Here is a 57469-nt window from a genome sequence, read left to right as displayed (position 1 = left end):
CCATGATCACGTCTTTAATCGAAGAAGAAACCTCTACAATAGGTTTGTGTGTTCTGTCGAGCATGTCTCCCACGCGAAGCAATAGTTTTTTACCTAAAGCACCACCTGGGTGGTATTTAGCAAAATCCTCGCTTTTGAAGTCTCTCATTTCCATTAAACAAACCGCTAACGCATCACCTAAAACCAATTGGGCAGTGGTACTGTTGGTTGGCGCTAGATTGTTTGGACAAGATTCTTTTTCAACGTAAGCATGCAACACTAAATCAGATTCTTTACCCAAGAAAGAGGTCAATCCTGCCGTCATACCAATGAGTGGATTGCCGTAGCGCTTCAATAAAGGAACCAAAGCTTTGATTTCAGGGCTATTACCGCTTTTGGAAATACAAATTACAACATCGTTGGCTTGTACCATTCCCAAGTCACCATGAATGGCTTCTGCTGCGTGCAAAAACATGCTAGGTGTTCCTGTTGAGTTAAAAGTAGCAACCATTTTCTGAGCAATGATGGCACTTTTTCCTATACCGGTCACAATGAGTCTTCCTTTGCAGTGGTAAATTAATTCGGCAGCTTGAGCAAAATCGTCCGATAAATAATTGATCAGTTGTGCAATGGATTCACTTTGTGATAAGATCGTTTTTTTGGCACTGGCCAAAATATTTTCTTTTGTTATCAAAACAGAATAGTTATAAATTTGTATATGAAAAAGAAATTTGTATCTTTATAGGTGCAAATTTAAAAAAATACCTCAAATATATAATGAATTCAACCGAAATTGATTTACACAAAGAATTAAAAAAATATTTTGGTTTTGACCAGTTTAAAGGATTGCAAGAACAAGTAGTCCGCAGTATTATTTCTGGCAAAAACACTTTTGTGATTATGCCTACTGGAGGCGGTAAATCATTATGTTATCAATTGCCTGCATTAATTCAGGAGGGTACTGCTATTGTGGTTTCTCCTCTTATAGCTTTGATGAAGAATCAGGTAGATGCGTTGCGTAGTTTAGGATCAGAATATGGAATTGCACATGTACTAAACTCATCATTGACAAAAACAGAAATTAATCAGGTAAAAAAAGATATTACTGATGGTTTGACCAAGTTACTCTATGTAGCTCCCGAGTCATTGACTAAAGAGGAATATGTAGATTTTCTAAGAGGACAAAAAATTTCTTTTGTTGCGATAGATGAGGCACACTGTATTTCTGAGTGGGGACACGATTTTCGTCCGGAGTATCGTAACCTGCGTTCTATTATTAAAGCTTTGGGCGATGTACCTATTATTGGTTTAACCGCAACGGCGACTCCAAAAGTTCAGGAAGATATTCTGAAAAATCTAGATATTCCCGACGCTAACACTTTCAAAGCGTCGTTCAATCGTCCTAATTTGTTCTACGAGGTACGTACCAAAACCAAAAATGTAGAGAGTGACATCATTCGTTTTATCAAGCAACACAAAGGAAAATCGGGAGTGATTTACTGTTTGTCTCGAAAGAAAGTAGAAGAAATAGCTCAGGTTTTACAAGTGAATGGAATATCGGCGGTACCTTACCATGCTGGTTTAGATGCGAAGACAAGAGCAAAGCACCAAGATATGTTCCTAATGGAAGATGTAGATGTGGTTGTGGCTACGATTGCTTTTGGTATGGGAATTGATAAACCGGATGTTCGTTTTGTGATTCATCATGACATTCCTAAATCGTTAGAGAGTTATTACCAAGAAACCGGTCGTGCGGGTCGTGATGGGGGTGAAGGTCATTGTTTGGCTTACTATTCCTATAAAGATGTAGAAAAACTAGAAAAATTCATGGCAGGGAAACCGGTAGCCGAGCAAGAAGTAGGTTACGCATTGTTGCAGGAAGTGGTTTCTTATGCCGAAACTTCAATGTCACGTCGTAAATTTTTATTGCATTACTTCGGAGAAGAGTTTGATAACGAAACGGGAGAAGGTGGCGATATGGATGACAACATGCGCAATCCGAAGAAAAAAACGGAAGCACAAGACCAAGTAGTCATCTTGTTGGAAACCATCAGAGATACTAAAGAAGTGTATAAAGCCAAAGAGTTGATTTTGACTCTCATTGGTAAAGTGAATGCCGTTATTAAAGCACATCGTACCGATTCTCAACAATTTTTTGGAAGAGGAAAGCAATATGAGGAAAAACATTGGATGGCATTAATCCGTCAAGTGATGGTGGCCGATATGATCGTCAAAGATATTGAGAGTTATGGTGTTTTAAAGTTGTCCGATAAAGGAAGAGCGTTTATTGAAAACCCACATTCTTTCATGATGACTGAAGATCATGAATATAACGAAACGGAGGATGAAAGTATTGTAACGGCAGCAAAATCTTCCGGTACTGCTGATGAAGCTCTGATGACTATGTTGTTGGATTTACGTAAGAAAGTGGCCAAAAAAGAAGGAGTGCCTCCGTATGTGGTATTTCAGGAATTTTCTTTAGAAGACATGGCTCTTAAATACCCGGTGACGATTGAAGAATTGAGTAATGTTCAAGGGGTTGGAGAAGGTAAAGCCAAAAAATACGGTAAGGATTTTATACAATTGATTGCTCGTTATGTAGAGGAGAATGATATTGTACGTCCTGATGATTTGGTGGTAAAATCTACCGGAGCCAATTCGGCACTTAAATTGTATGTGATTCAGAATATAGACCGTAAGTTACCTTTAGATGATATTGCAAAAGCCAAAGGTCTGGATATGGATGCTCTTTTGAAAGAAATGGAGCAAATAGTATACTCCGGTACTAAGCTGAATATTAAGTATTGGATTGATGAAATCTTGGATGATGACCAACAAGAAGAAATACATGATTATTTCATGGAATCGGATTCCGATAAAATTCAGGATGCACTCGATGAATTTGAAGGGGATTACGATACCGAAGAACTTCGTTTAATGCGAATCCAGTTCATAAGTGAAGTAGCCAACTAATCAAAGCCTCCAAATGGAGGTTTTTTTATTTTTTAAGGTTTCTGAGTACTCAACAAAGCATAATTTTTTATTAAATATCGTTAATGTGTTTTATTTTTTTGTTTAAGTTTTGATAAATTTGATTAAACAAAAACTAACAAATTAATATTTTATCTTATGAAAAAGAGTTTAAAGAAAATGATGCTTTTTGGTTTGGTATGTACTTCAATTTTCGCAGTAAGCTGTGATAACGATGACGATACCAATGAAATGAAAAACACTACGATCGCTTCTTTGGCGAGTAAGAATTCAGAGTTTTCAACCTTGGTTTCTGCTCTTAATAAGACAGGTTTAACCTCTGTTTTGAATGATACCGGAAATTATACGGTTTTTGCTCCTACTAATGAGGCTTTTTCAGCTTTTTTAACACAAAATGGTTTTTCAAACTTAGATGCAGTGCCGGTAGCAGTGTTAAAAGAGGTTTTATTGAATCATGTTATTAATGATGAATTGTTTTCTAATGAACTCTCTACAGGTTATGTTAAAACATTAGGGAAAGGCGCTGCATCTTCTACTAATACCTTAAGTATGTATGTAGATACTTCTAACGGAATGGTAAAATTAAACGGAGTTTCTACGGTTGTTACTGCTGATATCGATGCATCTAACGGAGTAATTCACAAAGTAAATAATGTAATTGGTTTGCCAACTATTGTTACCCATGCCACAGCAAACAGTAATTTTACTTCTTTAGTAGCTGCTCTTACAAGATCAGACATGCCTAATTTTGTGAGTATCTTATCAGGAAACGAAAATTCTCCTTTTACCGTTTTTGCCCCAACAAATGCTGCTTTTTCGAGTTTGTTAACAGAGTTTAGTTGGTCAACTTTATCAGATGTTCCACAATCTGTTTTAGAGAACACTTTAAAGTACCATGTTGTGGCTAATGCAAATGTACTTTCTAGTCAGTTAACCAATAACATGGATGTGACTACTTTTCAAGGACAAAAGTTCACAGTGGGTTTGACAGGAGGTGCTAAAATTACTGATGCAAATGACAGAGTGAGCAACATCGTTGCAGTTGATGTACAATGTGCAAATGGTGTGATCCATGTATTGGATAAGGTAATTGTACCTAATCTTAAATAATTTTGTTCATAGTCTTCAAAAGGCCTGTTTTTACAGGCCTTTTTTTATTCGTATAGTTCTCCGCGATGAGGTTTTAAAGTATCTCGAATTGGAATTAAATATTCATCCGTCACTACCATAAAAGCAATGGCGTACATAGAATCTATAATGGTAAATCCTGTGATGGTAATAGGTAGATTTTCCATTTTTATATATTCCTTCAGATGAATTTTATGATGTTCAGCGGTTTTGGCTGCCGCGGGGCCTCTAAAATCCCAAATTAGTTTAATCTGACGCATGCTAGTATTTTTTTACAAATATCTGTTTTTATTTGGAAACAAGTACAAGTTTAGTTTTTCTCTTCTTTCTTGTCTCTTTTTGTGTCGGAACAAAAGAGGTGTAGGATAAGCTTCTGAAAATTGTTTATTTTTGTAGCCTAATTTAAGATGGATGTCCAAAGAATTACAACTGCAAGTTGCTCCTGAAATTGCTGCTAATGCACCATTGTTACAGGCTCATATAGCCAAACTAATGCATGTTTCAGCGAATGAAATTCAAAAAGTAGTGGTTTTGAAACGTTCTGTCGATGCACGACAAAAAGCGATTAAAATCAACATAAAAGCCAATGTTTTTTTTCAGGGTGAGCCTGTAGTAGAAGAAACAATAGCATTGCCTCATTACAATGAAGTGTCTAACGCACCTGAAGTAATTGTAGTGGGAGCTGGTTCTGCGGGTTTGTTTGCGGCTTTAAGACTAATTGAGTTGGGGCTAAAGCCTATTGTTATTGAAAGAGGAAAGGATGTTCGTGGTCGTCGTCGTGATCTCAAAGCGATTAATCGAGATCATATTGTAAATGAAGATTCTAACTATTGTTTTGGAGAAGGAGGAGCAGGAACATATTCCGACGGTAAATTGTATACTCGTTCCAAGAAAAGAGGGGATGTAGATCGGATTTTAAAATTGTTAGTGGCTTTTGGAGCCACTCCTGAAATATTAGTAGAAGCCCATCCACATATTGGCACAAACAAACTCCCTCAGATTATTCAAGATATCAGAGAAAAGATTAAAGAATGTGGGGGGCAGGTGCTATTTGAAACCCGAGTGACTGATATTATTATCGAATCGAATAAAGTTCGTGGCGTAATTACCAATACGGGAGAAACCATCAAAGCGGAAAAAATTATTCTGGCAACGGGGCATTCCGCTCGTGATATTTTTGAATTATTGGATCGAAAAAAGGTGCTAATTGAGGCTAAACCCTTTGCCTTAGGTGTTCGTGCGGAGCATCCGCAAAGTTTAATCGATCAGATTCAATATTCTTGTGATTTCAGAGGCGAGTATCTTCCTCCAGCTCCTTATTCGATTGTAAAACAAGTAAATGGTCGTGGGATGTATTCGTTTTGTATGTGTCCGGGTGGGGTTATAGCTCCTTGCGCAACGAGTCCGGGCGAAGTAGTGACCAATGGCTGGTCGCCTTCGAAACGTGATCAGGCTACAGCAAATTCAGGAATAGTTGTCGAATTAAAATTGGAAGATTTTAAACCTTTTGCCAAACATGGTGCTTTAGCTGGGATGGAATTTCAAAAGGCGATAGAACAAAAAGCATGGCACTTAGCTGGAGGATCTTACCAAAGTGCAGCAACGCAACAGACTCAAAAAGTACCGGCGCAACGTTTAGTTGATTTTACACAGCGCAAAGTATCAGCTGATATCCCTAAGACTTCCTATGTGCCCGGAACCACTTCGGTTGAATTAGGAGAAGTTTTTCCTGATTTCTTAACCCAAATAATGCGAGAAGGTTTTGTACAATTCGGAAAATCAATGAAAGGATATTATACCAATGAGGCGGTATTACATGCGCCAGAAAGTCGTACCTCTTCTCCTGTTCGTATTCCTCGTGATCCTTATACTTTAGAACATTTAGAGATAGAAGGATTGTATCCTTGTGGAGAAGGGGCAGGTTATGCGGGTGGTATTATTTCTGCAGCTATAGATGGAGAAAAATGTGCTGAGAAATGTGCTGAAACTATGAAAAGATAAAATTTGATTATTTCTTATACGAAAAGACCTTATGTGGATAAGCATAAGGTCTTTATTGTTTAATGAATTTTTTTTTGAGTATTTCTTAGTTTACACTATGCTTGCGTTTTAACCGAGTTGAAATAGTATTTTAGGAATACGAGCCCTAAGATTCCCGAAATTAAAGAAGCAACAATAATATAGAGTTTGGCATTATTAATAATTACCGTGTCTGTAAACGCTAAAAGCGTCACGAAAATTGACATGGTGAAACCAATACCTCCCAAAAGACCAACGCCAAAGATAGATTTCCAAGTCAGTCCATCGGTCATTGTTGCCCATTTGAATTTTACCGATAGAAAAGAGAACAACGTAATGCCTAAAGGTTTTCCCACTACCAATCCTAAAATGATTCCTAAAGCATAAGTGGGTAGTAATTCTTGTGAGGCATCAAAATTTAAAACAATAGCCGTGTTTGCCAAAGCAAATATGGGTAAAATTATAAAAGAAACAGGCTTGTGTAGCCAGTGCTCTAATTGATACGAAATCGAATGTTCTTCACCTTGTTGGAACGGGATCGCAAAAGCGACTAAAACACCTGTAATGGTTGCATGAACACCCGAATGTAATAAGCAATACCACATGATGACTCCTAAAATTAGATACGGAATAAGTTTGTACACTTTCAATCGGTTCATAACGAGCATGATTCCAAAGATTCCCATCGCTATGGCTAGATAAGTCAAGTTGAGTTCCTTGGTATAAAAGAAAGCAATCACTAAAATAGCCCCTAAATCATCAATAACAGCCAATGCGGTTAAAAAGATTTTTAGTGAGAGTGGTACCTTATTTCCCAACAAGGATAAAATTCCGATGGCAAAAGCAATATCGGTTGCCATTGGAATTCCAATTCCGTCTTGGAAAGGCGTGTTTTGATTGTAGAAGAAATAAATTAAAGCAGGAACAGCCATTCCTCCTAGAGCTCCCATAATAGGTAACATAGCACTTCGAATGTTCGATAATTCGCCAATATAGACCTCTCGTTCCAATTCCAATCCAATCATCAAAAAGAAGATGGTCATCAGACCGTCATTAATGATGTGTTCTATTGAAAAACTTCCTATTTTTAAATGCCAAAAATGTGAATAAGTTTCTTCGAATGCACTATTGGTGATTACTATAGATAAGAAAGTGCAAAGTAAGAGTATGATCCCACTGGCTTTTTCACTTTCAAAAAAAGAGGTAAATAATTTTGTCGCTTTCATAAAATATAATGGAATGATGAATACACTTTCAGCTTATAAATTGCTATAAAAGAATATACAATATTAGTATTCGAAAATAAAAAATTGAAGAGTTTTACCGTTCCACTTTAACATGGTATTGGGAAAGGTTATTAATGGCTTCTTCCGATTTATAGTCAAAAGTTTCTTCGTGATTTTGTTTTTCTTTTTTGTTGGAGATCATTTTTATACAATTATAAAAACGTCTCACATCGTTGTCCGTTTTTAAAATTAGTCCTGGAACGGCAGTATTATTTCCATTGCTGTCTTTGGCCACCATAGTAAAATAAGAGGAGTTGCAATGTTTGACTTTTCCGGTCTGAATATTTTCAGCTTCTACTCGAATCCCTATAATCATCGATGTTTTTCCGGTATAATTAACCGAAGCTTTCATGGTGACTAATTCTCCTACTTCGATAGGAGCTAGAAAATCTACCGTATCTACTGAAGCAGTGACACAATAATGTCCTGAAAATTTAGAAGCACAAGCAAAGGCGATTTGATCTAGTAATGATAAAATATATCCTCCGTGAATTTTTCCACTGAAATTAGTGTGAGACGGAAGCATCAATTCAGAGATTATTATATTGGAGGATTCTACGCTCTTATAACTTGTTTCCATATTGTTTTATTTAAGAAGATGTGGTGATTTTTCTGTTTTTACAGCAATAACAAAATAGTTGCTGTCTCCCCACCAAGGAAAGGTTTTGTAGCGTTCGATATAGCTTATTTTTACATATTGTCCTTGATAGTCTTTCAGTTGCTGGATCACTTCAGCGTTTTCATCTAAAACAGAAAATCGGAAAATCTGAGCTCCTGAAATACCTTGTGAAATTTCGCCTTCCCAAGTTTTAAAGATATATCCTTTGCTACTAAATTTTATGAGTTCACCGGTTCGGTCACCTTCGCTATAAGTGGCGTAGTACAGAAAAGCATAAAAAGCGGTTACTCCTAGAAGGATTACTGCGGTTGTAATAAGTAAAAATTTTCGGAACATAGTGTTTGTTTTTATAATGTTAGTTCATTTGATTCGGCTCTATTGATAATACTTTCGGGTAACGATTTCTTTGCTTTTGCCCCCATTTTTTTTAGTTTTTCGACGCTGGTTACCAAATTTCCTTTTCCATCCACCAATTTGTTCATGGCATTGCTGTATTCGGATTTGGCTTCATCCATGCGTTTTCCTATTTTAATTAAATCACTCACGAAACCTTCAAATTTATCATACAAAGCACCGGCTTGGCGTGCTATTTCGTAGGCGTTTTCCTGTTGCTTTTGATTGGTCCACATGCTATCGATGGTTCGCAAAGTAGCCAATAGGGTAGAAGGTGTTACAATAACGATATTTTTTTCAAAAGCTTTGTTGTATAAAGTAGCATCTTCATTCAAGGCCAATGCGAAAGCGGGTTCTATAGGCACAAAAAGAAGTACAAAGTCTGGACTTTCCATTTTGTATAAATCGTGATAATTTTTCTCGCCCAATTGGTCGACGTGTCTTTTTAACGCGTTAACATGTTCTTTCAGGTATTGTGTTTTTAGCGTTTCGTCTTCTTCATTCACAAATCGTTCGTAAGCCGTTAAGGTTACTTTAGCATCGACAATCATTTTCTTACCGTCAGGTAAATTGATGATTACATCGGGTTGTACGCGGTTTCCTTCTTCGGTCACAAAACTTTGTTGTACTTCATATTCTCGTCCCTTTTCTAATCCTGATTTTTCTAGTACACGTTCTAATACTAATTCGCCCCAATTTCCCTGCATTTTACTGTCACCTTTTAAGGCTTTGGTTAAATTGAGTGTTTCTTTGCTCATTTGGGCATTCAGCTCACGAAGTCCCATAATTTGCTGGCGAAGTGCCGCGTGATAATCGATACTTTCTTTGTGGGTATCTTCCACTTTTTTCTCGAACAATTGGATTTTGTCCTGTAACGGTGAAAGAATGGTTTTTAGATTTTCTTTATTTTGCTCTGTGAATTTAGTGGTTTTTTCTTCTAGAATTTTATTGGCTAGATTTTCAAATTCTTTGGTGAATTTTTCCTGTAATTGCTCCACTTCTTGTTTTTGTTCCCTGTTGCGTTCCAATAAATTGTCAAAATCTACTTCTTTTTTCGATAATTGAATGGCCACAGCTTCTTTTTCATTGCGAATACTTTCCTTCTCTGCTTGCAATTGTTGGATGTTTTTTTGGAACAATTCGCGTTCCGACTGAAATTGTGTTTTCAGTTGTTCTATTTGAGTAAACAATCCTTTGATTTTTTCTTCTAAAGAGGCTTTTTCAGAAGTAGTAGTTGCAGTAAAAAGTGATTTTCCAATAAAGATTCCGATAATTAAGGCAATGATAAATGCGGCTAAGACTAGAATAGTTTGTAACATGGTAATTTTTTATTAATACTGTAAATGTAGAAAAAAATGAAATGGTTTTCTAATCTGTAGTGAACTTTTACACATTTCGTTAAGGATATTGGGCAACAAAAAAGTCATTCCAAATTCAATTGAAATGACTTTTATTTTTATAGATAAACTATTATTAAGCCGTCTGATCTTCTATTGTAGCCTCTGGTGCATTCTTTTTTACCGATTCGATTCCATTATCGCGTCCCGCTTCACTTTCGTACATTTCACTAGTTCTAATAATCTGTCCGTTAGTCGCTTTTAAGTTAAAATAAGGTTTTCCGTTGGCCGCTGTTTTGCGATCAAATTTACTGTCGTCTTGAGAATTGCGTTTCACCGATTCAATTCCGTTTTCACAATTACTTTTTGAGGAATATCCTTCACTTCTTAAAATTTCCTGACCGTTTCCAGCTTTCAAACTAAATTGGAATTCTCCATTTACTCTTTTGGTAATAACAAATTTTCCCATAGTGTGTTGTATTAAGGTTTTTTAAAATGTTTATTTTCAGTCTTCAAAAAGAAGATTAATATTGCTAATATAAGGAAAGAAAATTGTTTTTGTAAGAAATTAATTTGTTTTGTTGGGTAATTTACATTTTTTAATGTTAAAATGTTGATTTTTAATTGTTTATATAAAAAATATTTCTATCTTTGATATGCAATATTTGATTTAATACTTGAATTAATTTCTCTGTAATAAGAGAGTTTCTTCGAAAGTTTTTTTACTCGTAAAGTAAAAGAATAATATTACATCAAAATATTGTATTGGAGGTCTGCAAACAGACCTCCTTTTTTGTTTATGGGATAGCTTCCTTTTTTTTCTCAAAAAGAATGAGTAATTTTATTATCATAGCGAGAAGATGAAATTATACATTAAGAATATGGTTTGCCAAAGATGTATTTTGGCAGTTGAGACACTGTTGCAATCTCAGGGAATTGACTATAAAAATGTGACTTTGGGAGAAATCGAAACCATGCATACTTTGTCTCAAGAAAGGAGGGCAATTTTATCTCAAGAGCTTCTGAAAATGGGTTTTGAGCTCATAGATGATAAAAAACAGCAACTGATAGAACGTATTAAGAATCGTATCATTCAGTTTGTTCATCATGATAAGGAAAAGGTAAAAATCAATTTTTCTGAATTTTTAGCTACGGAGTTAGGTTACGAATACAACTATTTGAGTAATCTTTTTTCGGAAGTTGAAGGCATTACCATAGAGAAATATATTATTCTTCAGAAAATTGAAAAGGTAAAAGAACTAATCGTTTACGACGAACTTTCACTTAAAGAAATAGCAGATCAATTGGGTTATAGCAGTGTGGCGTATTTGAGCAATCAATTTAAAAAAATAACCGGCTTGACACCTTCACATTTTAAATCGGTTGGAATTCAAAAAAGAGTTCCTTTGGATCATCTGTAAATTTTACAAATCAGAAACCGAATTCTGTAACTTTTTTTGAGGCGATTGATCTTAATTTTACTCCAAGAAATGTAAGAGTATGGAAACCAATACAACTTTTTTGACGCTTCCCTTGGAAGGTGTTCACAGTGAACATTGTGCTTTGATCGTAGATGAGGCTCTTGGTAAAACCGAGGGTGTTTTGTCTCACAAAGTTGAGTTTAATAATCATGTTGCTAAAATTTCGGTTGATGATAAGAGATTTCATTTGAACCAACTCATTCGAAACCTTCGAGATTTGGGCTATAATGTGACTACAGTCAAAAAAGATTTTCCAGTAACTGGTATGTCTTGTGCTTCTTGTGCGGTGAGTGCAGAAAGTGTCTTGTCCTCAGAGACCGGTGTTGTTTCTTCTGCCGTGAATTATGCCAATGCTACCGCTACTTTAGAATATGTCCCAGGTTTGGCACATCCTGAAAAGTTAAAACTAGCTTTAGAAGAAGCGGGTTACGATTTATTGATTACGGCAACTGAAAATCAAGAAGACGAAGTAGCCGAAAGACAAAATCAACATTTCGTTGCTTTAAAAAAGAGAACGATAGCCTCTGCATTGTTCACATTGCCCGTTTTTGTTATAGGGATGTTTTTTATGGATATGCCTTATGGTAACTGGATTATGTGGTTGTTTTCGACACCTGTGCTCTTTGGATTCGGTAAAAACTTTTTTATCAATGCCTGGAAACAGGCCAAACATCGAAAAGCCAACATGGATACTTTAGTGGCCTTAAGTACCGGAATCGCTTATTTTTTTAGTGTTTTTAATACATTATATCCCCAGTTTTGGCATAATCGCGGATTGCATGCTCATGTCTATTTTGAAGCCGCTACAGTGGTAATTACGTTCATTCTTTTTGGAAAATTATTGGAAGAACGGGCAAAAAATAATACAGCCTTTGCCATTAAAAAGCTGATGGGGCTGCAACCTAAAACGGTAATTCGATTAACCAATGAAGGAAATCAAGAAGAAGTGGCAATCGGCGACATTCAAGTGGGAGATATGCTTTTAGTTAAGCCAGGAGAAAAAATAGCAGTTGATGGCAGGGTGCTTTCCGGTACTTCTTTTGTAGATGAAAGTATGATTTCCGGAGAACCTATCGCGGTTTCTAAAAGTCAAAACGATCCTGTTTTTGCCGGAACCATCAATCAAAAAGGGAGTCTACAATATAAAGCCGAAAAAATTGGCAGTGCTACCTTATTGTCACACATAATTGCAATGGTACAAAATGCTCAAGGAAGTAAAGCTCCTGTTCAGAAACTAGTTGATACTATTGCTGGGATTTTTGTTCCCGTGGTTATGGGAATAGCACTACTTACTTTCTTGTTATGGCTCATTTTTGGCGGAGAAAATGGATTTACCCATGGATTGTTGGCTATGGTTACTGTTTTGGTCATTGCTTGTCCTTGTGCTTTAGGCTTGGCCACTCCTACAGCAATAATGGTTGGAATTGGCAAAGGAGCTCAAAACGGAATACTTATAAAGGATGCTGAGAGTTTAGAACTAGCAAAAAAAGTAACTACAGTCGTATTTGATAAAACCGGTACGCTAACCGAAGGTAAACCTTCTGTAGTTGCTAGTTTATGGAAAGAAGAAGAGACTTCTTTTTCTTCGATACTGTATTCCATCGAAATGCAATCGGAACATCCTTTGGCAGAGGCAATAACGACACACTATTCGGGAATGAACTTGTTAACCGTTTCGGATTTTGAAAGCGATACGGGATTTGGAGTACGCGCAATAGTAAATCATCAAACCTATTATGTTGGTAATCAAAAGTTACTTGACAAAAATCAAATTTCTACAGATGATAACTTCTATACTGATTTTATAACAAAATATTCAGACTCGGGACACACCCTATTGTATTTTGCTGACACTGAAAAAGTATTGGGTATTACAGCGGTTACAGATCCTATTAAAACTTCTTCTGTTCAAGCCGTTGCTCAACTCAAAGCTCAGGGCATAGAAGTTATCATGCTTACTGGCGACAATGAATCTTCGGCTGCTGCTGTTTCTAAAAATTTGGGTCTGAATCGTTTTAAAGCAGGTGTTTTACCTCAAGACAAATTGAACTTCGTAAAACAACTACAATCGGATGGCAAAATTGTAGCGATGGTTGGCGATGGAATTAATGACAGCGCAGCTTTGGCTCAAGCTAATGTAAGTATAGCAATGGGTAAAGGTTCTGATATAGCGATGGATGTGGCGCACATGACTCTCATTTCTTCCGATTTGTTGAAGGTCCCTCAGGCTATTAAATTATCGAAACAAACGGTATCGACAATAAAACAAAATCTGTTTTGGGCCTTCATTTACAATATAATAGGTATTCCCATTGCAGCGGGGATTTTATATCCCGTAAATGGGTTTTTATTAAATCCCATGATTGCTGGTGCTGCCATGGCTTTAAGTTCTGTGAGTGTAGTTACCAATAGTCTACTATTAAAATTTAAAAAATAATAATTCGAAAAAGATGAAAACAAATCAATTTAAAACAAATATTAACTGTTCCAGTTGTATAGCTAAGGTTACTCCTTTTTTAAATGCTTTATTAGGCGAAAACCAATGGGAAGTTGATACTACCAATAAAAATAAAATTCTTACTGTGAAAACAGAGAATGTAGAGGACCAAAAGATTATTGAGGAAGTTGAAAAAGCCGGGTTTAAGATTGAATATTTACCTGAGGAACAATAAATCTGACCACCGAATTAAAATTTAAGTTTGGTAATGGTATATTAAAATGTTAAATTTTTGATTTTCAGTTGTTTGTATGGGAAAATATCGTACATTTGATATGCGGTATTTGATTTAATACTTGAAGATATTTCTCTGTTACAAGAGAGTTTCTTTGAAAGTTTTTTTACTCGTAAAGTAAAAGAATAATATTACATCAAATTATCGTGAGAGAGGTCTGTTGTAAGACCTCTCTTTTTTTTGTAAAACATTGATAATTAATTTTTTATATTAATAATAAGTTGTATATTTGATATGTGGTTTTGATTAGTTATTGGATAGATCCAAGCTCAACAGCAAAAGAATATTCAGTCGTACGTTCTGCCTAAGTAGAATCAGAGGTATGAATTCGACGTAATGAATCAAAACTTCAGAAGGAGGTCTAACGGGCCTCCTTTTTTTGTGGTAAACTTCTGCTTTAAATTTCTTAACACTCTTCGATCTTTTAGTATCTTCGTTTTCTTTATATTAAAAGTATTATGGATATGTCTGGAAGTGCTTCCCAAGAATTTATGCTAGAGGCTTTGGCCTTAGCCGAACAAAGTGTTGCCAATGGAGGAGGGCCTTTTGGCGCTGTGATTGTTAAAGACGGGAAAATTATTGGGAGAGGAACCAATATGGTAACGAAATCCAACGATCCTACGGCTCATGCTGAGGTTAACGCTATTCGAGAGGCCGCCAATACTCTTCAAAATTTTGATTTAACGGGATGTGATCTTTACACTTCCTGCGAGCCTTGTCCGATGTGTTTGGGAGCAATTTATTGGGCAAGGATACGTAAAGTATTTTACGGAAATACTAGAGAAGATGCCAAAAGGATTGGTTTTGACGATTCATTTATTTACGATCAAATCGATCTCTCTCCAGAAAAAAGAACTATTCCTAGTTTTCCTTTTTTGTCCGATGCTGCTGCTAAAGCATTTCAGTTATGGGACGAGAAGGAAGATAAAATACCTTACTAATGCATTACCATTATTTATTGCACAAGCCTCATGGTTATCTGAGTCAATTTATTTACGAGAAAAAAAGAGCAAAGAAAAAGCTAGGAGAGTTGTTTGATTTTCCGGAGGGGACCATGGCCATTGGTCGACTCGATGAAGATTCAGAGGGACTTCTTCTGCTTACCACTGATGGAATGATGAGCGAAATAGTGCGTTCGAAAACCGTAGCGAAAGAGTACTACGCTCAAGTAGACGGAATAATAACTTCAGAAGCGATAGAAAGACTCAAAAAAGGTATAGAAATTGGCTTTAAAGGAATTCGATATACAACAAAGCCTTGCGATGCATTCAAGGTTCAGGAATTACCCGATTGTATAGGTCCAGGCAGACGCATCCGTGATGAACGTCATGGTCCTACGAGTTGGCTTTCGATTACTTTAACTGAAGGAAAATTTCGACAAGTTAGAAAAATGACCGCCGCCGTAGGATTTCCTACTTTGCGTTTGGTTCGCGTTCGGATAGGAAATGTATCTTTGCAAGGCTTACAAGCCGGTGAGGTGAGAGAAGTTGAAAATTTTGATGTTTAGAAATTCAAAGAAAGATGTTGAATATCGTTTTAGTAGAACCCGAAATACCCAATAATACAGGGAATATAGGTCGTTTGTGTGTGGGAACAGGGAATAAATTGCATTTGATTAAACCTTATGGTTTTGAAATTACCGATAAAAATCTGAAACGTTCCGGATTAGATTATTGGGTTCATTTGGATTGGACTGAATATGATAACGTGGAAGAATGGATAGCGCAATTGCCTGATACTTCGAGGGTTTTTTTGTTTAGTTCTAAAGCGGAAGTTTCTTATTATGAATCTAAATTTCAAGAGGGCGATTGGTTGGTTTTTGGTAAAGAAAGTGTGGGATTGAGTCAGGATATCTTAAATCGATTTCAGAATCATTTAACCATTCCAATGTCAGATAAAATCAGAAGCTACAATATTGCCAATTCGGTAGCGTTTGTAGTCGGAGAGGCGAGAAGGCAAATTCATTTCAGATTGTAATTCTGGTTTTATTTACAGTACGATTTATATTTATAAGTTATGCACAACCATAACATAACTATGACAAAAAATATGTTATATTCCATCATAGATTTTTCTGGAAAAGCTAAAACATTAGAGTATTTAATATTTTTTATTATAGATATTGCTTCTACTCTGCTGTTTCTAAAACTATTTTATGAAATTGATTTAGATAATCAAGTTACATTAAAGAATGTCTTTTATTGTTGTTTAATTGAAGTTTTCACATTTGTACCTATTCAAGCAGCATTGACTAGAAGATTGCGAAATCTTGGTTTTCCAACATGGCTAATTATTATAAATTATATTCCAATTTTAAAATATTTATTCAAACTTTCTCTAATCTTTAATTACAAAAAGAGCTGTGCACAATAGTGGTTTGAAGCATTGTAGGTTTTACGCTTATTTGGAAAATTAATGGTTAAATCAAAATTTGCCTATATTTGTTATGTACCCTAAACAAATGCCGCAACAGTAAACAAAGTCACGAGAAGCCATTAACTCTAGATAGAAACTAGGAAACCACAAAACGTTTTGTATGAAAAGTAGAAATAACAATCTTGACATTTCAAAAATTGTATTGGCTTTTCTAGTTGTAGCATTGCATATTTTTCCGGTTTACAAAATCAAAGGATGGCAAGGTTTGATTTCCTATGAAATTTCGAGTGGGATTACTAGAATAGCGGTACCGACCTTTTTTTTAATTTCAGGATATTTTCTACGCAATAAACTCAACGATACCGCTTATTTATGGAAATATGCTAAGCGTATTTTGTTATTATATTTCGTTTGGCAACTGATTTATCTACCGGATCTTATCCGGTTTTACAATTTAGGTTGGTTTTCAACTTTCGATATGGTTCTAAAACTAGTTTATGGTTATTGGCATTTGTGGTATTTGCTGGCTACCGTTTTAGCTGTGGGATTGTTGTATAGCGTTAAAAATTTGTCGGTTAAGGCGCAATCACTCATAATTCTATTACTCTTCTTAATAGGCTACGGCTATCAGATTCTTTATCAATCAAATTTGGGATTTCTTTCGTCAGAAGGGCGTCTTGTATATGAAATTATGGGTACGACCCGCAACTTTTTGTTCTTTGCTTTTCCAATGATGCTGTTGGGCACATTATACGATAAATGGAAAGGATTGATGTTAAAAATAAAAAAAGCATATATTTTATTATGGATTTTACTTTTGGTAGAAGTCTATTTTTATTACTCCTGTAAAATAAAGGCAATGGATTTTTTACTTAGCTTGCCTTTGTTAAGTATGCTTTCTTTCTATTGGGTCAACGAAGCTCCATCTTTCTCCCAGCGAATATTCAATCCGTCTTTCTCCTTGGGGATTTATCTAGTTCATCCTTACGCAATACGATTGGTTTACGAATTTTTACCTCAAAAAACATTCGATTTTGTTGTATTAAAATATATTTTAATTGTTTTAGTAGCTATACTTTTTTGGTGGGTTATCGACAAAATCAATAGAAGAGTTCCTTATTTATTATAAACCGCTTTTGTTTGTACATTGAATTCAACAAACAAAAGCGATTTATCAATTTTATCTCATAACAAAGCTACCCAAAGAAATGCAAGTATTTCCTTTTTCGTTGATGAAGATATTATAATTGGTGGGATAGTAGGTTTGTTTTTCAAATAATTCGGGTTGTGAATACGGAGTACTGATAGGAGTCGTTAGGTTTTGAAGCGTTTCTAGTGTTATCATAGGTTCCATAAAAGTCACTTTGCCGTCAAAAGTTCCCAGAATTAGAATTTTTGTAAAAGGAAGATAATCGGGTAGTGGCATAGGTAGCCAATGTTTTCCCATTTTACCTTCGGAACCTACTGGACCGGGAATGGCAGCATAGTCAGCAGGCATATAGCCTTCGGGAGGATAATGGTTAAATGAAGCATCACTGCTAGGACTATATTCCGGTATGGCCAGGCGTTCGGACAGTGAAATGGTGTAAAAATGAATATCAAAGTGTGGTTTATCAAAAATTCCTTCCGGATCATGACCTTGTGGATTCCAATCTAAACCAATGTGGTCAAAAGCGGTTATTTGTCGAGCTTTAAGATGAAGCGGTAATACTTTATGAATCATCTCTTGTTTTTCAGACAGTGTATTTAAGCATTCGGGAGTTAATTCGACACCAATTTCTTGCGGAATGCCTTCGGAAACACTTATCCATGATCTGGCATAACCATCCCCATAATAAACCTCAGGTCCTTTAAAATAAAGTAACGGCTTTCCAGTGATCTTAGCCGTTACTTCATATCCTTTTAAAGAACTACTATTTGTGTTTTCAATTGTCGAAAGATCTTCACTTTCGCAACTAACAAAGCAAACGGTAAAAGCAGTAAGAACTGTTTTTACAATAATTTTTCTTGTTTCCATAACTAAAAAATTTGTTTTTAATTAAGGGAAAGATGTTTTCAGAAAAATTAAAGTAAAAGACTCTGATTGTTGTAACGTAAATATTTGTTTTTTAGTATGTTATTTTAAAATTTCATCAAAAAACACTAACATCGCTTTCCAAGAACGTTTTGCCGCTTTTTCATTGTAAGCTGCTCCTGTTTTTTTATCGCTACCGGCGTCTTTGTGTGTAAATGCATGAACGGCATCAGCATAATATACCATTTGCCAATCAGCTTTGGCTTTATTCATTTCTTCTTGAAAAGCTTTTATTTCTGTTTCAGGAACATAGAAATCATCGGCACCGTGTAATAATAGCACTTTAGGAGCAATTGGTTCGATATTTCTTTCAGGATTTCTACCTAAGCCACCGTGAAAAGAAACTACACCTTGTATTTTCATGTTGGTTCTCGCTGCTTCTAAAGCACCTGTTCCACCAAAGCAGTATCCAATGATGGCAATTTTGTTTGGATTAGCTCCTGCTTTTATTAGTTGATCTAAAGCCAATTGAATTCTTTTTTGATATTCTAAATAATTGGTTTTGTAATAACCAGCTTGTTGCCCTGCCTCTTTGGTGTTGTTAGGTCTTTCGTCTATGCCGTAAATGTCGGCAACAAAAGTTGTGTAGCCTAATTTTGCTAATTCGGTAGCATTTTCTTTAGCGTTATTATCAATACCCATCCAAGCCGGTAATAATAAAACGCCCGCTTTGTTTTTCATGCTTTTTTTTGGGGTGGCCAATAGTCCTTCTAGTTTCTGATTTCCATCGGAATAAGCTATTGGTTTTAACTGTGCCTGACTAGTGATAGAAAGCACCAGTAGGATTGAAGTAATTATAGTTTTCATAGTTAAAGAATTTAATAACTAAAATTACTTTTTTCTAAAATAGAAATGTGTGAAGAAAATCTTAATTATTTGAACAGAAACTTCCCTTTTTCGCGATCAAAAACGATTGCTTCATCTTCAAACAAAGAATTAAAAACGCCTTTTTCTATGAGTTTGCAAGGTTCATCTTGCGTTATATTGTCTTTGGTCATTACAATCATTTCATCACTTAACTGAATCGCCAAATCAATATCATGGGTTGAAAACAAAATACATTTTCCCATTTCCTGCGATAATTTTTTCAGTAGCTTAAAGAGGGATACTTTATGATGCAGGTCTAGGTGTGTAGTAGGTTCGTCTAAGATAATCAATGGGGTATCTTGTGCTAAAGCTCTTGAAACGAGTACTTTTTGCAGTTGTCCATCACTGATTTCATAATGTTTTTTATGTGCTATTTCCTGAATGTTGGTCAATTCAATCGCTGTCATCACTTTTTCCAAATCTTCGGGAGCAAGTTTTCCAACCCAATTGGTGTAGGGTTGTCGACCTAAGGCTACCAATTCATAAATGGTTAAGTTGCTGGGAGGTAGTTTTTCGGTTAGGACTACGCTGAGATTTTGGGCTAACTTTACCAGATCGTAAGCCGAGATATTTTTGTCTTTTAGAATTACTTCTCCGGCAAGCGGTTTTTGTATTCCGGTGATAGTTCGCAATAAAGTAGACTTTCCAACTCCATTAGCCCCAATGAGTGTGATTAATTTACCTTCGGACAATTCCAAATGGATATTTTGGGCAATAACCGTTTTATCCTTTTTAGTATGGTATCCAATCGCGAGATCTGTCGTGTAAAGTATTTTTTTCATAATCCATTCGCAGTTTTACGTTTTCGAACCAAAAGCCAAATAACGATCGGTGCCCCAATAATTGAGGTGATGGCGTTGATGGGGAGTGTTACTTCCAAACCGGGCATTTGTGAAATCACATCACAAATAAGCATAATAGCGGCTCCAATAAGCAAAGTGCTCCAATATAAAATGAAATGATTACTGGTTTGAAATAGTAATTTAGCAATATGTGGGACGGCCAATCCTATGAAGGCTATAGGTCCTGCAAAAGCAGTAATACTACCGGATAGAATACTAGTGGCAAAAATGATAATGAATCGGGTTTTCCGAAAGTTGAGTCCCAAGCTTCGAGCATAATTTTCACCCAACAAGAGAGCATCTAGTGATTTTATGGAAAATAAACTCATTATCAATCCAAAACCTACCGAAATAGAAAGCACAACAATAGAGGTCCACGATTGGTTTCCTAAATTTCCCAACGACCAAAACGTGAATTTCTGTAATTGTTCTGCCGAACTAAAATAGGTGAGTACTCCAACAATAGCACTAGTAAAACTTCCAAACATCAGTCCTACGATTAAAATAGCCATAGTATCCCGAAGTTTTTGAGAAACAATCAAAACCAATAATAAAACGGAAAAACTGCCTAATACAGAGGCTAGTACAATGCCATAAGAGGAAAGTAAAATAGGACTTAAAAAAGAAGGTACTAAAGTAGTTCCTAGAATCACAAAGGCTACTCCTAAACTCGATCCGGAACTCAAACCCAATACGTACGGACCGGCTAGAGGATTTCGGAAAAGCGTTTGCATTAATAATCCACTAATAGAAAGTCCCATTCCCACTAAGATGGCAGTAATGGCTTTAGGAACTCTATAATTGATGATAATATATTCCCAAGTCGACTTATCGGCCTGTCCTCCGGTTAGACTTTTTATCACATCTTTAAAAGGAATAGTCACTGAACCGAAACTGATATTGACCAGCAAAAGAGCTAAAAGCCCAATGCTAAGCGATAAAAACAAGAAGGTATTTCTTTTTTGATTTGTCAATTTATTTCAGTTTTTCTGCAAAGGTAAGAGTATAATTGGGTAATAATTCGGGATGAAATATTTTAATGTAATCTTTCAACACTAAGTCAGGTCGGCTGGGTGCCAATTCATAATAAATGGTTCCTCCCGTAGCGCCTAATTTGCTTTCAAAAGTATAGACATTCTTTTCTTTGAAAGCTTTAAATTGACTATAATGTGGGTTGCTTGATGAAAATTCGTTCAGGGTTTTGAAAGTGCTTCCAGCAATCCAAACATCTGCGTTTTGAGCTTTCTCCAATACTTTCTCAAAAGGCAATGACAAACTTCCAGTTCCTTCTGTATCGGCCCATAGATAATTAGATTGTGCGTCCTTTAAAAATCGCGCCGCCCAACTGTCTCCTTTGGCGACAAACCATTGATCCTGATGCATTGTTCCGTACAAAACAGTTTTTTTTGCGGTTTTTCCTTTCACCAGAGATAATCCTTTATTGTACTCTTTTACGATATTGTTAAATATTAATTCGGCTTCTTTTTCTTTTCCAAACAAAGCACCATACAATTTCAACCATTCAACTTTTCCTAAAGGAGATTGCTCCATCCAATCCCCAAGAATTAGGACTTTAAGGCCACTTCTTTCGAGGTTTTTCAACATAGGATTGTTATTGTCTAAACTGAACGTAACGATGAGTTCGGGAGATAAATGAATCAGTTTTTCGATATTCAAGCGTTCATTTTGCCCTACATTTTTTACAATTCCTTTATCGATAAGAGCTCTTGTTTTTACCGAAGAAACGTAGTCGGTATGAGGAAAACCAATCAGTTTGTTCTCAACGCCCAACATCTCAAGATAAGGAACATTTGTGGTAGAGGTCACTACTACTGATTGTAAGGGAATGGGGATTGTGGTATATTTTTTTAAACTATCCGGAATTTCTGCATTTTTTTCTTGTAAAATGTAGGTGAAAACATCCTTTGAATCTGGCCAAGGATTGGTCACTTTTACTACCGAATATCCGTTGTTTTTGTAAATGGAAAAACCTTTAGCGTACTGAATACTATTGGAAGCGGATGCAATGTTTGCGCTTTCTTTTTTTTCATTTTTTTTACAGCCGAAAGCCAATATAAAAAAAGAAAGAACTAAGGTTCTATGTAAAAAAATCTTCATTCGGTTTTGTTTAAACATCGCAAAGGTATAAGAATTTGTAAAAAAATGAGGATTCTTTTTATTGCTAGAAAATAGCAAGTAGTATCTTTAGGGCATGAATAGTCTAAAAGAGAAAAAATGTTCTGTTTGCGGTATTCCCTTTACTTGCGGAGCTGTTTCGGATGTTTCTCAATGTTGGTGTCATGATTTTCCACCTATTTTTGCTCCCACAACGCTAACCGATTGTCTTTGTCCAACTTGTTTAAAAAATGCTTGTGAAGTGACAATTGATCGTTATGTGTCTACCATTACTCCCGAAAACGCAATGAAAAATAGAGCAAAGGAGCTTCCTCCAACAGAAAAATTAATCGAAGGTATCGATTATTATGTAGAGGAGGATATATTGGTTTTCAAGCCATGGTATCATTTGAAGCGGGGTTTTTGTTGTGAAAACCAATGTCGTCATTGTCCTTATCAGAAAAACAAGGACTCGAAAAACGGATAATATGGTTTGTTAGGTTTCTTTAAAAACGTTTTTTTATTGATGAATTTTTAATAGTTGCCTTAAAATTGAAATATAATTTGTATTATTCGTAATCATAGGGTTATATTTGCATCCGTATTGAGGTTGTATTTTACTTTTTTGTAAAAATACATTAAAAGGGAATTAGGTTAAAATCCTAAGCTGTACCCGCAACTGTAAGCTATTAAGCTTGTTGTTATCTGCAAAACCACTGTCCAATATTGTCGACGGGAAGGTAAACAACAAGACGCAAGCCAGGAGACCTGCCCAGTACAATGAGTATCAAACTTTCGGGAAAAAAGGTTTGGGTATGGGTAAATTCTATGCTTTTCTCCCATTTTTAGTAGTAAAAATGTTTTAATTACAATGAACAAAAAAATTGTGTTTGCCTCTGCTATTGCATTGGCATCAATGGGTGCTTTTGCACAACAAAATGATTCGATTAACAAGTTAGAAGAAGTGGTGGTTTCGGATTCTAAATTTGCTTTGGCCAAAGAAAAATCGGGCAAAGTAATTGTAAAAATCACTGCGGAAGAGTTAAGCAAGAGGTCAGGTCAGTCTGTGGCTACTATTTTAAGCTCGGTAGCGGGCATTGAAGTAAATGGAAATCAAAGTGCTGCAGGTAAAAACCAAGAATTCTACATCCGTGGTGGAAGAAGTCGTCAAAATTTAGTTCTGATTGATGGTGTTCCGGTTACGGATGCTTCCGGAATTAGTTTGCAATACGATTTACGACTTATTCCTGTTGAACAAGTGGAAAGTATCGAGATTATGAAAGGTGCTGCCAGTACTTTATATGGTTCGGGAGCTGCTACAGGAGTAATAAATATTCGATTAAAAAAATCTGCAGAAAAAGCGATTTCCGGAAATGCTTACATGAGTTTAGGAAGTCAGGAAACCGCCGCTCACGAAAACAATTACGCACCGAATGACTTTAGTCAGGGTTTCTCAGTAAATGGAACTGTGAATAAAGTGAATTATCTTGCAACCCTTAATCACAGTTATGTAACCGGAATGTCAGAAGCCAAAGGCGATAATTTTGAAGCTGATACTGCAGAAAAACTAAATGCAACGGTTAAATTCGGATTTAAACCAACGGAGAAATTAAATTTTGATTTTTTTGCCAATTTCGACCTTTTCAAAAATAATTTTGACAACAGTTTTGATAATCTGAATAATCCTGATGTAAAGGAAAACAAAGCAAGGTCCGAGCAGTTTCGTTTTGGGTTTTCTCCAAAATACAGGTATAAAAAAGGGGAATTCGTAATCTATTCTGCCTTCAATACTATCGAAAGAAATTATGATATATTCAGCTCTTGGACCAATTCGGTTAATCTAAGTAATTATAAATCGAATAGCGCCAATGTTGATGCTTTTAATAAATACAGTATTTCTGACGAACTTTTTGTTGTGCTTGGAGGTCAATTTCAATTTCATCAAATGAATGCGAACTCACAATATGAAGCTATTTCGGATAAAACGGCTCATTTTTCTACTCTTGATCCTTATATAACAGCCGTTTATAATTCTAAAATTGGATTCAATATTAATGCCGGAGCTCGATTAAATGTTCATAATATCTATGGGAATCATTTAGTTTACAATGTTAATCCTTCCTTCTCATTGAAAGAGTTGCCAATTAAGTTTTTAACCTCTTACAGTACCGCTTATATTACGCCAAGTTTGTATCAACTGTACTCACCTTATGGGAATTTAACATTAAAACCAGAAGAAAACAGCACTATCGAAGCAGGTTTTGAACTGAATCTGTTGCAAAATAAACTAACTTTTAATACTATTGCTTTTCACAGAGAAGAAACCAACACTTTCGATTTCTTTACCGACATGATTACTTGGACCTCTCAATACATCAACAGAGAGGGGACTTATGTTGCAAAAGGTATAGAATCGATGGTAGCTTACTCTTTTAACAAGGCAATAAAACTAAGCGGAAATTATTCCTTCACACAAACCGAAGCACAATTAAGCCGATTAATACCAAAGCATAAAGTGAACGCTGCTGTAGATCTTAGAGCTACTTCTAGAACTTTTTTACATCTTAATTATCAGTTTGTAGATAAAAGAACTGATGCGTTCTATGATTCTGCTAATTATGCTGTCGTTCCAGTGAAATTAGATGCTTATAAGTTAGTCAATGCTACTATTCGTCACGAATTATTCAAAGACAGAATGACTGTTTTTGCGTCGGTTTCTAATCTTTTCAATGAAGATTTTATAGAACTAGTAGGTTACAATACAAAAGGTAGAAATTTCAAATTAGGTTTCAATTTCTTGTTTTAAAAATGTTTGAATTATTGTTTTTCCCGACTTTACATTGTTTAAGTCGGGATTTTTTTTAACCGTATTTTATCTTTATCTTGTACAAAAAAATTGAAGATGAGAGAAAAAGTGAAAATAAGCAAAACATTTGTTTGGGGTTTAATACTCTTTTCCGTAATTGGGATTATTGGATTAGTAACTTTTTTTAATAAGAGTATCAACAAGCAGGCTAAAGAAAGTACTTTGGGTTCGTTTCATTCACCTGAAGAAGCTTTTCAAGAAACCCAAAAAGCATTAGAATTATTGTCCAATAATATTAATTCTGGCATAGAAAATGCTCAGTATTTACAAGAATATGATTTGGTTAAAAACAAAGTGTTTAAAAAAGAGAAAAATTAATATGAGAAAATATTTTTTAATTTTTATTCTAGCAATAGTACTTCCTTTTTATAGTAATGCACAATCGGTTTTTGATAAATATGATAATCAAGAAACGGTTTCTTCGGTGGTAGTCAACAAAAAAATGTTTGAGTTGATGAGCAAAGTAAAAATGGAAAGCAAAGAGGATGTTGCTTATTTAAATCTCATCAAGAAATTAGACAATTTACGAGTGTATAAAACGATTAATCCTAAAACTACTGCGGAAATGCGTACTACGGTAGAAAAATATTTGGCGGAGGCTAAATTGGAAGAACTGATGAGATCTAATGAAAATGGAAAAGAGTCTAAAATTTATGTCAAGTCGATACCAGGAACCAACAAGGTAAGTGAATTATTAATGTTTATTGAAGGTACGGGAGTAAAAGGTAATGAAACCGTTTTAATGTCTTTAACAGGAGATTTTAGTATTAACGAAATATCGTTATTAACTAAGCGAATGAATTTACCCGGGAGCGAAGTCTTGAACTCGGCAGCTAAGAAGTAAATAAAAAAGCTGTTTCATTTTGAAACAGCTTTTTTATTCCTTTATTTTTTAAAATATTTTAGCGGAACCAATAACATTCCAAAACATTCTCCATCTTCTTTACCGATGTGTTTGTGATGCATTTTGTGTGCTCTCCTTACCGCTTTAGCATAACGGTTGTTTGCATTTCGGAAGAGCTTGAAACGTTGATGTATAAAGATATCATGCACCATGAAATAGGCAATACCGTAGGCCAATATACCAAGACCTATGGCTAAACCAATTTCTAAAATATCATTTTGCCAAAGTAAAAAGAATCCAATACTTACAGCAGCATAAAACAAGAAAAAAGCATCATTGCGTTCAAACCAAGAATCGTGGTCTTTTTTGTGATGATCGGCGTGCAAATTCCATAAAAATCCATGCATGATGTATTTGTGACTAAACCATGCCATGAATTCCATGATTGAAAAAGTTAATAAGAAAACTATAATATGTAGTAGCATTTTATAATAAATTTAATCGGTATTTAACGTAACAATTAGCTAGTAAGCTTATTTTTTGATAATCCGGAACACGAATTCGTGTGTTTTTAATCTCAGTAGAAGGTGTTTTCTTCAGTTTAGACAATAATTTCTTGTAGTAAATATACGCCGTATACACTCCAAATTTCGCTTCTATAGGTAATTTTTTTATTCCTTCAAATCCAGCTTCAAAATCATCTTCGATTTCTTGAATGATTTCTCTTTTGGCATTTTCATCGAGATTTCTCAAATCGGTATTCGGGAAATAAGTTCTTTCTAAATCTTCAAAATCAGCTTTTAAGTCTCGTAAAAAATTTACTTTTTGAAAAGCCGAACCCAATCGCATCGCCGATTTTTTTAAAGATTCATAAAGTTCATGATCGCCTTTTACAAAAACTTTCAGACACATTAGTCCCACTACATCAGCACTTCCGTAAATGTAATCTTCGTATTCTTCTTTGGTTTTGTATACCTTTTTACTTAAATCCGCCTTCATACTTTTCATAAAAGCATCAATAAGTTCTTCGGGAATTTGATGTTTTTCGACTGTATGTTGAAAAGAATTCAATACAGGATTAAGACTGATTTTTTCCTGTAAGGCATTTTTCAGTTCGTTTTCGAATCTAGAAAAAAGTTCTTCTTTGTTGTAATCATGAAAGGTGTCAACGATCTCATCGGCAAGTCTTACAAAACCATAAATATTGTAAATATCTTGTCGGATGCTAGGCGCTAGCATTTTTACGGCCGAAGAAAAAGAAGTGCTGTACGATTGGGTTACCATCTTACTGCATTGGTTGGAAACGTTATCAAAAAGTGCTTTCATAGATTTTTTATGAATGTTTTTGAATTAATTCAGATACTAATTTTCCTGATATTAATGCCGGTGGAACTCCCGGACCAGGAACAGTCAGCTGCCCTGTAAAATATAAATCGTTTACTTTTTTACTTTTTAATTTTGGTCGTAGAAATGCGGTTTGTAACAATGTATTGGCCATACCGTAAGCATTTCCTTTGTATGAATTGTACTCCTTAATAAAATCATTGACACAAAAAGATTCCTTAAAGATAATGTTTTCTCTGACTTTTTGCTGTGTTAGTTTTTCTAATCTTTCAATGATGATATTAAAGTAATTCTCTCTTAATTCCGGTGTATCCTCTAAGCCTGGAGCTAAAGGTATTAAAAATATACCGGCTTCTTTTCCTTCAGGAGCAGCTATTGCATCTGTTTTCGATGGGAAGCTAGCATAGAAAAGAGGCTCTGTTGGCCATTTAGGCTTGTCGTAAATGTCTTTAGCGTGCTCGTTAAAATCGACATCAAAAAACAAGGAATGGTGTTCTACATTGTCAATTTTTTTGTCAAATCCTACATAAAACAATAAGGAAGAAGGTGCAAACGTTTTTTTATTCCAATATTTTTCAGAATATGCTCTGTACTTTGGTTCTAATAATGTTTCAGAATGATGATAATCGGCTCCCGAAAGAACTACATCTGCAGCAATAATTGTTCCGTTGACTTTTATACCGTTAGCCTTGCCGTTTTCAACAATTATATTTTCTACATTACTATTGGTCTGGATAGTCACTCCCAATTCTTTGGCTAACTTTTCTAAAGCTAACACTACACTATACATACCGTTTTTTGGATGAAAAGTACCCAATCCGAAATCGGCATAATTCATAAAGCTATAAAAAGAAGGGGTATCCGAAGGTTTTGCTCCTAAAAATAGCACCGGGAACTCAAGAATTTGTATGAGTTTTGGGTTGGTAAATCTTTTTCGTACTTCTTTAGAAATGGTACTAAAAAACTGATTGACTTTTTTTACCGTTTCAAGAGTTACCAATTCCAAAGGCGAAACACCAGGAAGATATACCATATCTTTAATCGCAATATCATAATTGCTCTTGGCTTCTTGTATGAAATTTTCTAGTTGTTGACCGCTACCTTTTTCTATCTTTTCGAAAGTTTCTTTGATTTCTTCCAAATTGTCGGCAATAGTTACCGAATCATTGATGTCGAAGTAAACCTGGTAGGCTGGTGATAATTTAATAAGATCGTAATAATCGGCTGGTGATTTTCCAAAATCAGAAAAAAAGCGTTCAAAAACATCGGGCATCCAATACCATGTTGGGCCAATGTCGAATGTGAAACCTTCTTTCTTTAGTTGGCGCGCTCTGCCCCCAATACTACTGTTTTTTTCATAGATAGTCACTGTATTCCCTGCCTGTGCTAAATAACACGAAGCAGCTAATGCTGAAAACCCTGAACCGATAATTGCTATATTTTTTCTCATAATTTGTTCAACAAATATATATAAAAAATTAAACAAAACTATAACGCATGAACAATTTCTGCGATAGAATTGAAAATTGTAATGTTTTTAGGTAGGTTTTCAGTTTCAATATACGAAGTCATTCGCCCTAACAACCATAACTTGGAGTTGCTGTTATCTAAAAGTTCTTCCTGTATTTTTTTGATGTAGTCATTGACAGCATCTTTATCCGGTTCGACAGTAATGTAGCTGACGAAAGTACTGTCTTTAAAATACTTCTGTACGTCTTTAAGATTTTCTAAAGGTACACTTTCTCCTAAATATACCGTATGACAACCGTTACTAATTAATTCATAGTTCAGATACAAAAGACCTAACTCATGAATTTCATTCATAGGAAGATACAATACAAATACTGTTTCGTTGGTTACTTTGGTTTCTGTTTGAGCTTTCTCGGTATGTAGAATAATTTTTTGTCGGAGTAAATGACTGATAAAATGTTCGTGAGCCGGCGTGATGGTATCAGATTGCCATAGCACCCCAATTTCTTCCATTAAAGGAATAAATATTTCATAAAATACGTCGCGGAACGATTTTTCAGATAAAAGGGTAGTGTACGTTTCTTGAAATTGATTTTGATCAAAATTCATCATAGCCATTTTAAATTCACTTATGGCGTGATGTTTTACACTTTTTTCTGATATGATTTCGCGTACTAGTTTTGGAATTTCTTCCTCAGAATATTTGGAAATCTTAGAGATTTTATATCCGTATTTATGCAATAAAACAATGTTCAATAGCTTCTGCAAGTTTTTTGAATAATAAAGTCTGATATTGGTATCCGTTCGCATGGGTTCTAAGATGTTATATCTTTTTTCCCAAATACGAATGGTATGTGCTTTAATGCCAGAAAGATTTTCTAGATCTTTAATACTAAAAACCGTTTTAATATTGTTCATTGTTTTTATGTTTTTGTTAAACAAATTTATACAATTAATTTTTTAAATAGTATATTTGTTAACAGAATTTTTAAAATTATGCGTTACGATTATATTTTTTCGGGTTTCGGATTGTCAGGAATGATGATTTTACACAAAATGATGGCGGCGGATTTACACCTAAATAAATCGATTTTAATTATTGAGCCGGAAGATAAATCGGAGAATGACAAGACTTGGTCTTTCTGGGAAAAGAATCAGGGTAATTGGGATTTTTTACTCTCTAAATCATGGGATGAAGCTTACTTTTTAGGTGACGGAATTAAAACCAATTGCATGAAAAATGGTTACCGATATAAGTCAATAGCATCGGATCTATTCTATAAAACCATTTTTAAAAAAATAGAAGGTTGTAAAGGAATCGTTTGGAAGAAAGAGAAAACACTATTCTTTCAGGAACAAAATGATACAGTCATTGTTAAGACAAATGAAGCGACTTACGAGGGAGCAACTTTGTTTAATTCTTTTTACAATAGAAATGAAATCATAAATAACGCGAAATATCCTTTGTTGCAACAACATTTTGTAGGTTGGTTTGTGAAATCAAAAACACCATTTTTCAAAGAGAATACAGCCACCTTCATGGATTTTACTATAGATCAGCAGGGTAATACTCGTTTCCTTTATGTTTTACCGTTTTCGAGTACCGAAGCTTTGGTAGAATACACACTTTTTTCTCCTGAATTATTAACGCAGACAGAATATGAAGAAGGAATACAAGATTATTTAAAAAAAATAGGGTTGCACGAGTACAGTATAACAGCTACCGAGCAAGGAAATATCCCTATGACGGTTTATCCGTTTTGGAAAAAAAATTCCAAACGTGTTTTAAATATTGGTACAGCTGGTGGATGGACTAAGGCTAGTACAGGGTATACCTTCAGAAATTCAGATAAATTGTCGGAAAAAGTGGTAGATCTGTTGAGGGAAAAATCTTTTGACTTTACGAACTTTAAGGTTTTTAATCGTTTTACATTCTACGATAAATTATTGGTTAGAGTGTTATTCGATAATAATGAATTGGGGAAATCTATTTTTTCGAGTATGTTTTCAAAAGTGAGTCCAGATAAGATTTTTAGATTTTTAGATGAAGAATCTTCTTTACAGGACGAATTGCAGGTAATTTTATCGTGTCCTAAGTTGCCTTTTATCAAAGCGCTGTTTAAATCGTGACCTTGATGGGATTCGAACCCATACGTCTTGCGACACCACCCCCTCAAGATGGCGAGTCTACCAATTCCTCCACAAGGCCTTAAATAAAAAAAGTCAAACTTGCGTTTGACTTTTTGTGACCCCGCTGGGATTCGAACCCAGGACCCCATCATTAAAAGTGATGTGCTCTACCAGCTGAGCTACGGAGTCTATGCTTTCAAGAAAAATATTCGGTCAAATTTGTGACCCCGCTGGGATTCGAACCCAGGACCCCATCATTAAAAGTGATGTGCTCTACCAGCTGAGCTACGGAGTCAAAATCATTTCCTGATTGCGGGTGCAAATATAATACCTTATTTTTAACATTTCAAAAGAAATTAATAATAATTTTATCTTTTTTTTTAATCGGCGCACAAAGCGTTTATTTTTAAGCTTTTATAATTATGAAAAAAATTGTCTTGGTAGGTTATATGGGATCGGGTAAGTCGATAATCGGTCAGCTTTTGGCGGAAAAACTTCATTTGCCGTTCTATGATTTGGATTTTTTAATCGAAAAAGAATTTCAAAAATCGATTATGGAGATTTTTTCGGATGAAGGAGAAGTGTTTTTTAGAAAAAAAGAACATGAAATTTTCAAAAAAATGATTGAAAACGACGAGTCTTTTGTATTAAGTACCGGAGGAGGGACGCCTTGTTATGCTAACAATCATTTGTATCTTCAAAATCATCCAGTATATTCGGTATATCTTAAGGCAAGTATTCCGGTGTTGGTAGGGCGTCTTAAAAATGAAATTGCAAAACGCCCACTATTACACAATTTGAGTGACGAAGAGACTTTTGATTACATAGCGAAACATCTCTTTGATAGAAATTATTATTACAATCAATGTAAGTTTAACGTTGCTACCGATGAGAAAACGCCGGAAGAAATTGTAGCAGAAATCGAACAACTACTCTAAACAAGCATAGTTGTTGTTTTTCTCGAAAACAACCTGAACATGTTCTAGAATAGACGTAGAAAGGGAAATGCCTTTAAAATCTGCTTTTACAGGGTATTTTTTGTGATTGCGGTCTACCAATACAGCAGTTTTAAATTTCTTTAGCGGAACGTCTAAAAAGTGGCGAACTCCGTATATTAAAGTCGTTCCAGAATTTAGAACATCATCCACCAAAACTAATCCTTTTTCGGTATAAACACTTTTGTCTATAGAAGTGGTGATGGCTGAACTTGGATTTTTTTTATCTATTTTCACATCGCACAAGATCACTTTTATCGGTGAAATAGACATTAAAACTGCGCTGAGTTTTTCTGCGAAAATTAAACCGTTCCCGTTAATGCCCGCAATTACGATTTCCTTTTCATCAATGAACGTTTCGTATATTTGATAGGCGATACGTTTTATTTTGTATTCTATTTCCTGATGGTTTAAGATGATGTTGGTGTGCATGGTGTTGTTTTTTTTGGTAAAGATAAAAAAGAGTTCGTTTCCTTTTCTAGGTTTGATTGAATTATAAGCTGTTTCTAGTGTTTGGATTTCGAAATATTCCGAAAACAAAGCAATATATTCTTCTCGGCTTCCACCATATGGCGGTCCTGATTCTGTGAGAGGAAATTGAAACAAGAGTCCGACCAATTTACCATTTTCCTTGAGTAAAGTGTGCATTTTTTGAACGTAGGCTCTTCTTGATTTGGGATCTAACGCACAAAAGAAGGTCTGTTCAATAATTATATCGTATTGTTCTTTATGTTCAAAAAAATCCTCAAGGATGATGTGAGAATGTAAAGAATTGGGCAAGCGTTTTTTTAAGTTCTCTATGGGTTGTTGTGCATAGTCCAATACGTATACATTTGAAAATCCGTTACGGATTAAATAGTCATACTCGTAACTGTTACCGCAACCGGGAATTAGAATTTTACTATTTTTATCTTCGAGTTGGTCGAAATAATCCTTTAACGGTGTAGTAATGCTTCCCGTATCCCATCCGGTTTGCTTATTGTGGTAGCGATTTTCCCAATACTCTTTATTCAATATCGTCTTCTTCATCGTTGAAATCAAATTCAAAATCATCTAAATCTCTTCGGTCTTTTTTGGTAGGTCTGCCTTCGCCGTATTTTCGGTAATGTGCTTTAGAAAGTTTCAACATTTCCAAGTGTTCAAAAGCTTCGGCAGGTGTTTCATCTATGCGATACAAATCGACCAATTTTGCTCCTACACGATTATCCGGAATAGCAAGAACTTTGATGATATAAGTGATTTGATCTTTTCGAAACGTAATCTTGTCTCCCGGTAAGATTTCTTTTGATGGCTTGGCTATACTGCCATTGATGGTTACCTGATTTTTTTTACAGGCTTCTGTAACCATGTTTCTGGTCTTGTAATAGCGCACACACCATAGGTATTTATCAATTCGCATAAATTTTAAAAAACTACGTTAAAATATAAGACAAAAATAAATCAAAATTGTATCTTGCGCGCACTAAATTAAAAACTAATGAATAGAATTTTTAAAGCCTTTTTATTGTTGGTAACTGGAATGTTTGTTTTTTCTTGTAATAAAGACGACAATAATTCAACCAAGAAACCAGAACCGTATGATACTCAGTATGTAAAAGATTTAGAGGCTATTGAAACTTTTTTAAAAGAATACCACATGGATGTTGATCCGGTAACTTATGAGGTGGCTTTTGAAAAAATTACAGATGCAAATGGACTTACTTCTATTTGGGATGAATTTCCTTTAGAACATAAGATGGTAAGCGATGAAGAGAATAAAGTTGATTATAAAGTGTATTATGTGAAATTCCGTGAAGGAACCAATTTGCAGCCTTCCAGAGTAGATTCTGTTTATGTTTCTTACAGAGGAGAATACATTTACAAGAAAAAAGAAGAAATTTTACCTTCAACAGATCCTAAAACATACAAAGAGTACATTGCAAGTACACAGTTTGACCAGTCTGTAAATCCTATATGGATGCCATTGACTAGTCTTGTTCGTGGTTGGTCGGAAATTTTACCGTTATTCAAATCCGGTACTTCTTCTTATGATGCTGCTACTGGGGTTATTTCGTATGAGAATTTTGGGGCGGGTGTGTTTTTTCTTCCTTCTGGGTTAGGCTATTACGCCTCGGGATCTTCCAGTATTCCTTCTTATGCACCACTGATTTTTTCCATAAAGTTAAATCATGTGAATTATATCGACCATGATTTTGATGGTATTGATTCTTATTTAGAGGATGTAAACGGTAATGGTGACTTTACTGATGATGATACCGATAATGATGGTATACAAAATTATCTCGATAGGGATGATGATGGTGATGGTTTCTTGACAAAATATGAAAGAATGTATGTGAATCCCTTAGATCCAGATAAGGTTAAAAGATATTATCCTTTTAATGGTGCGGCAACAGATGATCCTGCTACCCCTTATGTAGACGAGACACAAGGAATTCCTGATTGTTCTGGAGATTATACTTCTTCAACTCGTTTGAGAAAACATTTAGACAAGAACTGTCATTAATGATTTTTGAGATATTGTTAAAAAAGAGCACGGTCATAGACCGTGCTCTTTTTTTGGATTTTATTTTTAGGGTATTAACTTCTGTGAATATCAACCTCAGTCTCGTTCGGTAAGTCAGCTAAAGTAATTCGTTATTTTGTATAAATTATTTTAGTATTCATAATCCGGTTAAGTATTAATTTTTTGTTTCCATTATATTTTTCTAAGAATGTAGTCGTTAGTTTAATAGCCATAATCGAAGAATCGGCAACTATAAAAATGGTTAAGATTGACTGTTTTGGAATTCCTAAGTTGTGTGTGCAAGTAAATTCGAATCATTAAATAAAGCACCATTAAAGAGTTAAGATATTATTTAAATGTGATGAAAACTTAAAGAAGAATTTAAGTAATTTAAATTTCAAATGAATAAATAAAAAAACCTGATGCTCTTGAAGTGACATCAGGTTTTATAAAATATTATTTAAAAAAATTACTTTCTTTTTATTACTTTTTCAACTTTTTCAATGATAGCGTTGCTCGTTAAACCGTATTTTTCCATTAATTGTTCTGGCGTTCCGCTTTCTCCAAAGCTGTCATTCACCGCTACAAATTCCTGTGGTACTAAATAGTTTTGTATTAACGTTCTGGAAATGCTTTCGCCTAAACCACCAATAATGTTATGCTCTTCCGCAGTCACCACACAACCGGTTTTCTTTACCGATTTTAAAATCGCTTCTTCGTCTAACGGTTTAATGGTGTGAATGTTAATTACTTCTGCAGAAATTCCTTTTGCCTCTAACGCTTCTGCTGCAACCAACGCTTCCCAAACTAAATGCCCGGTCGCAATAATCGTAACGTCTGTTCCTTCGTTTAATAAAATGGCTTTTCCGATTACAAAAGGTTCGTCAGCAGGAGTGAAGTTAGGCACCACCGGACGCCCAAAACGTAAGTATGCCGGACCATGATGATTAGCTAACGCAATGGTAGCGGCTTTGGTTTGGTTGTAATCGCAAGTATTGATTACGGTCATTCCCGGTAACATTTTCATTAAACCAATATCTTCTAGAATTTGGTGTGTTGCACCGTCTTCTCCAAGAGTTAAACCGGCATGAGAAGCACAGATTTTTACATTTTTATCCGAATACGCCACCGATTGACGAATCTGGTCGTACACGCGTCCGGTCGAAAAGTTAGCGAAAGTTCCTGTAAAAGGAATTTTACCTCCTATAGTTAAACCAGCTGCAATTCCAATCATGTTGGCTTCTGCAATTCCGATCTGGAAAAAACGCTCTGGATGGTTTTTCTTAAAATCATCAAATTTTAGAGATCCGATTAAGTCGGCACATAAAGCCACAACATTTTCGTTCTTTTGACCCAATTCGGTCATTCCCGCTCCAAAACCCGAACGAGTATCTTTACTTCCTGTGTTTGTATATTTTTTCATTTTGAATTGTAATTGAAAGAGTTAAAAATTGAAAGAGTTAAAATTCTGATGGTCAGGAATTTTACAGGTCAATTTTTATTCTAATAGTCTACTTCGTCTTCAGAGTAATTTTGAGCCAATGCCGCAGCCAATTGATCGTCATTTGGTGCTTTTCCGTGCCATGCGTGGGTGTACATCATAAAATCTACACCATGTCCCATCTCAGTATGTAATAACACACAAACCGGTTTGCCTTTTCCAGTTTTAGATTTGGCCTCGTTCATGCCGGCAATGATTGCTTCAATGTTGTTTCCTTCTTTAATTTCTACAACTTCCCAATCGAAAGCTTCAAATTTGGCCTTTACGCTTCCCATGGCTAACACTTCATCAGTAGTTCCATCAATTTGTTTTCCGTTTAAGTCGATTGTAGCAATTAAATTGTCAACTTTTTTAGCAGACGCATACATAATGGCTTCCCAATTTTGTCCTTCCTGCAATTCACCATCACCTAAAAGGGCAAATACTAAATGGTTGTCATGGTTTAATTTTTTTGCTTGTGCCGCTCCAATAGCAACCGACAAACCTTGTCCTAAAGAGCCAGATGCCATACGAACTCCAGGCAATCCTTCATGCGTGGTTGGGTGACCTTGTAAACGGGTATTCAGTTTTCGGAAAGTAGCTAATTCTGATACAGGAAAGTATCCGCTTCTAGCTAAAACACTATAAAAAACAGGTGAGATGTGTCCGTTGGATAAGAAGAAAATATCTTCTCCAATGCCATCCATATCAAATCCCGGTTTTCTTTCCATTATATTTTGGTACAAAACCACCAAAAATTCAGTACAGCCCAAAGAACCACCCGGGTGGCCTGAACTTACGGCGTGAACCATACGAAGAATATCTCTTCTTACCTGAATCGTTAAATTGCTTAATTGTTGAGTGTTAGGCTTCATTTTATATCTAAAAGTTATATTGACGCAAAGATAATCAGATAATTGGATTTTCTGTGCAGAAATACATATTGACACCAAAAAGTTTCAACGTAATGGGGGTAAATCCCGTCTACGTCTGAGAGCGTTTCTGTTAAAAACTCCAGCGACCTCGAAGGTAAATTTGGGTGGCTAAATTGTTGTAGTTATTATTTTCTGTTGCAAAAAACGACTGTGCCATAATATCTAAATCAAAATTGTTGGCTACATTCCAAAGATAGGTAGGAATTAAAATCAAGGTGTTTTTTTCAGGTGAATACACAAAAGAAAAATTGAAGGAGATAATCGGAGAGATCGTTTTCATAGCAGTGGCATGAAAAGTATAACGAAACGGAAAAAGGTTTTTAGCCGACAATTGTGTATTATATAAACTTGCCGTTTGTAATGAAAAATCAGTTGAATTGCTGTTATACAAACACGAAACTGAAAGGTACCAATCGTTTTTAAAGGTTTGATCGGCCATTAAGGAAAAACTAAAATTTTCAGCACTTCCCAATGTGTTTGTTCTAGGAATAAAATAACTCATTTCGCCTTTAAATCCAGCTTTTTTAATGTTTCCGGCCCAACCGCCACCGATGACATAGTCTGTAGTGTAAAGTCCGCCCAATAACTGAAAATCGTAGTTCCAACGGTTCAATTTATACAACAGAGCAGCGGTATGTTCATTGTTGTGTTTTCCAGGTTTGTAAGCCATTTCCAACGTTGAATCGTCCTTAAAGTTGCGCTGGATGCGAACCGCATCAACGCCGGGTCGCTCTTCGTAATCGAAGTCTAAAAAATTATAAGCGTTGAAAATATCATTGGGATTCCAAATGTTATTGATACCCCAATTGATGCGTTGCCTTCCCAAAGTAATCGTCCATTGTTCATCGGAGTAATTCACTAAAAAGCGATCGATAACCGAATGCGCTACAAACGATTTTTCATTCACCCATAAATAAGAGAGATTGAAAAGTCCGTTGTATTGGTTGATGCTTTTACCGAAATCAGGAGTTAATCTGATTTGCTCGCCATAAAAAATACGATTTCTGATTTCCAATCGGCTCGTCCATTTGGAGTTAAAAGTATATTTGAAATTGAGGCGATTGTGGATAAGGTTCACAGAGGCATTCGAATCGATTTTTTGAATAAATACCGTGTTTTGCATTCCTTTGACATACCCTTTTACCTCTACTTTTGATGGAATAGAATCGTTTTTCTGTCCAATGAGATGCATCGGAACGAAAAAACAAAGAAGGGTTATGATATAAGGATAACGGTTCACTCTTGATTATTTTTACTTTGGTTTGTGTATGATTACTGTTTCGGCAGTGTCTTCCACAATTTTTCCGTCTTCCATCGTGATGACTCTTCGCGCGCGGTTGATGACTCTTTGATCGTGCGTAGAAAAAATAAAGGTCATGTTTTCTTCCTGATTCAGTTTCAGCATGATGTCCAATAAATTTTCCGCTGATACGGAATCGAGATTGGCGGTAGGTTCATCGGCTAAAATAAATTGCGGTTTCGGTGCCAAAGCTCTGGCTACGGCCACGCGTTGTTGTTGTCCTCCTGAAAGTTCTTGTGGACGTTTATCGATTTTATCTTCTAGTCCAATTTGTTTCAACAATTCTAAAACGCGTTGGTCTGTTTCTTCTTTCGGACGTTTTTGAAGCAACATGATGAATTCGATGTTTTCTTTTGCGGTAAGGACAGGAATCAGATTGTAAGACTGAAATACAAATCCGATGTTGTTTAAGCGGAAATCGATCAGTTCGTTGCCTTTGAGTTCGGTGATGTTGGTGCCGTTGATTTCTACAAAACCTTCCGAAGGTTCGTCTAATCCACCAATCATGTTCAATAACGTTGTTTTTCCAGAACCCGAAGGTCCTTTAATAGCAGTAAATTCCCCACGGGAAATATGCAAATGCACCTTGTTCAAAGCATAAACCGGAATGGTTTTCTCATCGTATATTTTTGATAAATTATGGGCATCGATAACGGTTTCTTTCATCGGAATTATTTTTTAAGGGATTCTGCAGGATTCAGTTGTAAAGCTCTTTTCGCAGGAAATAAGGCGGATATAAAAGCGGTAAGGATAACCAACAATAACACCGTTTGTAATTGATTCCAAGTAAGCGAGGGATAAATCACAGAATCGTATCCAAAGCTAGAATAGGTTTCGGTATACGAACTCAAATCGAGTCCGGTTTTATTGGTAATGGCAACGGTAAGCAACGCTAAAATTATCCCAATAGGACATCCGGCAAGAATAAGGAAAAAAGTTTCCAAAAGAATCATAATAAAGATTTTGAATTTATTCATGCCTAGTGCTAATAACATACCAATTTCTCGGGTTCTTTCGAGTACGGCCATCATCATAGTATTTACGATTCCAAAGGCCAATGCCGCTAGAATAATTCCCATAAAAATAAGCGTCATTTGATCGGCTACGGAAACGGTTAAGCCTAATTCCGGCGTGATTTCCTTCCAACTTTTGATTTCGGTATTCGGGAATTTTTGTTGGAGTTGTGCCAAACTTTCGTCTAATGTGGCATTCGATTTTAGTAAAACAGCAATTTCATTAAAACCATTCGGAATACCGGCTAACGAATCCACCGCGGTATTTTTTACAAACACATTACTTTCATCGTAAGGCGCATTAATGGTTTTATAAATAGCTATAATTCGAAAAGCTTCTGCTGCCAAATTTCCTTCTTTGTCCTGAAAAGTTAGGATGGCTTTTTTATTGATTTCTAACTTTAATTTTTTGCGAATCTTTTCACTGATGATGATTTCATTACTTTTTTCAGCATCGAAATAGCTTCCTTTAATTATTTTACTTTGCAGTTTGGTTAAGCTATTTTCTTTTTCGGCTTGTACACCATTAATCGTAATACCGCTACTTCCGGCTGCTGAAGCAATCATTCCTTTCAGCATTACGCGTCCTGCCGCTATTTTTACCAAACTATCACTTTCAATGGTTTGCAGCATTTTTTGACTATCGGGTAAGTAATATTGGATATCGTAATCGCTCCTAAACTTAGGATGATGCAACTGAAGGTGCGATACTTCTTTACCAATGGCCGTATTGATGCGTTGTTCAATCATTCCGTTGTAGAAAGCCGTTAAGAAGGTACCCGCCCACAAACCAATGCTTACCGCGCTGATGATGATGACGCTTCTTTTTTTGTTTCGCCACAGGTTTCGACCGGCTATTTTGATGAGCATTCTCATTTTTTCATTGCTTTTACAGGGTTCATACCATTTACAAACCAAAGCGGATATAATCCAATAGCAATGGTCATCACTAAAACAATCAACGATTGCGTCATGAAAATCGTAGCGTTAATTTCGGTAGGGAAAATCGCTTCAAAACCAAATTGTTCGTAGCTTTTGGCCAAATCGCCAGCCAATCGCAACGGATTTTCTTGAAGATAGTAAACCATTGGAAAACTCAATGCCATTCCTAATAACACGCCACAAAACGCAATCAAAATGGTTTCGCTCAATAAAATGCGCTTCAATTGTGATTTTTTCATACCAATAGCTAGTAGCATTCCGAATTCAAATTTTCGTTCGACGGTCATCATCATCACGGTTCCAAAAAGCCCAAATCCGATGATGAGGTATAAAATGCCTGAAAAAATGTAAAACGAAAAGCCATCTGCTTTGATATGATTGGCAATATCCGGCATCAATTCCTGCCAAGTCATCACTTCATACTCCTTACCAATGCTCTGGCTGAGCTCTTTTTTCAAAGGTTCTAAAGCATCCGGATTGGTTATTCCTAAAGAGATTGTAGTGTAGCGGTCGTCGGCACTTAAAAAATATTGGCAGGCTTTTAAAGGTAAGTACACAAAACTATCATTCATTTCTGGAGAAGCTAAATGCAAAATTCCCTTAATAGGATATTTTCCTGCAGCCATTACATCTTGATAGCCTTGACCATAAAGCACAAGCGTATCGTTAACCTCAAGTTGCAGTCGTTTGGCCAAACCTTTGGAAAGAAGTACGGCATCTTCATCGTTTTCAAAGTAAGCCCCTTTGATGAGTTTGTTTTTCAGTTGGGTAAGCTTGTTTTCTTTTTCGGTATCGGTACCCACAAGCATACACCCTTTGGTTATGTTTTTGTTGGAAGCCAAGACAAAGGTTTCCAATCGAGGAACTACTTCTGTAACGGCATTGTTTTTTTGAAGTTGGGCAAGTAGTGTGACATCTCCTGAAAAACTGTTATCGAGAATTTGTTCGTCCCAATATCCTTTTTGATGTACTTGAATATAACCAGAATAATAATTCACCACATTTTTAATCAGGTTGTTGAAAACCCCTTCTTGTAACGATTGCATTAAGATGGCAAAAAGCACAGCAAAAGCTATGGAAGCCATGGTAATTAGCGTTCGTCGGCTGTTGCGCCAAAGGTTTCTCCAGATTAATTTGGTAATCATTTTACTTTAATCATGTTTTGTGTACTGAAGAAATGGTCTTCAAGTGGGGTGTCAAAAACTAACGATTTGTATATCATTATGGTTTTATTTCCTTTTTTGTTGGCCGGAACCATTTCCATTCGGGCAGGCAATAAGCGACCTCCCAACATTTTTATATCGCTGCAGTGCATGGTGTTGATGAGTTTTCCGTCTTCATCAAAATATTCGGCATGCAACATCATAAAGTCTTTTTTGTCAATCGATAAGATGATTTTTCCCCAAACTACGGCTGATTTTGGTTTCGGAATCAATTGAATTTTATAGCAACTTCTACCTTCAAGGGTAACATCTTCCAAAAAAGAATGGTTGTAATCTTCTATAATTGAGGCTTCTTTCACCAAATCGTCGTTGGTAAAATCGGTTCCCATCCAACTTTGGCTCATCATCGAAGGCGGCATTTTGATATTTCTTTCGATAGAAGGAATCCAGTTCCACACTTCTTTTTTCTTTTTCAGAAAAACCACGCCCTTTTCTTTTGCAGGGCTTTGAACCAAAATCATGGTTAAATCGTTTCCTTTGGTCCAAGCTTTTACGGTCATTTCTCGAGACCATTTTGGTCGTATCGTTTGAATGGAAATAGAAGCGATGGAGGTTGTTCCACGGGCTTTGTCATCTGCTTTTTTTACTATGTCTTTGGCTTCTTGTGCAAATGTGAAGAAGGTGAAAAAAAGTTGGAAGAGGATTAAGGTCAGTTTTTTTTTCATGTTTTAGGTTTCCGATTTGAAAGGAATCGGTTTGTTTGGTCTGTATTATCAAAGTTAGCGAAATAAAATAAATCTTGTTAATTGTTTTTCTTGAAATTGATTGTCAGTCCATTGTGTTTGGTGATGCGAGTACAAGTCGTTAGGGGAGTATAAGAAACTAATTTTAAGGTATACAACGAAAAAATAACGGTAAAAACTTAAATGTTAAATTAAGCGAGAATTCCTAAATCATAAATTTGAAATGAGTTATCTTTGCCGATTGTAAAATGTTTATATGAAGTTCGATTTATTACTTAAAGATCCACAAACTAAAGCCAGAGCAGGAGTAGTGACAACCGATCACGGTGTTATTGAAACTCCTATTTTTATGCCGGTAGGAACTGTTGCTTCTGTAAAAGGAGTGCACCAGAGAGAATTGAAAAACGATATTAATCCGGATATTATTTTAGGAAATACGTACCATTTATATCTTCGTCCGCAAACTGAAATTCTTGAGAAAGCAGGTGGTTTGCATCAATTTATGAATTGGGATCGCAATATTTTAACCGATTCTGGAGGGTATCAGGTGTATTCTCTTTCTTCGAATAGAAAAATTAAAGAAGAAGGGGTGAAATTCAAATCGCATATCGACGGATCGTATCATTTCTTTTCACCGGAAAGTGTAATGGAAATCCAACGTTCCATTGGAGCGGATATTATTATGGCTTTCGATGAATGTACGCCGTATCCTTGTGATTATCGTTATGCTAAACGTTCAATGCACATGACGCACCGTTGGTTGGATCGTTGTGTGAGTCATTTAGAAAAAGTGCCGGCAAAATATGGTTACGAGCAAACTCTATTTCCTATAGTTCAAGGAAGTACCTATAAAGATTTACGCGCACAATCGGCAGAATACATAGCCAATGTGGGTGCACAAGGAAATGCCATTGGAGGTTTGTCTGTTGGAGAACCCGCAGAAGAAATGTACGCGATGACCGAAGTAGTGACTGCTATTCTTCCGGAAGATAAACCAAGATATTTGATGGGGGTAGGAACGCCAATCAATATTTTAGAAAATATCGCGTTAGGGATTGATATGTTTGATTGTGTAATGCCAACCCGTAACGCGAGAAACGGAATGTTATTCACGGCAAACGGAACCATCAACATCAAAAATAAAAAATGGGCCGATGATTTCTCTCCAATTGATGAAATGGGCCATACTTTCGTAGATACGGAATATACAAAAGCTTATTTGAGACATTTGTTTGCTGCCGATGAATATTTGGGTAAACAAATTGCCACCATTCACAATTTAGGATTTTATATGTGGCTGGTTCGTGAAGCTAGAAAACATATCTTAGCTGGAGATTTCCGCGAATGGAAAGAAAAAATGGTAAAACAAATGGACCAACGTTTATAATGTTAAAGCAGTTATTTTCTAAATTGACCATCATCGATAGATACATTTTAAAAAGGTATCTGATGACTTTTTCAACCATGTTGTTGTTGTTTATTCCTATTGGAATCACCGTCGACGTGTCTGAAAAGATTAATAAGATTTTAGAGAATAAAGTACCTTTTCTTAAGGTTGCAGCGTATTATTTGGATTTCATTATCTATTTTGCCAATCTGCTGTTCCCGATTTTCCTCTTTTTGTCCATTATATGGTTCACATCCAAGTTGGCCAATAATACCGAAATTGTTGCAATTTTAAGTTCGGGAATTTCCTTTGGTCGTTTTTTACGACCTTATATGGTTGGAGCCACCTTAGTATCTTTGTTTGCATTGCTTATGGGCTTCTTTCTTGTTCCTAAAGCCAGTGATGGGTTTAATAATTTCAGGTACATGTATCTGAAAGGTGGAGGGCGACAAGAAATGAGGCAAACCAGCGATGTATACCGTCAGATTAGTGATACTGAATTTATCTACGCAAGTAATTTTAGTCAGGAGATTAAAACGGGATACAATTTTGTTTATGAGAAATTTGACAAAGAAAAATTACTCTATAAAATAACCGCCAATTCTATTGTATATAATCCAAAAACAAAGGATTATACTTTAATGAATTATACCAAACGAAGTATAGGAGAATTAGACGATCGGATAGAAACAGAGAATGTTAAAACGATGAAGTTTAATTTTGAAATGGATGATTTGACTCCGGTTGTTTACATAGCAGAAACGCTTAACATGACCGAACTGAATAAGTTCATCGAAAAAGAAAAGCAACGAGGTTCTTCCAATATCAATAGGTATTTGGTAGTGAAATACAAAAAATACAGTATTCCAATTTCTGCTTTCATTTTGACCATCATAGCCGTTTCGGTTTCTTCAATGAAACGTAGAGGAGGAATGGGAATCAATTTAGCTATAGGTATTGCGATTGCTTTTGCCTATGTTTTCCTGGATAAAATCTTTGGAACCTTAGCGGAAAAATCTACATTTTCGCCCTTCATTGCCGTTTGGATCCCCAACATAGTTTTCGGAATTTTAGCTTATTATTTATTGAAAAATGCCAAAAGATAAAGTCTTAAACAGTTATTTACATCTCCATTTTATTGTTTTTATATGGGGTTTTACGGCAGTTTTGGGAGCCTTAATATCCCTTGAAGCTTTACCGTTGGTTTGGTATCGAATGCTTTTTGCTTCGTTTTTTATTTTGATTTTTATCTTTTTTAGAAAAATACCCACCAAACTTCCGCCTAGAACAATACTGAGTTTACTTTTTGCAGGACTTGTCATTGCCTTGCATTGGTATACTTTTTTTAGGGCCATCAAGGTGTCTAATGTTTCGGTGACACTTGCTTGTTTGTCTACTGGAGCTTTTTTTGCATCAATTTTAGAGCCTATTTTCTTTAAGCGAAAAGTCATAGGATACGAAGTTCTGTTTGGACTTATAGTCATAGCCGGGTTGTATCTGATTTTCGATGTAGAGGCACGTTACGTAGAAGGAATTATTCTAGCCTTAACCTCGGCTTTTTTATCGGCTTCTTTTTCTATAATCAATGGTAAATTCGTTCAGGCGTACGAGCCTACCGTTATTTCATTTTATGAGCTTTTAGGAGGGGTTTTGTTTTTTTCGGTGTTTCTGGCTATCGGAGGAAATTTTAATGCAGAATTTTTCAAACTCTCGTGGAATGACGTGATTTGGTTGTTTGTCTTGAGTTCCTTTTGTACAGCTTATGCTTTTATCGCTTCAGTAGGTGTGATGAAATATTTAAGCCCTTATACGGTGATGTTAACCATTAATTTAGAACCTATTTATGGAATCATATTAGCATTAATTGTTTTTGGAGAAAAAGAACAAATGAACAGCCAATTTTATATAGGAGCCCTAATCATTCTTTCTACCGTAATTTTGAATGGATTTTTTAAAAATAGGAAGAAAGAAAAGGAAATATAAATTATTGAATATTAGAGGGATAATTTCCTTTTGCAATAATATCCAAAAATATACTTTTAAACTCAACAAGAAATTTTATCTTTGTTACTTCAATTTAAGACACAAAAAATAAAAATCTTATGGAATATTTAGATTTTGAATTACCAATAAAAGAACTCGAAGATCAATTAGACAAATGTCAAGTGATTGGTCAGGAGTCCGATGTAGATGTTAGCGCAACTTGTGAGCAGATCGAAAAGAAATTAGAAGAAACTAAAAAAAATATATATGCAAACCTGACGGCTTGGCAAAGAGTACAAATGTCAAGACACCCGAACAGACCTTATACTTTAGAGCATATTGCGAGTTTAACTGATAATACTTTTTTAGAATTATTTGGAGACCGTGGTGTGAGAGATGATAAAGCAATGGTGGGTGGTTTAGGTCGTATTGGCGGTCAATCGTTCATGATTATCGGGCAACAAAAAGGGATTAACACAAAAATGCGTCAATTGCGTAATTTTGGTATGGCAAACCCAGAAGGTTACAGAAAAGCATTGCGTTTGATGAAAATGGCCGAAAAATTCAATATTCCTGTACTAACTCTAGTCGATACTCCGGGAGCTTACCCAGGTTTAGAAGCAGAAGAAAGAGGTCAAGGAGAGGCGATTGCACGTAATATATTGGAAATGATTCGTTTGAAAGTTCCTATTATTACAGTGATTATTGGTGAAGGTGCTTCGGGTGGTGCTTTAGGAATTGGTGTGGGAGATAAAGTATATATGTTAGAAAATACTTGGTATTCTGTAATATCACCTGAATCTTGTTCATCAATTTTATGGAGAAGTTGGGAATACAAAGAGCAAGCCGCTGAAGCGTTGAAATTAACTGCTAAAGATATGAAAGAACATAATCTGATTGACGAGATTGTTCCAGAACCGCTAGGAGGTATTCATAGAGATAAAGAAACGGGTTTCAAAACCGTTAAAGAATATGTTTTGAAAGGATTTAATGAATTAAAAGACTTATCAACAACTGATTTGGTTGCTCAGAGAATGGACAAATACAGTAAGATGGGGCAATTTAATGAGTAAAATTCTTATATTTAAGATAGAAGATCCGAAGCCCTATGGTTTCGGATTTTTTTTATGTTATCAACAAAAAAAATAAGTTTTCAACAAAAGTAATTCACAGATTTAAGATTGTTTTTTCTTCCATTATCGTTGAATTAGACTTACTTTAGCACTATGGAAAATCTCAGAAACATTAACCCTGTAAAAGTAGAAAAAACGACCATCATTAACCTCGAAAAAGGAAAATTACCCCCTCAAGCCGTTGATTTAGAGGAGGCAGTGCTTGGCGCAATGATGATTGATAAAAAAGGGGTCGATGAGGTCATAGATATCTTACAACCTGATGCTTTTTACAAAGATGCCCACAAATATATTTTTGAAGCTATCGTAACATTGTTTAATGATTCTCAACCCATAGATTTATTGACGGTTTCTGCTCAGTTAAAAAAAATGGGCAAGCTAGATTTGGCTGGAGGTGATTTTTATCTGATTCAATTAACACAAAAAATATCTTCTTCGGCTCATATCGAGTTCCATTCCCGAATTATTCTACAAAAATTCATACAGCGAAGTTTGATTAAAATCTCTTCAGAAATTATCGAAGAATCCTATGATGAATCAACCGATGTTTTTGATTTATTAGATAAAGCCGAATCTAAATTATATGAAGTAACGCAAGGAAATATCAAGCGTAGTTCTGAAACGGCTCAAAGTTTAGTGATTCAAGCCAAAAAACGTATTGAGCAAATAGCCGGTAAAGAAGGTTTGAGTGGGGTTGCGACTGGTTTTCATGCATTAGATAAAATTACTTCAGGTTGGCAACCTTCCGATTTAATTATTATTGCAGCTCGTCCCGGTATGGGTAAAACCGCTTTCGTATTGTCTATGGCCCGTAATATGGCGATTCAATTTAACAATGCGGTAGCAATCTTTTCCTTGGAGATGGCATCGGTTCAGTTAATTACGCGTTTAATTTCTTCTGAAACGGGTTTGTCTTCTGAAAAATTGAGAACAGGAAAGTTAGAGAAACACGAATGGGAACAATTGTCTGTCAAAGTTCGCGATTTAGAAAAAGCGCCGTTGTATATAGATGACACCCCTTCGTTGTCCATATTTGATTTACGTGCGAAAGCCCGCCGTTTAAAATCGCAATATGATATAAAAATTATTATTATCGATTACCTTCAATTGATGACAGCCGGAGGAAATTCTAAAGGAGGAGGTAATCGTGAGCAAGAAATTTCAACAATTTCCCGAAATCTAAAGGCATTAGCTAAAGAATTAGATGTTCCGGTGATTGCCTTATCGCAGTTATCTCGTGCTGTTGAAACCCGTGGATCCAGTAAGCGACCATTGCTTTCCGACCTTCGTGAATCGGGAGCTATCGAGCAAGATGCCGATATTGTATCGTTTATTTATCGTCCGGAATATTATAAAATAGACGAGTGGGATGATGATGAACGTTCACCAACTCAAGGTCAAGGGGAATTTATTATTGCAAAACACCGTAATGGTAGTTTGGAAAACGTTCGTTTGAAGTTCTTAGGTCACTTGGGTAAATTTGATAATTTAGATGAATTCGGAACCGTATTCGATGATTTGCCTTCTAAGATGAATCTCGACGATTCTAACCCATTTACCACATCAAATCTTCCATCTCCAAATGAAGCATTTGGAAGTAATATGAATAGTTTCGATGATGATAGTGATGTTCCTTTTTAAAATATAAACCTAACAAAAAAGCTGTTCCTTAAGAGAACAGCTTTTTTGTTAGCATTAGTAGTCATCTTATAGCTTTTTATTTTTAATTGATTCCCGATTTTTCTATATGAAAACCATTTTGAATCAGAAGAATTAGGTTTTATGTTTAGTAAAATTGATTAATCTAATGTTTACTAAGCGACTAATTTAAAAATAAGATGGTTTCGAGGGTACTAATTCTGTTTGATCTTTTATTCTTTTAACATAATTTTTTTTAAAATTATCACTAACTTGAGCAAGGAAAAAAGGACTACGTCACTAAGTAAATAATGGTATAAAAAGTCTTTTTTAAGCATTGGAAATCAAAAAATAAATTTTTAGAATTTGAAAATCAAAGTACTAATATTGCTACTGTTTATTGGAAGTTTTAAGAGCGTAGCTTCCACTATTCTGTTGCCTATGGATGAGTCTTCACAGAAAAATCATCTCAAAGCTTATGGTATTACCTATTGGGCGATAGAAAAACAATATAAAGCCAGTTGGCTATTAAATTACAGAGGTGGCTCTTTTCTTTTACCAGATGCTACTGAGATCCGAAAAGAATGTCAAATCAGAGGGGTTAGTTTTGAAATTTTAACCGATTCAGAAACGAATCAGATTCTTGCCGAAATCGCTTCTCCTTCACAAAATATGGAAGTCGTAGCTTTAGAAAAAGCTCCTAAAATTGCAGTATATACCCCAAAAGGAAAACAACCTTGGGATGATGCCGTAACTTTGGTTTTAACGTACGCCGAAATACCTTATAAAGAAGTTTATGATGAAGAAGTAATCAATGACCAATTGCTTTTATATGACTGGTTACATTTGCATCATGAAGATTTTACGGGGCAATATGGAAAATTTTATGCCAATTACAAGAATATGCCTTGGTATATTGAACAGAAAAAAGATTCAGAACAATTGGCTCAACGATTAGGTTTTGCAAAAGTATCCGAAGAGAAATTGGCGGTAGCCAAAAAAATAAGAGATTTTGTAATTGGCGGCGGATTTATGTTTGCTATGTGTTCCGCTACTGATAGTTTTGATATCGCGTTGTCTGCGGAAGGAGTCGATATTTGTGAAACTATGTTCGATGGGGATCCAAGTGAGCCTAATTATCAAAATAAAATAGATTTTAATAGAACCTTCGCTTTCAAGGATTTTATCTTAGAAAGAAGACCAGAACGATATGAATTTTCAAATATAGATATGACCGAAAAAAGGAATATTCCGTTTGAAAAAGATTATTTCACTTTAATGGAATTTTCCGCAAAATGGGATGTTATTCCATCAATGTTGTGTCAAAATCATACACAATTGATCAAAGGATTTATGGGGCAGACTACCGCTTTCGATAGAAGCCTAATCAAGTCCAATGTTTTGGTTATGGGAGAATGTCAAATCAATGAGGAAGCGCGTTATATTCATTCGCAGAAAGGAAAGGGATTTTTTACTTTTTACGGTGGTCACGATCCTGAAGATTTTCAACACAGAGTAGGAGATGAGCCAACTACGTTAGAGTTGCATCCTAATTCGCCAGGGTATCGCCTAATATTAAACAACATTTTATTTCCAGCTGCAAAGAAAAAACATCAAAAAACGTAATTTTCTATCTACCTAATACAATAAAATTGAACTTCAGAGGTTTTATTTGTAAAGTAATTTCTGAAATAATATGAATAAAGATTCTGAATTTAAGATCACTTATAAAGATGTGTTATTTGTGCTAACAGTATGTTTCTTAATAGGTATTATATTGTTTGCGTAATATTATTGCGAGTGAGATAAAGTTCCAAACTTATTTTAAAGTTTGGAACTTTTTTATTTTTAATATTTTTGACAAATTTAAACTATGGAATTTTTAAAAATACTCGAAGATATTTATAACGAAGCATTGCAACAACCTAAAACAGGTCAGGTTGCTACTTCTATGCCTGAATTAGCTCTTATTAATCCTGATAAATTTGGACTACATTTGGTGACGCTTAATGGTGAAAATTATGCTGTAGGAAATGCTGATGAAAAATTTTCTATTCAATCGATTTCTAAAGCTTTGACAGTCGCATTAGCCTTTTCGAAATTAGGTGAAGCAATATGGGAAAGAGTAGGGGTAGAACCCTCAGGGAATCCATTCAATTCCTTGGTACAATTAGAGTACGAAAAAGGGATTCCCAGAAATCCTTTTATTAATGCAGGAGCTTTGGTAATTGCCGATATTTTAGTTTCGGAGTTAAAAAATCCAAAGCAAGATTTTCTGACATTCATTAGGGAAATTTCTAGTCATGAAACCATTGATTTTAATCTTGAAGTAGCAAAATCAGAAAGACAAACGGGTTTTAGAAATATAGCCTTAGCTAATTTTTTAAAGTCTTTTGGCAATATAAAAAATGACGTGGATGAAGTACTCGATTTTTATTTTCATCAATGTTCTCTCGAAATGACATGTAAAGAATTGGCTCATTCCTTTTATTTTTTTGCCAATGAAGGTAAAACAAAATCAGGAAAACAAGTCCTTAACAAAAGTCAGGTTAAAAGACTTAATGCAATCATGCAAACTTGCGGATTTTATGATGAGTCTGGTGAGTTTACTTATAAGGTTGGATTACCCGGAAAAAGTGGTATTGGTGGAGGAATCGTAGCATTATATCCCAAGAATTTTGTCATTGCTTCTTGGTCACCTCGATTGAATGAGAAAGGAAATTCAGAATTGGGAATGTTTGCTTTAGAACGTTTTACCACTATAACTGAAATGTCTATTTTTTAGATAAAAGAAAAGAGCCACTTTTACATGGCTCTTTTTGTCTATTTATTGTTTTCAATTACGTAATCCAATATTTTCTGAATTAAATGTACTCGGTCTTTTCCTTGTACATTATGTTTGTGCATTGGATAAGGAAAATAATCTACTTGCTTTTGAGATTCTATAAACTTTTTAACTAATGAAAGATTATGTTGTTCAAGAACGACATCATCGCTTGTACCATGTATTAATAACAATTTACCTTTAAGATCTTGTGCGAAATTTAACAAAGAGGCTTCCTCGTATCCTTTAGGGTTTTCTTGAGGAGTATCCATGTAGCGCTCTCCGTACATAACTTCGTACCATTTCCAGTCTGTTACAGGACCTCCGGCAACACCTACTTTGAAAGTATCAGGTTTGTGTAGCATTAAAGAAGTAGTCATAAATCCTCCAAAACTCCAACCGTGTACAGCTAATCGATTAGAATCTACATAAGGAAGTGTTTTTAAATATTCGATACCCAACATTTGATCTTCAATTTCATGTACTCCTAGGCGACCATGAATGGCACTTTCAAACGCAAAACCACGATTGTCGGAACCTCTGTTATCCAAGGTAAATACCAAATAGCCTTGTTCAGCCATATAATACATCCACAAGTTGGCACCATCCAAATAAGAATTGGTGATTAACTGCGCATGAGGACCACCATAAACATATACTAAAACAGGATATTTTTTGTTCGGATCAAAATTACTCGGTTTGATTAAACGGGTATATAAATCGGTTTGACCATCAATCGATTTAATGGTTGTGATATCCGCGGTACCCATTAAATAATCTTTGTACTTGTTTTCACTTTCCAAAAGTAATTTGCTTTTTAATTTTTTATCGTACAATAACGATCTTGAAGGAGTAGTATGATTCGAATATTCATCGAAAAACCAAGCACCATCTGAACTTACACTCACCGAATGCACTCCTTGGTCTTTAGTGATAAGGGTTTGCTTTCCTTTTAAATCGACTTTATACGCCAGCATATTGATAGGATTTTCACCCGTAGCCATAAAATAAATTTCAGTTCCAGCAGGGTTGGTTCCTAAAATTGTTCTAACTGGAAATTTGTTGTTCGTTAGTTTCTTTATTAATCTTCCTTCTAAATTATAGAAGTATAAATTGTTGAAACCATCTTTTTCTGAAATCCAGATAAAATTATTGGTTTTGGTAGATGGAAAGAAAGCAGGGTGTTCAGGTTCTACCCATTTCGAGTTTTTCTCATTTAGAATAGTATGTACAAAGGCACCCGATTGCGCATCGTAAAGATTCAAATTCATGTTGTTTTGACCACGATTCAATTCAGCGATAAGGATGTATTTTTCATCTGGTGTCCAAGCCAAATTGGTCAAATAATCGTCAGGATTTCCTTTTGGACTTATATAGATGGTTTTTCCTGTAGCAATATTAAAAATACCCACTTTCGGCTTTTCTGACTTTTGTCCAGCCATCGGATACTTTATAGTGGTTAATTTTCCTGGAGTTTGCGTGATATCAAGTAAAGGATAATCCGATACCTCGGTTTCATCTTTTTGATAAAAAGCCAAATAATTAGATTTTGGCGACCAAAAAATACCTCCACTAATTCCAAATTCATTTCGAGCGATTGATTGTCCTGAAACTATAGCGGGATTTGATTCGTTGGTTACGGTTATTTTTTCTTGATTTTTGTTCAGGAAATATAGATTATTTTTTTCTGTAAAAGCAACCAATTGATTCGCTCGATCAAAAGAAATGTTTTCGGCTCCTGCAGGAATTTCTTGAATCTTTTTACCGGTTTTAGAAGTTATAGAATAGGTGTAGTAGGCAGTTCCTTCGTTTAAAAAAAGAGTATCACTATCTATCCATGAAATACCAAAAAAATTTTTAAGCTTTGTCCCCAATGCCTGATTGATATCGTTTAGCGTTACGTATTCACTAGTGATAGTATCAGTGGCTTTTGCAGTAAGCATTTTACTCCAAGCATCTGTATAATATACATATTGATTGGTGTTCGGTATCCATTGGAATCCTGTGAGTTTATCGGCTCTAAATCGTCTGTTTTGTTGCAAAACAGCTTCTTCCAATGTTAGTTTTCGGGTCTGTGCGAAAACTCCAAGTCCTAAAGAAAGGCACAGCAAGAGGATTATTTTTTTATTCATAGATATGGTGTTTTTTGATTTTGAACAAATGTATTAAAAAGGAAATTGTTAACTAGTTTTTTTACAAAACCTTAAGAACAAAAAATCCCATTCAATAGAATGGGATTTAAAAGTAAGTAAGTCAAATATATTGTTAAACGTTTATTATTTTACTTTATTAAGAATTGCTTTGAAAGCTTCTGGGTGGTTCATTGCTAAATCAGCTAAAACTTTACGGTTTAACTCAATATTATTAGCTTTTAATTTACCCATGAATTGAGAGTAAGACATTCCTTCTAATCTTGCACCAGCGTTAATACGCATAATCCATAAAGCACGGAAGTTTCTCTTTTTTTGCTTTCTGTCACGGTAAGCATAAAGCATTGCTTTTTCTACCGCATTCTTAGCAACTGTCCAAACGTTTTTTCTACGACCAAAGAAACCTTTGGCTTGCTTCATTATCTTTTTTCTTCTTGCTCTTTTAGCAACTGAATTTACTGATCTTGGCATAATTTTACTTTTTTTTGAAGTAAGGCGTTCTGAATTATTTCAGACTCTTATAAAAGCCCACCCCAGGGTTATTAATTGATTTAACCAAAGAATTTTTTAAAAATATCTAATTAGATAATTCTTAATTGTTCTTTAACACTTTTCACGTCAGATTGGTGAACCAATGCAGAGTGAGTTAACGCTAATTTACGTTTCTTAGACTTTTTAGTCAAAATGTGACTTTTAAAAGCGTGTTTTCTTTTAATTTTTCCAGAGCCAGTAACTTTAAAACGTTTCTTAGCACTAGATTTAGTTTTCATTTTAGGCATAATTTCCCAAATTTATTTAATTCAACTTACTTACTTTATTGTCGTGAGTTTGCTTAACAATCTCAACTATTTCTTTTTCTTAGGAGAAATGAACATGATCATTCTTTTTCCTTCAAGAACCGGCATCGCTTCTACTTTTCCAACTTCTTCTAGATCTTGTGCCAATCGTAATAATAGAATTTGTCCTTGTTCTTTATAAATGATTGAACGTCCTTTGAAGAATACAAAAGCTTTTAATTTTGACCCTTCTTTTAAGAATTTCTCAGCATTCTTTCTTTTAAACTCGTAATCGTGTTCATCAGTCTGTGGACCAAAACGAATCTCCTTAATTACAATTTGAGTAGATTTTGCCTTAAGTTCTTTATCACGCTTTTTCTGCATGTATAAGAACTTTTTATAGTCCATAATTTTACAAACGGGTGGTTCTGCGTTTGGAGAAATCTCAACTAAATCTAATTCTAGTTCATCTGCCAAACGTAAAGCTTCCGATGTTTTAACGACTCCGGGTTCTACATTATCCCCTACAAGACGTACCTCTGGAACACGAATGTACTGATTGATTCTGTGTTCATCTTTTTTTTCTACTCGAGGTTGAAAACCTCTGTTGTTTCTGATTGCGATAACTTTAAAAATTTTAGTTAAACTTCAAATGATTTTAATGATTTGCCAATTTCTTCATTTACAAGAGCAGCAAACTCATCTATTGTAATTGTAATATTTCCTTTTCCTTCCTGACCGTGCTTTCTCACGGAAATAGTACCATTCTTTTCTTCTTCTTCACCAACAATCAACATAAACGGTATTTTCTTTGTTTCCGCTTCACGGATTTTCTTACCGATTGTTTCGTTACGGTTATCAATTAGGGCGCGAATTTCGTGATTTTCTAGCAAATCTGAAACTTTTTTCGCATAATTTTCATATTTCTCACTCAAAGACAGGATTATAGCTTGCTCTGGCATCAACCAAAGTGGGAAATTTCCACCAGTATGTTCCAATAATATGGCTATAAAACGTTCCATAGAACCAAAAGGTGCGCGATGGATCATTACTGGTCTATGCAATTCATTGTCAGCGCCTTTGTATGTCAGATCAAAGCGTTCAGGTAAGTTATAATCTACCTGTATAGTTCCCAACTGCCAACTTCTTCCCAAAGCGTCTTTCACCATGAAGTCAAGTTTTGGCCCGTAGAACGCAGCTTCACCAGATTCTATAACATAGTTCAACCCTTTGTCTTTCGCAGCATTTATAATTGCTTGTTCTGCTTTTTCCCAATTCTCAACAGATCCGATATATTTTTCAGGATTGTCTAAATCTCTAACAGATACTTGAGCGGTAAAGTTTTCAAATCCTAAAGAACCAAAAACGTAAAGTACTAAGTCAATTACATTTTTAAATTCGGCATCCAATTGGTCCGGTGTACAGAAAATATGGGCATCATCTTGAGTAAAACCACGTACACGTGTCAAACCGTGTAATTCTCCTGATTGTTCGTAACGATATACAGTACCAAATTCGGCATAACGTTTAGGTAAATCTTTATATGACCATGGTCTAGCATTAAAAATTTCGCAATGATGCGGACAGTTCATTGGTTTTAACAAGAACTCTTCACCTTCCGCAGGAGTATGGATAGGTTGAAAGCTGTCAGCACCGTATTTAGCATAGTGACCAGAAGTTACATATAACTCTTTTTGTCCAATATGTGGAGTAACTACTTGTTCATAACCTGCTTTCTTTTGAGCTTTTTTTAGGAATTGTTCCAAACGGTCTCTTAAAGCAGCGCCTTTAGGTAACCACAATGGTAAACCTTGTCCTACTCTTTGTGAAAAATGGAATAACTCTAACTCTTTTCCAAGTTTTCTGTGGTCACGACGTTTAGCCTCTTCCAATAATTCAAGGTAATCGGTTAAGTCTTTCTGTTTAGGGAAAGAAATACCATAAACGCGTGTCAATTGTTTGTTTTTTTCATTACCTCTCCAGTAAGCCCCAGCTACAGATAAAATCTTTACAGCTTTAATGATTCCTGTGTTCGGAATATGGCCACCACGACATAGATCGGTAAATGTCGAATGGTCGCAGAACGTAATGGTTCCATCCTCCAAATTTTCAATCAATTCTGTTTTGAACTCATTGTCTTTATATAGTGCTAAAGCTTCTGCTTTGGTTACACTTCGCATTTTAAAGTCATGCTTCTCACGAGCAATTTCTAAAACACGATCTTCAATTTTCTTAAAATCAGCATCGGTGATTTTGTGATCACCAAAATCCACGTCATAATAAAATCCTTTTTCAATAGCAGGGCCTATTGTTAGCTTAATTCCAGGATATAGCTCTTCTAGGGCTTGCGCCATAACGTGCGAAGTAGAATGCCAAAAAGCTTTTTTGCCATCTTGGTCGTTCCATGTATACAATGTAAGCGTACCGTCGGTTGTTAATTCCGTCACCGTTTCAACAGTTGTACCATTAAACGAAGCCGAAATCACATTTCTTGCTAAACCTTCACTAATAGATTTAGCCACATCCATAGGAGTTACGCCACTTGCGTACTCTCTAACCGAACCATCTGGTAAAGTAATCTTAATCATTATACATTATATTAGACCGCAAATATAGAGGATTCGAAAAACACATACAATATATATAGGTATATTCTTTTGGGTATTCCTTAATAGTATATAGTGTAGAGGGTTGTTAATTTATTGGTTATGGTTATGTTTTAGTGTTCTAGCGTGTCCCTTCGTACCTCCGGGTCGGGCTTTTCGCTGTATCTTTTATTTCGCGGGCTCCATAAAAGGATGCCGCTTCAATCCCTCACGCGGGGTGAAGGGTGCTATAGATAGGAACGTTTTCAAAGTATACTATATATAATAAGTATAACACTAGCTAAGAATAACACCTGAGTAATACCTATTGAATAGTATTTCAAAAAAACTTTACTATGTAAGTAATTGATTAGTAGTGTAGAAAGAAATAAGGTTAAAAAAATAGTAAAAAAAGGTTAGGAAATGTAAAAAGAAGTGGTACTTTTGCACCCGCAATCAAGCACAAGTTCATAGTAATAATGTAAAAGAATCGGAGATAAGGTTTTAAAAAAAACTTTAAAAAAGATTTGGATTGTAAAGGAAAAAGGTTTTACCTTTGCCACCCGCAAACGAGCTAAAAAGCGAGTTTGCAAAACACTTAAAACGATAAGATTTGAGTGAAGCGAAAAAGGAGTTCTTAATTAAATATTGAAAAGAAAACGGACTGAAAATTTTCTCAAAAAAAAGTTTCAAAAAGTTTTGCAAGTTTAAAAAAGTTTTCTACTTTTGCACCCGCTAACCGAGAGAGGCTAGCGATAAAAAATAAGAAGAATACGTTCATAGACATATTGAATTGACAGCCGTTTCAAATAGTGATATTTGAAACAAATAAAAATGAGAGTAAGAAGAATCGAGAGATTCGAAAAACCTAGCGTCTTTGTCTAAAAATATTTAAAATTATACGATGAAGAGTTTGATCCTGGCTCAGGATGAACGCTAGCGGCAGGCTTAACACATGCAAGTCGAGGGGTAGAGTTAGCTTGCTAACTTGAGACCGGCGCACGGGTGCGTAACGCGTATGCA

Annotated in this window: 55 protein-coding genes, 3 tRNA genes, 1 rRNA gene, 1 pseudogene and 1 riboswitch (1 of these 61 cut by a window edge); of the genes and pseudogenes, 26 read left to right on the top strand and 34 right to left on the bottom strand. The window is 35.4% G+C overall.

From position 1 onward, the window contains the following. On the bottom strand, nucleotides 1–673 hold the 5' portion of the coding sequence (locus NAT50_RS06740) for a KpsF/GutQ family sugar-phosphate isomerase (RefSeq protein ID WP_250592459.1). It extends 293 nt beyond the left edge of the window; the window shows 673 of its 966 coding nt (coding positions 1–673); it begins with the start codon at nucleotides 671–673; its stop codon lies off the left edge, out of view. 83 nt (nucleotides 674–756) lie between these two features. On the opposite strand from NAT50_RS06740, the gene recQ reads away from it, so the two are divergent. Both recQ and NAT50_RS06730 read left to right on the top strand, forming a co-directional pair. Then, entirely contained in the window at nucleotides 757–2952 is a 2196-nt protein-coding gene (recQ, locus tag NAT50_RS06735; protein ID WP_250592458.1) for a DNA helicase RecQ, read from the top strand. 156 nt (nucleotides 2953–3108) lie between these two features. Then, nucleotides 3109–4080, top strand: a complete 972-nt coding sequence (locus NAT50_RS06730; protein WP_250592457.1) for a fasciclin domain-containing protein — start codon at nucleotides 3109–3111, stop codon at nucleotides 4078–4080. A gap of 44 nt (nucleotides 4081–4124) precedes the next feature. On the opposite strand, the gene NAT50_RS06725 is transcribed toward NAT50_RS06730, so the two are convergent. Continuing rightward, nucleotides 4125–4358: a hypothetical protein gene (locus tag NAT50_RS06725; protein WP_250592456.1), complete on the bottom strand. Its 234-nt coding sequence runs from the start codon at nucleotides 4356–4358 to the stop codon at nucleotides 4125–4127. Between the two features lie 151 nt (nucleotides 4359–4509). Here NAT50_RS06725 and NAT50_RS06720 point away from each other — a divergent pair, with 151 nt between their 5' ends. Beyond that, on the top strand, nucleotides 4510–6099 hold the full coding sequence (locus NAT50_RS06720; protein ID WP_250592455.1) for an NAD(P)/FAD-dependent oxidoreductase: 1590 nt from the start codon (nucleotides 4510–4512) through the stop codon (nucleotides 6097–6099). Between the two features lie 95 nt (nucleotides 6100–6194). Here NAT50_RS06720 and nhaA read toward each other — a convergent pair whose 3' ends face one another. The 5 genes from nhaA to NAT50_RS06695 all read right to left on the bottom strand — a co-directional run bounded on the left by nhaA (nucleotide 6195) and on the right by NAT50_RS06695 (nucleotide 10221). Continuing rightward, nucleotides 6195–7343: a Na+/H+ antiporter NhaA gene (gene nhaA / locus NAT50_RS06715; protein WP_250592454.1), complete on the bottom strand. Its 1149-nt coding sequence runs from the start codon at nucleotides 7341–7343 to the stop codon at nucleotides 6195–6197. A 94-nt stretch (nucleotides 7344–7437) separates the two neighbouring features. Beyond that, on the bottom strand, nucleotides 7438–7983 hold the full coding sequence (locus tag NAT50_RS06710) for an acyl-CoA thioesterase (RefSeq protein ID WP_250592453.1): 546 nt from the start codon (nucleotides 7981–7983) through the stop codon (nucleotides 7438–7440). A gap of 6 nt (nucleotides 7984–7989) precedes the next feature. Next, nucleotides 7990–8358, bottom strand: coding sequence for a 6-phosphogluconate dehydrogenase (locus tag NAT50_RS06705; RefSeq protein ID WP_250592452.1), 369 nt, complete (start codon nucleotides 8356–8358; stop codon nucleotides 7990–7992). Between the two features lie 11 nt (nucleotides 8359–8369). Then, on the bottom strand, nucleotides 8370–9734 hold the full coding sequence (rmuC, locus tag NAT50_RS06700) for a DNA recombination protein RmuC (protein WP_250592451.1): 1365 nt from the start codon (nucleotides 9732–9734) through the stop codon (nucleotides 8370–8372). 154 nt (nucleotides 9735–9888) lie between these two features. After that, complete coding sequence (locus NAT50_RS06695; protein WP_250592450.1) at nucleotides 9889–10221, bottom strand: YegP family protein; 333 nt, start codon at nucleotides 10219–10221, stop codon at nucleotides 9889–9891. Between the two features lie 391 nt (nucleotides 10222–10612). Here NAT50_RS06695 and NAT50_RS06690 point away from each other — a divergent pair, with 391 nt between their 5' ends. From NAT50_RS06690 to NAT50_RS06660, 8 genes are all read left to right on the top strand, one after another. Beyond that, nucleotides 10613–11173, top strand: coding sequence for a helix-turn-helix domain-containing protein (locus tag NAT50_RS06690; RefSeq protein WP_250592449.1), 561 nt, complete (start codon nucleotides 10613–10615; stop codon nucleotides 11171–11173). Nucleotides 11174–11252: 79 nt separating this feature from the next. Beyond that, complete coding sequence (locus NAT50_RS06685; protein ID WP_250592448.1) at nucleotides 11253–13670, top strand: heavy metal translocating P-type ATPase; 2418 nt, start codon at nucleotides 11253–11255, stop codon at nucleotides 13668–13670. Nucleotides 13671–13683: 13 nt separating this feature from the next. After that, nucleotides 13684–13905, top strand: a complete 222-nt coding sequence (locus tag NAT50_RS06680) for a heavy-metal-associated domain-containing protein (RefSeq protein ID WP_250592447.1) — start codon at nucleotides 13684–13686, stop codon at nucleotides 13903–13905. A gap of 518 nt (nucleotides 13906–14423) precedes the next feature. Next, nucleotides 14424–14906 (top strand): nucleoside deaminase, encoded by a 483-nt coding sequence (locus NAT50_RS06675; RefSeq protein WP_317236674.1) that lies wholly within the window; start codon nucleotides 14424–14426, stop codon nucleotides 14904–14906. After that, nucleotides 14906–15472, top strand: coding sequence for a pseudouridine synthase (locus NAT50_RS06670; RefSeq protein WP_250592446.1), 567 nt, complete (start codon nucleotides 14906–14908; stop codon nucleotides 15470–15472). Before NAT50_RS06675 ends, NAT50_RS06670 begins: the two co-directional genes overlap by 1 nt. Nucleotides 15473–15486: 14 nt before the next feature. Next, complete coding sequence (locus NAT50_RS06665; protein WP_250592445.1) at nucleotides 15487–15942, top strand: tRNA (cytidine(34)-2'-O)-methyltransferase; 456 nt, start codon at nucleotides 15487–15489, stop codon at nucleotides 15940–15942. A gap of 39 nt (nucleotides 15943–15981) precedes the next feature. Then, nucleotides 15982–16338, top strand: coding sequence for a DUF805 domain-containing protein (locus tag NAT50_RS12385; RefSeq protein ID WP_408610659.1), 357 nt, complete (start codon nucleotides 15982–15984; stop codon nucleotides 16336–16338). Nucleotides 16339–16501: 163 nt separating this feature from the next. Next, nucleotides 16502–17470, top strand: coding sequence for an acyltransferase family protein (locus NAT50_RS06660; RefSeq protein WP_250592444.1), 969 nt, complete (start codon nucleotides 16502–16504; stop codon nucleotides 17468–17470). 51 nt (nucleotides 17471–17521) lie between these two features. Here the strand turns inward: NAT50_RS06660 and NAT50_RS06655 are convergent, their stop codons facing one another. The 5 genes from NAT50_RS06655 to NAT50_RS06635 all read right to left on the bottom strand — a co-directional run bounded on the left by NAT50_RS06655 (nucleotide 17522) and on the right by NAT50_RS06635 (nucleotide 22242). Further along, nucleotides 17522–18358 carry a hypothetical protein gene (locus NAT50_RS06655; protein ID WP_250592443.1) on the bottom strand — a complete coding sequence of 279 codons (837 nt, stop codon included), beginning with the start codon at nucleotides 18356–18358 and terminating at the stop codon, nucleotides 17522–17524. Between the two features lie 99 nt (nucleotides 18359–18457). After that, nucleotides 18458–19222, bottom strand: a complete 765-nt coding sequence (locus tag NAT50_RS06650) for a dienelactone hydrolase family protein (protein ID WP_250592442.1) — start codon at nucleotides 19220–19222, stop codon at nucleotides 18458–18460. Between the two features lie 65 nt (nucleotides 19223–19287). Continuing rightward, on the bottom strand, nucleotides 19288–20064 hold the full coding sequence (locus tag NAT50_RS06645; RefSeq protein WP_250592441.1) for an ABC transporter ATP-binding protein: 777 nt from the start codon (nucleotides 20062–20064) through the stop codon (nucleotides 19288–19290). Beyond that, nucleotides 20061–21098, bottom strand: coding sequence for an iron ABC transporter permease (locus NAT50_RS06640; RefSeq protein WP_250592440.1), 1038 nt, complete (start codon nucleotides 21096–21098; stop codon nucleotides 20061–20063). The genes NAT50_RS06645 and NAT50_RS06640 overlap by 4 nt, the downstream gene beginning before the upstream one ends. A 1-nt stretch (nucleotide 21099) precedes the next feature. Beyond that, the gene (locus tag NAT50_RS06635) at nucleotides 21100–22242 is read right to left on the bottom strand and encodes an ABC transporter substrate-binding protein (RefSeq protein WP_250592439.1); all 1143 of its coding nucleotides are present in this window, start codon (nucleotides 22240–22242) and stop codon (nucleotides 21100–21102) included. A gap of 94 nt (nucleotides 22243–22336) precedes the next feature. Between NAT50_RS06635 and NAT50_RS06630 the strand changes: the two genes are divergently transcribed. The 4 genes from NAT50_RS06630 to NAT50_RS06615 all read left to right on the top strand — a co-directional run bounded on the left by NAT50_RS06630 (nucleotide 22337) and on the right by NAT50_RS06615 (nucleotide 25949). Further along, on the top strand, nucleotides 22337–22726 hold the full coding sequence (locus tag NAT50_RS06630) for a DUF5522 domain-containing protein (RefSeq protein ID WP_250592438.1): 390 nt from the start codon (nucleotides 22337–22339) through the stop codon (nucleotides 22724–22726). Nucleotides 22727–22829: 103 nt separating this feature from the next. Beyond that, nucleotides 22830–23028: riboswitch (cobalamin riboswitch) on the top strand. Nucleotides 23029–23110: 82 nt separating this feature from the next. Then, complete coding sequence (locus NAT50_RS06625) at nucleotides 23111–25045, top strand: TonB-dependent receptor plug domain-containing protein (RefSeq protein WP_250592437.1); 1935 nt, start codon at nucleotides 23111–23113, stop codon at nucleotides 25043–25045. A 96-nt stretch (nucleotides 25046–25141) separates the two neighbouring features. Then, a complete protein-coding gene (locus NAT50_RS06620) occupies nucleotides 25142–25423 on the top strand; it encodes a hypothetical protein (RefSeq protein WP_250592436.1) in 282 nt (93 codons plus the stop codon). A gap of 1 nt (nucleotide 25424) precedes the next feature. Beyond that, nucleotides 25425–25949 (top strand): DUF4252 domain-containing protein, encoded by a 525-nt coding sequence (locus NAT50_RS06615; RefSeq protein WP_250592435.1) that lies wholly within the window; start codon nucleotides 25425–25427, stop codon nucleotides 25947–25949. A gap of 41 nt (nucleotides 25950–25990) precedes the next feature. On the opposite strand, the gene NAT50_RS06610 is transcribed toward NAT50_RS06615, so the two are convergent. The 4 genes from NAT50_RS06610 to NAT50_RS06595 are packed head-to-tail and all read right to left on the bottom strand — an operon-like array spanning nucleotide 25991 to nucleotide 29681. After that, complete coding sequence (locus NAT50_RS06610; RefSeq protein ID WP_250592434.1) at nucleotides 25991–26434, bottom strand: sterol desaturase family protein; 444 nt, start codon at nucleotides 26432–26434, stop codon at nucleotides 25991–25993. A 1-nt stretch (nucleotide 26435) separates the two neighbouring features. Next, nucleotides 26436–27275 carry a phytoene/squalene synthase family protein gene (locus NAT50_RS06605; RefSeq protein ID WP_250592433.1) on the bottom strand — a complete coding sequence of 280 codons (840 nt, stop codon included), beginning with the start codon at nucleotides 27273–27275 and terminating at the stop codon, nucleotides 26436–26438. Between the two features lie 7 nt (nucleotides 27276–27282). Further along, the gene (locus tag NAT50_RS06600; protein ID WP_250592432.1) at nucleotides 27283–28743 is read right to left on the bottom strand and encodes a phytoene desaturase family protein; all 1461 of its coding nucleotides are present in this window, start codon (nucleotides 28741–28743) and stop codon (nucleotides 27283–27285) included. A gap of 38 nt (nucleotides 28744–28781) precedes the next feature. Continuing rightward, nucleotides 28782–29681, bottom strand: coding sequence for a MerR family transcriptional regulator (locus NAT50_RS06595; protein ID WP_250592431.1), 900 nt, complete (start codon nucleotides 29679–29681; stop codon nucleotides 28782–28784). Nucleotides 29682–29759: 78 nt separating this feature from the next. On the opposite strand from NAT50_RS06595, the gene NAT50_RS06590 reads away from it, so the two are divergent. Continuing rightward, nucleotides 29760–30893, top strand: a complete 1134-nt coding sequence (locus NAT50_RS06590) for a lycopene cyclase family protein (protein WP_250592430.1) — start codon at nucleotides 29760–29762, stop codon at nucleotides 30891–30893. Here the strand turns inward: NAT50_RS06590 and NAT50_RS06585 are convergent. The 3 genes from NAT50_RS06585 to NAT50_RS06575 all read right to left on the bottom strand — a co-directional run bounded on the left by NAT50_RS06585 (nucleotide 30891) and on the right by NAT50_RS06575 (nucleotide 31188). Beyond that, nucleotides 30891–30972: transfer RNA gene (locus NAT50_RS06585), tRNA-Leu, on the bottom strand. The genes NAT50_RS06590 and NAT50_RS06585 overlap by 3 nt on opposite strands. 37 nt (nucleotides 30973–31009) lie before the next feature. Then, nucleotides 31010–31082: transfer RNA gene (locus tag NAT50_RS06580), tRNA-Lys, on the bottom strand. Between the two features lie 33 nt (nucleotides 31083–31115). Beyond that, nucleotides 31116–31188 (bottom strand) — tRNA-Lys (locus NAT50_RS06575). Between the two features lie 127 nt (nucleotides 31189–31315). On the opposite strand from NAT50_RS06575, the gene NAT50_RS06570 reads away from it, so the two are divergent. Then, complete coding sequence (locus tag NAT50_RS06570; protein ID WP_250592429.1) at nucleotides 31316–31831, top strand: shikimate kinase; 516 nt, start codon at nucleotides 31316–31318, stop codon at nucleotides 31829–31831. Here the strand turns inward: NAT50_RS06570 and NAT50_RS06565 are convergent. The 3 genes and pseudogenes from NAT50_RS06565 to NAT50_RS06555 form a co-directional block, all read right to left on the bottom strand. Beyond that, a complete protein-coding gene (locus NAT50_RS06565) occupies nucleotides 31823–32320 on the bottom strand; it encodes a phosphoribosyltransferase domain-containing protein (RefSeq protein ID WP_250592623.1) in 498 nt (165 codons plus the stop codon). The genes NAT50_RS06570 and NAT50_RS06565 overlap by 9 nt on opposite strands. A 108-nt stretch (nucleotides 32321–32428) precedes the next feature. After that, nucleotides 32429–32917: pseudogene (locus NAT50_RS06560) on the bottom strand (methyltransferase domain-containing protein); the annotation flags it as partial. Continuing rightward, the gene (locus tag NAT50_RS06555) at nucleotides 32895–33287 is read right to left on the bottom strand and encodes an RNA-binding S4 domain-containing protein (RefSeq protein WP_250592428.1); all 393 of its coding nucleotides are present in this window, start codon (nucleotides 33285–33287) and stop codon (nucleotides 32895–32897) included. The gene NAT50_RS06555 and the pseudogene NAT50_RS06560, both read right to left, overlap by 23 nt. Nucleotides 33288–33365: 78 nt before the next feature. On the opposite strand from NAT50_RS06555, the gene NAT50_RS06550 reads away from it, so the two are divergent. Then, a complete protein-coding gene (locus NAT50_RS06550; protein ID WP_250592427.1) occupies nucleotides 33366–34394 on the top strand; it encodes an FKBP-type peptidyl-prolyl cis-trans isomerase in 1029 nt (342 codons plus the stop codon). Nucleotides 34395–34863: 469 nt separating this feature from the next. On the opposite strand, the gene NAT50_RS06545 is transcribed toward NAT50_RS06550, so the two are convergent. The 7 genes from NAT50_RS06545 to NAT50_RS06515 form a co-directional block, all read right to left on the bottom strand. Next, a complete protein-coding gene (locus NAT50_RS06545; RefSeq protein ID WP_250592426.1) occupies nucleotides 34864–35817 on the bottom strand; it encodes a transketolase family protein in 954 nt (317 codons plus the stop codon). 80 nt (nucleotides 35818–35897) lie between these two features. Beyond that, the gene (locus tag NAT50_RS06540; RefSeq protein ID WP_250592425.1) at nucleotides 35898–36749 is read right to left on the bottom strand and encodes a transketolase; all 852 of its coding nucleotides are present in this window, start codon (nucleotides 36747–36749) and stop codon (nucleotides 35898–35900) included. Nucleotides 36750–36879: 130 nt separating this feature from the next. Next, nucleotides 36880–38049, bottom strand: a complete 1170-nt coding sequence (locus NAT50_RS06535; protein WP_250592424.1) for a hypothetical protein — start codon at nucleotides 38047–38049, stop codon at nucleotides 36880–36882. Nucleotides 38050–38061: 12 nt separating this feature from the next. Further along, entirely contained in the window at nucleotides 38062–38775 is a 714-nt protein-coding gene (locus tag NAT50_RS06530; RefSeq protein ID WP_250592423.1) for an ABC transporter ATP-binding protein, read from the bottom strand. A 5-nt stretch (nucleotides 38776–38780) separates the two neighbouring features. Then, complete coding sequence (locus NAT50_RS06525) at nucleotides 38781–39998, bottom strand: ABC transporter permease (RefSeq protein ID WP_250592422.1); 1218 nt, start codon at nucleotides 39996–39998, stop codon at nucleotides 38781–38783. Further along, the gene (locus NAT50_RS06520; RefSeq protein WP_250592421.1) at nucleotides 39995–41209 is read right to left on the bottom strand and encodes an ABC transporter permease; all 1215 of its coding nucleotides are present in this window, start codon (nucleotides 41207–41209) and stop codon (nucleotides 39995–39997) included. Before NAT50_RS06520 ends, NAT50_RS06525 begins: the two co-directional genes overlap by 4 nt. Further along, the gene (locus tag NAT50_RS06515; RefSeq protein ID WP_250592420.1) at nucleotides 41206–41952 is read right to left on the bottom strand and encodes an outer membrane lipoprotein-sorting protein; all 747 of its coding nucleotides are present in this window, start codon (nucleotides 41950–41952) and stop codon (nucleotides 41206–41208) included. The genes NAT50_RS06520 and NAT50_RS06515 overlap by 4 nt, the downstream gene beginning before the upstream one ends. 274 nt (nucleotides 41953–42226) lie before the next feature. Between NAT50_RS06515 and tgt the strand changes: the two genes are divergently transcribed. The 7 genes from tgt to NAT50_RS06480 all read left to right on the top strand — a co-directional run bounded on the left by tgt (nucleotide 42227) and on the right by NAT50_RS06480 (nucleotide 50896). Further along, nucleotides 42227–43357: a tRNA guanosine(34) transglycosylase Tgt gene (tgt, locus tag NAT50_RS06510; RefSeq protein ID WP_250592418.1), complete on the top strand. Its 1131-nt coding sequence runs from the start codon at nucleotides 42227–42229 to the stop codon at nucleotides 43355–43357. Beyond that, nucleotides 43357–44463 carry an LptF/LptG family permease gene (locus tag NAT50_RS06505; RefSeq protein ID WP_250592622.1) on the top strand — a complete coding sequence of 369 codons (1107 nt, stop codon included), beginning with the start codon at nucleotides 43357–43359 and terminating at the stop codon, nucleotides 44461–44463. The genes tgt and NAT50_RS06505 overlap by 1 nt, the downstream gene beginning before the upstream one ends. After that, the gene (locus NAT50_RS06500) at nucleotides 44450–45340 is read left to right on the top strand and encodes a DMT family transporter (protein ID WP_250592416.1); all 891 of its coding nucleotides are present in this window, start codon (nucleotides 44450–44452) and stop codon (nucleotides 45338–45340) included. Before NAT50_RS06505 ends, NAT50_RS06500 begins: the two co-directional genes overlap by 14 nt. 119 nt (nucleotides 45341–45459) lie before the next feature. Further along, nucleotides 45460–46413: an acetyl-CoA carboxylase carboxyltransferase subunit alpha gene (locus NAT50_RS06495; protein ID WP_250592415.1), complete on the top strand. Its 954-nt coding sequence runs from the start codon at nucleotides 45460–45462 to the stop codon at nucleotides 46411–46413. Nucleotides 46414–46566: 153 nt separating this feature from the next. Next, the gene (gene dnaB, locus NAT50_RS06490; protein WP_250592414.1) at nucleotides 46567–48114 is read left to right on the top strand and encodes a replicative DNA helicase; all 1548 of its coding nucleotides are present in this window, start codon (nucleotides 46567–46569) and stop codon (nucleotides 48112–48114) included. 438 nt (nucleotides 48115–48552) lie between these two features. Next, complete coding sequence (locus NAT50_RS06485; protein ID WP_408610661.1) at nucleotides 48553–49737, top strand: asparagine synthetase B; 1185 nt, start codon at nucleotides 48553–48555, stop codon at nucleotides 49735–49737. A gap of 247 nt (nucleotides 49738–49984) precedes the next feature. Then, the gene (locus NAT50_RS06480; RefSeq protein WP_250592412.1) at nucleotides 49985–50896 is read left to right on the top strand and encodes a glutaminase; all 912 of its coding nucleotides are present in this window, start codon (nucleotides 49985–49987) and stop codon (nucleotides 50894–50896) included. Nucleotides 50897–50934: 38 nt separating this feature from the next. Here NAT50_RS06480 and NAT50_RS06475 read toward each other — a convergent pair whose 3' ends face one another. From NAT50_RS06475 to thrS, 5 genes are all read right to left on the bottom strand, one after another. Next, nucleotides 50935–53067 (bottom strand): S9 family peptidase, encoded by a 2133-nt coding sequence (locus NAT50_RS06475; RefSeq protein ID WP_250592411.1) that lies wholly within the window; start codon nucleotides 53065–53067, stop codon nucleotides 50935–50937. Between the two features lie 144 nt (nucleotides 53068–53211). After that, nucleotides 53212–53556 carry a 50S ribosomal protein L20 gene (gene rplT, locus NAT50_RS06470; RefSeq protein WP_250592410.1) on the bottom strand — a complete coding sequence of 115 codons (345 nt, stop codon included), beginning with the start codon at nucleotides 53554–53556 and terminating at the stop codon, nucleotides 53212–53214. A 110-nt stretch (nucleotides 53557–53666) separates the two neighbouring features. After that, nucleotides 53667–53864 (bottom strand): 50S ribosomal protein L35, encoded by a 198-nt coding sequence (rpmI, locus tag NAT50_RS06465; RefSeq protein ID WP_014164268.1) that lies wholly within the window; start codon nucleotides 53862–53864, stop codon nucleotides 53667–53669. A 66-nt stretch (nucleotides 53865–53930) separates the two neighbouring features. Next, entirely contained in the window at nucleotides 53931–54485 is a 555-nt protein-coding gene (gene infC, locus NAT50_RS06460) for a translation initiation factor IF-3 (protein ID WP_408610660.1), read from the bottom strand. 17 nt (nucleotides 54486–54502) lie between these two features. Continuing rightward, nucleotides 54503–56449, bottom strand: coding sequence for a threonine--tRNA ligase (gene thrS, locus NAT50_RS06455; RefSeq protein ID WP_250592409.1), 1947 nt, complete (start codon nucleotides 56447–56449; stop codon nucleotides 54503–54505). 898 nt (nucleotides 56450–57347) lie between these two features. Between thrS and NAT50_RS06450 the strand changes: the two genes are divergently transcribed. Next, nucleotides 57348–57469: ribosomal RNA gene (locus NAT50_RS06450) — 16S ribosomal RNA — on the top strand; the annotation flags it as partial.

Origin of the sequence: Flavobacterium luminosum (assembly GCF_023635005.1) — a bacterium.
Classification (GTDB): domain Bacteria; phylum Bacteroidota; class Bacteroidia; order Flavobacteriales; family Flavobacteriaceae; genus Flavobacterium; species Flavobacterium luminosum.
The sequence above is the reverse complement of the archived record's forward strand: the minus strand, read 5'-3'. Positions and strand labels throughout refer to the sequence as shown.

What these genes read in the sequence shown, in the direction of transcription:
- recQ (WP_250592458.1), top strand. Translation starts at nt 757, where the DNA reads ATGAATTCAACCGAAATTGATTTACACAAAGAATTAAAAAAATATTTT.
- NAT50_RS06730 (WP_250592457.1), top strand. Translation starts at nt 3,109, where the DNA reads ATGAAAAAGAGTTTAAAGAAAATGATGCTTTTTGGTTTGGTATGTACT.
- NAT50_RS06725 (WP_250592456.1), bottom strand. Translation starts at nt 4,358, where the DNA reads ATGCGTCAGATTAAACTAATTTGGGATTTTAGAGGCCCCGCGGCAGCC.
- NAT50_RS06720 (WP_250592455.1), top strand. Translation starts at nt 4,510, where the DNA reads ATGTCCAAAGAATTACAACTGCAAGTTGCTCCTGAAATTGCTGCTAAT.
- nhaA (WP_250592454.1), bottom strand. Translation starts at nt 7,343, where the DNA reads ATGAAAGCGACAAAATTATTTACCTCTTTTTTTGAAAGTGAAAAAGCC.
- NAT50_RS06710 (WP_250592453.1), bottom strand. Translation starts at nt 7,983, where the DNA reads ATGGAAACAAGTTATAAGAGCGTAGAATCCTCCAATATAATAATCTCT.
- NAT50_RS06705 (WP_250592452.1), bottom strand. Translation starts at nt 8,358, where the DNA reads ATGTTCCGAAAATTTTTACTTATTACAACCGCAGTAATCCTTCTAGGA.
- rmuC (WP_250592451.1), bottom strand. Translation starts at nt 9,734, where the DNA reads ATGTTACAAACTATTCTAGTCTTAGCCGCATTTATCATTGCCTTAATT.
- NAT50_RS06695 (WP_250592450.1), bottom strand. Translation starts at nt 10,221, where the DNA reads ATGGGAAAATTTGTTATTACCAAAAGAGTAAATGGAGAATTCCAATTT.
- NAT50_RS06690 (WP_250592449.1), top strand. Translation starts at nt 10,613, where the DNA reads ATGAAATTATACATTAAGAATATGGTTTGCCAAAGATGTATTTTGGCA.
- NAT50_RS06685 (WP_250592448.1), top strand. Translation starts at nt 11,253, where the DNA reads ATGGAAACCAATACAACTTTTTTGACGCTTCCCTTGGAAGGTGTTCAC.
- NAT50_RS06680 (WP_250592447.1), top strand. Translation starts at nt 13,684, where the DNA reads ATGAAAACAAATCAATTTAAAACAAATATTAACTGTTCCAGTTGTATA.
- NAT50_RS06675 (WP_317236674.1), top strand. Translation starts at nt 14,424, where the DNA reads ATGGATATGTCTGGAAGTGCTTCCCAAGAATTTATGCTAGAGGCTTTG.
- NAT50_RS06670 (WP_250592446.1), top strand. Translation starts at nt 14,906, where the DNA reads ATGCATTACCATTATTTATTGCACAAGCCTCATGGTTATCTGAGTCAA.
- NAT50_RS06665 (WP_250592445.1), top strand. Translation starts at nt 15,487, where the DNA reads ATGTTGAATATCGTTTTAGTAGAACCCGAAATACCCAATAATACAGGG.
- NAT50_RS12385 (WP_408610659.1), top strand. Translation starts at nt 15,982, where the DNA reads ATGCACAACCATAACATAACTATGACAAAAAATATGTTATATTCCATC.
- NAT50_RS06660 (WP_250592444.1), top strand. Translation starts at nt 16,502, where the DNA reads ATGAAAAGTAGAAATAACAATCTTGACATTTCAAAAATTGTATTGGCT.
- NAT50_RS06655 (WP_250592443.1), bottom strand. Translation starts at nt 18,358, where the DNA reads ATGGAAACAAGAAAAATTATTGTAAAAACAGTTCTTACTGCTTTTACC.
- NAT50_RS06650 (WP_250592442.1), bottom strand. Translation starts at nt 19,222, where the DNA reads ATGAAAACTATAATTACTTCAATCCTACTGGTGCTTTCTATCACTAGT.
- NAT50_RS06645 (WP_250592441.1), bottom strand. Translation starts at nt 20,064, where the DNA reads ATGAAAAAAATACTTTACACGACAGATCTCGCGATTGGATACCATACT.
- NAT50_RS06635 (WP_250592439.1), bottom strand. Translation starts at nt 22,242, where the DNA reads ATGAAGATTTTTTTACATAGAACCTTAGTTCTTTCTTTTTTTATATTG.
- NAT50_RS06630 (WP_250592438.1), top strand. Translation starts at nt 22,337, where the DNA reads ATGAATAGTCTAAAAGAGAAAAAATGTTCTGTTTGCGGTATTCCCTTT.
- NAT50_RS06625 (WP_250592437.1), top strand. Translation starts at nt 23,111, where the DNA reads ATGAACAAAAAAATTGTGTTTGCCTCTGCTATTGCATTGGCATCAATG.
- NAT50_RS06620 (WP_250592436.1), top strand. Translation starts at nt 25,142, where the DNA reads ATGAGAGAAAAAGTGAAAATAAGCAAAACATTTGTTTGGGGTTTAATA.
- NAT50_RS06615 (WP_250592435.1), top strand. Translation starts at nt 25,425, where the DNA reads ATGAGAAAATATTTTTTAATTTTTATTCTAGCAATAGTACTTCCTTTT.
- NAT50_RS06610 (WP_250592434.1), bottom strand. Translation starts at nt 26,434, where the DNA reads ATGCTACTACATATTATAGTTTTCTTATTAACTTTTTCAATCATGGAA.
- NAT50_RS06605 (WP_250592433.1), bottom strand. Translation starts at nt 27,275, where the DNA reads ATGAAAGCACTTTTTGATAACGTTTCCAACCAATGCAGTAAGATGGTA.
- NAT50_RS06600 (WP_250592432.1), bottom strand. Translation starts at nt 28,743, where the DNA reads ATGAGAAAAAATATAGCAATTATCGGTTCAGGGTTTTCAGCATTAGCT.
- NAT50_RS06595 (WP_250592431.1), bottom strand. Translation starts at nt 29,681, where the DNA reads ATGAACAATATTAAAACGGTTTTTAGTATTAAAGATCTAGAAAATCTT.
- NAT50_RS06590 (WP_250592430.1), top strand. Translation starts at nt 29,760, where the DNA reads ATGCGTTACGATTATATTTTTTCGGGTTTCGGATTGTCAGGAATGATG.
- NAT50_RS06570 (WP_250592429.1), top strand. Translation starts at nt 31,316, where the DNA reads ATGAAAAAAATTGTCTTGGTAGGTTATATGGGATCGGGTAAGTCGATA.
- NAT50_RS06565 (WP_250592623.1), bottom strand. Translation starts at nt 32,320, where the DNA reads ATGCACACCAACATCATCTTAAACCATCAGGAAATAGAATACAAAATA.
- NAT50_RS06555 (WP_250592428.1), bottom strand. Translation starts at nt 33,287, where the DNA reads ATGCGAATTGATAAATACCTATGGTGTGTGCGCTATTACAAGACCAGA.
- NAT50_RS06550 (WP_250592427.1), top strand. Translation starts at nt 33,366, where the DNA reads ATGAATAGAATTTTTAAAGCCTTTTTATTGTTGGTAACTGGAATGTTT.
- NAT50_RS06545 (WP_250592426.1), bottom strand. Translation starts at nt 35,817, where the DNA reads ATGAAAAAATATACAAACACAGGAAGTAAAGATACTCGTTCGGGTTTT.
- NAT50_RS06540 (WP_250592425.1), bottom strand. Translation starts at nt 36,749, where the DNA reads ATGAAGCCTAACACTCAACAATTAAGCAATTTAACGATTCAGGTAAGA.
- NAT50_RS06530 (WP_250592423.1), bottom strand. Translation starts at nt 38,775, where the DNA reads ATGAAAGAAACCGTTATCGATGCCCATAATTTATCAAAAATATACGAT.
- NAT50_RS06525 (WP_250592422.1), bottom strand. Translation starts at nt 39,998, where the DNA reads ATGAGAATGCTCATCAAAATAGCCGGTCGAAACCTGTGGCGAAACAAA.
- NAT50_RS06520 (WP_250592421.1), bottom strand. Translation starts at nt 41,209, where the DNA reads ATGATTACCAAATTAATCTGGAGAAACCTTTGGCGCAACAGCCGACGA.
- NAT50_RS06515 (WP_250592420.1), bottom strand. Translation starts at nt 41,952, where the DNA reads ATGAAAAAAAAACTGACCTTAATCCTCTTCCAACTTTTTTTCACCTTC.
- tgt (WP_250592418.1), top strand. Translation starts at nt 42,227, where the DNA reads ATGAAGTTCGATTTATTACTTAAAGATCCACAAACTAAAGCCAGAGCA.
- NAT50_RS06505 (WP_250592622.1), top strand. Translation starts at nt 43,357, where the DNA reads ATGTTAAAGCAGTTATTTTCTAAATTGACCATCATCGATAGATACATT.
- NAT50_RS06500 (WP_250592416.1), top strand. Translation starts at nt 44,450, where the DNA reads ATGCCAAAAGATAAAGTCTTAAACAGTTATTTACATCTCCATTTTATT.
- NAT50_RS06495 (WP_250592415.1), top strand. Translation starts at nt 45,460, where the DNA reads ATGGAATATTTAGATTTTGAATTACCAATAAAAGAACTCGAAGATCAA.
- dnaB (WP_250592414.1), top strand. Translation starts at nt 46,567, where the DNA reads ATGGAAAATCTCAGAAACATTAACCCTGTAAAAGTAGAAAAAACGACC.
- NAT50_RS06485 (WP_408610661.1), top strand. Translation starts at nt 48,553, where the DNA reads ATGGATGAGTCTTCACAGAAAAATCATCTCAAAGCTTATGGTATTACC.
- NAT50_RS06480 (WP_250592412.1), top strand. Translation starts at nt 49,985, where the DNA reads ATGGAATTTTTAAAAATACTCGAAGATATTTATAACGAAGCATTGCAA.
- NAT50_RS06475 (WP_250592411.1), bottom strand. Translation starts at nt 53,067, where the DNA reads ATGAATAAAAAAATAATCCTCTTGCTGTGCCTTTCTTTAGGACTTGGA.
- rplT (WP_250592410.1), bottom strand. Translation starts at nt 53,556, where the DNA reads ATGCCAAGATCAGTAAATTCAGTTGCTAAAAGAGCAAGAAGAAAAAAG.
- rpmI (WP_014164268.1), bottom strand. Translation starts at nt 53,864, where the DNA reads ATGCCTAAAATGAAAACTAAATCTAGTGCTAAGAAACGTTTTAAAGTT.
- thrS (WP_250592409.1), bottom strand. Translation starts at nt 56,449, where the DNA reads ATGATTAAGATTACTTTACCAGATGGTTCGGTTAGAGAGTACGCAAGT.